Annotated in this window: 48 protein-coding genes and 1 pseudogene (1 of these 49 running past the window's edge); 23 read left to right on the forward strand and 26 right to left on the reverse strand. The window is 54.8% G+C overall.

The window, feature by feature from the left end:
* From DES29_RS07375 to ppsA, 4 genes and pseudogenes are all read right to left on the reverse strand, one after another.
* Positions 1–548 (reverse strand): annotated as a pseudogene (locus DES29_RS07375) (IS1634 family transposase); the annotation flags it as partial.
* A gap of 222 nt (positions 549–770) precedes the next feature.
* On the reverse strand, positions 771–1,739 hold the full coding sequence (locus DES29_RS07380; protein ID WP_005429971.1) for an SPFH domain-containing protein: 969 nt from the start codon (positions 1,737–1,739) through the stop codon (positions 771–773).
* Positions 1,740–1,783: 44 nt separating this feature from the next.
* A complete protein-coding gene (locus tag DES29_RS07385) occupies positions 1,784–2,218 on the reverse strand; it encodes an NfeD family protein (RefSeq protein WP_005429969.1) in 435 nt (144 codons plus the stop codon).
* A 257-nt stretch (positions 2,219–2,475) separates the two neighbouring features.
* A complete protein-coding gene (ppsA, locus tag DES29_RS07390; RefSeq protein ID WP_005429967.1) occupies positions 2,476–4,848 on the reverse strand; it encodes a phosphoenolpyruvate synthase in 2,373 nt (790 codons plus the stop codon).
* Between the two features lie 215 nt (positions 4,849–5,063).
* On the opposite strand from ppsA, the gene ppsR reads away from it, so the two are divergent.
* On the forward strand, positions 5,064–5,909 hold the full coding sequence (gene ppsR, locus DES29_RS07395; protein ID WP_005429965.1) for a posphoenolpyruvate synthetase regulatory kinase/phosphorylase PpsR: 846 nt from the start codon (positions 5,064–5,066) through the stop codon (positions 5,907–5,909).
* A gap of 100 nt (positions 5,910–6,009) precedes the next feature.
* Here the strand turns inward: ppsR and DES29_RS07400 are convergent, their stop codons facing one another.
* Positions 6,010–6,630 carry a LysE family translocator gene (locus tag DES29_RS07400; protein WP_016474042.1) on the reverse strand — a complete coding sequence of 207 codons (621 nt, stop codon included), beginning with the start codon at positions 6,628–6,630 and terminating at the stop codon, positions 6,010–6,012.
* Between the two features lie 27 nt (positions 6,631–6,657).
* Positions 6,658–7,317, reverse strand: coding sequence for a nucleoid occlusion factor SlmA (gene slmA, locus DES29_RS07405; RefSeq protein ID WP_021995582.1), 660 nt, complete (start codon positions 7,315–7,317; stop codon positions 6,658–6,660).
* Between the two features lie 195 nt (positions 7,318–7,512).
* Between slmA and DES29_RS07410 the strand changes: the two genes are divergently transcribed.
* The 8 genes from DES29_RS07410 to DES29_RS07445 all read left to right on the forward strand — a co-directional run bounded on the left by DES29_RS07410 (position 7,513) and on the right by DES29_RS07445 (position 16,413).
* Complete coding sequence (locus DES29_RS07410) at positions 7,513–8,730, forward strand: Bcr/CflA family efflux MFS transporter (RefSeq protein WP_113854677.1); 1,218 nt, start codon at positions 7,513–7,515, stop codon at positions 8,728–8,730.
* Positions 8,731–8,948: 218 nt separating this feature from the next.
* Positions 8,949–9,920, forward strand: coding sequence for an AEC family transporter (locus DES29_RS07415; RefSeq protein WP_021995583.1), 972 nt, complete (start codon positions 8,949–8,951; stop codon positions 9,918–9,920).
* A gap of 542 nt (positions 9,921–10,462) precedes the next feature.
* Positions 10,463–11,632 carry an ABC transporter ATP-binding protein gene (locus DES29_RS07420; RefSeq protein WP_005429954.1) on the forward strand — a complete coding sequence of 390 codons (1,170 nt, stop codon included), beginning with the start codon at positions 10,463–10,465 and terminating at the stop codon, positions 11,630–11,632.
* Complete coding sequence (locus DES29_RS07425; RefSeq protein WP_005429953.1) at positions 11,629–12,561, forward strand: carbohydrate ABC transporter permease; 933 nt, start codon at positions 11,629–11,631, stop codon at positions 12,559–12,561. Before DES29_RS07420 ends, DES29_RS07425 begins: the two co-directional genes overlap by 4 nt.
* On the forward strand, positions 12,558–13,409 hold the full coding sequence (locus DES29_RS07430; RefSeq protein ID WP_016474038.1) for a carbohydrate ABC transporter permease: 852 nt from the start codon (positions 12,558–12,560) through the stop codon (positions 13,407–13,409). The genes DES29_RS07425 and DES29_RS07430 overlap by 4 nt, the downstream gene beginning before the upstream one ends.
* A gap of 72 nt (positions 13,410–13,481) precedes the next feature.
* A complete protein-coding gene (locus DES29_RS07435) occupies positions 13,482–14,771 on the forward strand; it encodes an ABC transporter substrate-binding protein (RefSeq protein WP_016474037.1) in 1,290 nt (429 codons plus the stop codon).
* 33 nt (positions 14,772–14,804) lie between these two features.
* Complete coding sequence (locus tag DES29_RS07440; protein ID WP_236578829.1) at positions 14,805–15,521, forward strand: HAD family hydrolase; 717 nt, start codon at positions 14,805–14,807, stop codon at positions 15,519–15,521.
* Positions 15,499–16,413 (forward strand): CehA/McbA family metallohydrolase, encoded by a 915-nt coding sequence (locus DES29_RS07445; protein ID WP_016474035.1) that lies wholly within the window; start codon positions 15,499–15,501, stop codon positions 16,411–16,413. The genes DES29_RS07440 and DES29_RS07445 overlap by 23 nt, the downstream gene beginning before the upstream one ends.
* Positions 16,414–16,608: 195 nt before the next feature.
* Here DES29_RS07445 and ilvD read toward each other — a convergent pair whose 3' ends face one another.
* Both ilvD and DES29_RS07455 read right to left on the reverse strand, forming a co-directional pair.
* Entirely contained in the window at positions 16,609–18,273 is a 1,665-nt protein-coding gene (gene ilvD / locus DES29_RS07450; RefSeq protein WP_113854679.1) for a dihydroxy-acid dehydratase, read from the reverse strand.
* A 372-nt stretch (positions 18,274–18,645) separates the two neighbouring features.
* Positions 18,646–19,266, reverse strand: a complete 621-nt coding sequence (locus tag DES29_RS07455) for a hypothetical protein (protein ID WP_016474033.1) — start codon at positions 19,264–19,266, stop codon at positions 18,646–18,648.
* A gap of 150 nt (positions 19,267–19,416) precedes the next feature.
* On the opposite strand from DES29_RS07455, the gene DES29_RS07460 reads away from it, so the two are divergent.
* On the forward strand, positions 19,417–19,617 hold the full coding sequence (locus DES29_RS07460; protein WP_016474032.1) for a hypothetical protein: 201 nt from the start codon (positions 19,417–19,419) through the stop codon (positions 19,615–19,617).
* Between the two features lie 78 nt (positions 19,618–19,695).
* Here DES29_RS07460 and DES29_RS07465 read toward each other — a convergent pair whose 3' ends face one another.
* The 3 genes from DES29_RS07465 to DES29_RS07475 form a co-directional block, all read right to left on the reverse strand.
* Positions 19,696–23,214: a DEAD/DEAH box helicase gene (locus DES29_RS07465; protein WP_113854680.1), complete on the reverse strand. Its 3,519-nt coding sequence runs from the start codon at positions 23,212–23,214 to the stop codon at positions 19,696–19,698.
* Between the two features lie 10 nt (positions 23,215–23,224).
* Positions 23,225–25,333: a tRNA lysidine(34) synthetase TilS gene (gene tilS, locus DES29_RS07470; RefSeq protein WP_016474030.1), complete on the reverse strand. Its 2,109-nt coding sequence runs from the start codon at positions 25,331–25,333 to the stop codon at positions 23,225–23,227.
* Between the two features lie 192 nt (positions 25,334–25,525).
* Positions 25,526–26,794: a M20/M25/M40 family metallo-hydrolase gene (locus DES29_RS07475; RefSeq protein ID WP_016474029.1), complete on the reverse strand. Its 1,269-nt coding sequence runs from the start codon at positions 26,792–26,794 to the stop codon at positions 25,526–25,528.
* Positions 26,795–27,073: 279 nt separating this feature from the next.
* Between DES29_RS07475 and DES29_RS07480 the strand changes: the two genes are divergently transcribed.
* Together DES29_RS07480 and DES29_RS07485 are read left to right on the forward strand one after the other, a co-directional pair.
* Positions 27,074–28,909, forward strand: coding sequence for an FAD-dependent oxidoreductase (locus DES29_RS07480; protein ID WP_236578830.1), 1,836 nt, complete (start codon positions 27,074–27,076; stop codon positions 28,907–28,909).
* 432 nt (positions 28,910–29,341) lie between these two features.
* Positions 29,342–30,751 carry an anion permease gene (locus tag DES29_RS07485; protein ID WP_016474027.1) on the forward strand — a complete coding sequence of 470 codons (1,410 nt, stop codon included), beginning with the start codon at positions 29,342–29,344 and terminating at the stop codon, positions 30,749–30,751.
* A 256-nt stretch (positions 30,752–31,007) separates the two neighbouring features.
* Here DES29_RS07485 and DES29_RS07490 read toward each other — a convergent pair whose 3' ends face one another.
* Complete coding sequence (locus DES29_RS07490; protein ID WP_236578831.1) at positions 31,008–31,574, reverse strand: DNA-deoxyinosine glycosylase; 567 nt, start codon at positions 31,572–31,574, stop codon at positions 31,008–31,010.
* A gap of 197 nt (positions 31,575–31,771) precedes the next feature.
* Positions 31,772–31,924, reverse strand: coding sequence for a hypothetical protein (locus tag DES29_RS12485; RefSeq protein ID WP_016474025.1), 153 nt, complete (start codon positions 31,922–31,924; stop codon positions 31,772–31,774).
* Positions 31,925–32,228: 304 nt separating this feature from the next.
* Between DES29_RS12485 and DES29_RS07495 the strand changes: the two genes are divergently transcribed.
* Positions 32,229–33,194 (forward strand): DMT family transporter, encoded by a 966-nt coding sequence (locus tag DES29_RS07495; RefSeq protein ID WP_016474024.1) that lies wholly within the window; start codon positions 32,229–32,231, stop codon positions 33,192–33,194.
* 179 nt (positions 33,195–33,373) lie between these two features.
* On the opposite strand, the gene DES29_RS07500 is transcribed toward DES29_RS07495, so the two are convergent.
* From DES29_RS07500 to DES29_RS07535, 8 genes are all read right to left on the reverse strand, one after another.
* Positions 33,374–33,685 (reverse strand): hypothetical protein, encoded by a 312-nt coding sequence (locus DES29_RS07500; RefSeq protein ID WP_016474022.1) that lies wholly within the window; start codon positions 33,683–33,685, stop codon positions 33,374–33,376.
* Positions 33,686–33,687: 2 nt separating this feature from the next.
* Positions 33,688–34,215: a hypothetical protein gene (locus DES29_RS07505; protein WP_016474021.1), complete on the reverse strand. Its 528-nt coding sequence runs from the start codon at positions 34,213–34,215 to the stop codon at positions 33,688–33,690.
* Positions 34,215–34,784 (reverse strand): hypothetical protein, encoded by a 570-nt coding sequence (locus DES29_RS07510; RefSeq protein ID WP_113854681.1) that lies wholly within the window; start codon positions 34,782–34,784, stop codon positions 34,215–34,217. Before DES29_RS07510 ends, DES29_RS07505 begins: the two co-directional genes overlap by 1 nt.
* 29 nt (positions 34,785–34,813) lie before the next feature.
* Entirely contained in the window at positions 34,814–35,365 is a 552-nt protein-coding gene (locus tag DES29_RS07515) for a hypothetical protein (RefSeq protein ID WP_051123266.1), read from the reverse strand.
* Between the two features lie 558 nt (positions 35,366–35,923).
* Complete coding sequence (locus DES29_RS07520) at positions 35,924–36,691, reverse strand: HAD family hydrolase (RefSeq protein WP_021995432.1); 768 nt, start codon at positions 36,689–36,691, stop codon at positions 35,924–35,926.
* 50 nt (positions 36,692–36,741) lie between these two features.
* A complete protein-coding gene (locus DES29_RS07525; RefSeq protein ID WP_113854682.1) occupies positions 36,742–38,223 on the reverse strand; it encodes an FAD-dependent oxidoreductase in 1,482 nt (493 codons plus the stop codon).
* On the reverse strand, positions 38,220–38,870 hold the full coding sequence (locus tag DES29_RS07530; protein ID WP_021995717.1) for a response regulator transcription factor: 651 nt from the start codon (positions 38,868–38,870) through the stop codon (positions 38,220–38,222). The genes DES29_RS07525 and DES29_RS07530 overlap by 4 nt, the downstream gene beginning before the upstream one ends.
* The gene (locus DES29_RS07535) at positions 38,867–40,906 is read right to left on the reverse strand and encodes a sensor histidine kinase (RefSeq protein WP_021995716.1); all 2,040 of its coding nucleotides are present in this window, start codon (positions 40,904–40,906) and stop codon (positions 38,867–38,869) included. The genes DES29_RS07530 and DES29_RS07535 overlap by 4 nt, the downstream gene beginning before the upstream one ends.
* A 395-nt stretch (positions 40,907–41,301) precedes the next feature.
* Between DES29_RS07535 and DES29_RS07540 the strand changes: the two genes are divergently transcribed.
* Both DES29_RS07540 and DES29_RS07545 read left to right on the forward strand, forming a co-directional pair.
* Positions 41,302–42,852: an FAD-dependent oxidoreductase gene (locus tag DES29_RS07540; protein ID WP_021995715.1), complete on the forward strand. Its 1,551-nt coding sequence runs from the start codon at positions 41,302–41,304 to the stop codon at positions 42,850–42,852.
* Between the two features lie 289 nt (positions 42,853–43,141).
* Positions 43,142–43,486, forward strand: a complete 345-nt coding sequence (locus tag DES29_RS07545; RefSeq protein ID WP_005430797.1) for a cytochrome c3 family protein — start codon at positions 43,142–43,144, stop codon at positions 43,484–43,486.
* A 143-nt stretch (positions 43,487–43,629) separates the two neighbouring features.
* On the opposite strand, the gene DES29_RS07550 is transcribed toward DES29_RS07545, so the two are convergent.
* Positions 43,630–44,466: a DNA processing protein DprA gene (locus tag DES29_RS07550; protein WP_005430796.1), complete on the reverse strand. Its 837-nt coding sequence runs from the start codon at positions 44,464–44,466 to the stop codon at positions 43,630–43,632.
* A gap of 517 nt (positions 44,467–44,983) precedes the next feature.
* Between DES29_RS07550 and DES29_RS07555 the strand changes: the two genes are divergently transcribed.
* On the forward strand, positions 44,984–46,408 hold the full coding sequence (locus DES29_RS07555) for a flavocytochrome c (protein WP_113854683.1): 1,425 nt from the start codon (positions 44,984–44,986) through the stop codon (positions 46,406–46,408).
* Positions 46,409–46,728: 320 nt separating this feature from the next.
* Positions 46,729–47,610: a phosphoserine phosphatase SerB gene (serB, locus tag DES29_RS07560; RefSeq protein ID WP_016474010.1), complete on the forward strand. Its 882-nt coding sequence runs from the start codon at positions 46,729–46,731 to the stop codon at positions 47,608–47,610.
* 172 nt (positions 47,611–47,782) lie between these two features.
* Here serB and DES29_RS07565 read toward each other — a convergent pair whose 3' ends face one another.
* Positions 47,783–48,205 (reverse strand): GNAT family N-acetyltransferase, encoded by a 423-nt coding sequence (locus DES29_RS07565; protein ID WP_005430792.1) that lies wholly within the window; start codon positions 48,203–48,205, stop codon positions 47,783–47,785.
* 75 nt (positions 48,206–48,280) lie between these two features.
* Positions 48,281–51,037, reverse strand: a complete 2,757-nt coding sequence (locus DES29_RS07570; protein WP_113854684.1) for a M16 family metallopeptidase — start codon at positions 51,035–51,037, stop codon at positions 48,281–48,283.
* A gap of 418 nt (positions 51,038–51,455) precedes the next feature.
* On the opposite strand from DES29_RS07570, the gene DES29_RS07575 reads away from it, so the two are divergent.
* The 6 genes from DES29_RS07575 (at position 51,456) to DES29_RS07600 (ending at position 56,428) form a co-directional block, all read left to right on the forward strand.
* On the forward strand, positions 51,456–52,061 hold the full coding sequence (locus DES29_RS07575; RefSeq protein WP_016474009.1) for a septation protein A: 606 nt from the start codon (positions 51,456–51,458) through the stop codon (positions 52,059–52,061).
* 103 nt (positions 52,062–52,164) lie between these two features.
* Positions 52,165–52,947 (forward strand): peptidylprolyl isomerase, encoded by a 783-nt coding sequence (locus tag DES29_RS07580; RefSeq protein ID WP_005430789.1) that lies wholly within the window; start codon positions 52,165–52,167, stop codon positions 52,945–52,947.
* Positions 52,948–53,129: 182 nt separating this feature from the next.
* Positions 53,130–53,984, forward strand: a complete 855-nt coding sequence (locus DES29_RS07585) for an aldo/keto reductase (protein ID WP_021995713.1) — start codon at positions 53,130–53,132, stop codon at positions 53,982–53,984.
* A gap of 278 nt (positions 53,985–54,262) precedes the next feature.
* Positions 54,263–54,928: an ATP-binding cassette domain-containing protein gene (locus DES29_RS07590; RefSeq protein ID WP_021995712.1), complete on the forward strand. Its 666-nt coding sequence runs from the start codon at positions 54,263–54,265 to the stop codon at positions 54,926–54,928.
* Positions 54,929–54,943: 15 nt separating this feature from the next.
* Positions 54,944–55,684 (forward strand): molybdate ABC transporter substrate-binding protein, encoded by a 741-nt coding sequence (gene modA, locus DES29_RS07595; RefSeq protein WP_021995711.1) that lies wholly within the window; start codon positions 54,944–54,946, stop codon positions 55,682–55,684.
* A gap of 45 nt (positions 55,685–55,729) precedes the next feature.
* Positions 55,730–56,428: a molybdate ABC transporter permease subunit gene (locus DES29_RS07600; RefSeq protein WP_021995710.1), complete on the forward strand. Its 699-nt coding sequence runs from the start codon at positions 55,730–55,732 to the stop codon at positions 56,426–56,428.
* 72 nt (positions 56,429–56,500) lie between these two features.
* Here DES29_RS07600 and DES29_RS07605 read toward each other — a convergent pair whose 3' ends face one another.
* Together DES29_RS07605 and DES29_RS07610 are read right to left on the reverse strand one after the other, a co-directional pair.
* Positions 56,501–57,244, reverse strand: coding sequence for a tetratricopeptide repeat protein (locus DES29_RS07605; RefSeq protein ID WP_021995709.1), 744 nt, complete (start codon positions 57,242–57,244; stop codon positions 56,501–56,503).
* A 92-nt stretch (positions 57,245–57,336) separates the two neighbouring features.
* A protein-coding gene (locus DES29_RS07610; protein WP_016474004.1) for a YihY family inner membrane protein crosses the window boundary here: on the reverse strand, positions 57,337–57,671 show its 3' portion. 1,033 nt of this gene lie beyond the right edge of the window; 335 of the gene's 1,368 nt are visible here — the last part of the coding sequence; its start codon lies beyond the right edge, outside the window; the stop codon is at positions 57,337–57,339.

Genomic DNA, 57,671 nt, shown 5'->3' on the forward strand with positions numbered 1-57,671 from the left:
AATACTTCGCTGATGCGCTGGCTCTTCAGAGCAGGACCATGCGGCAAATACACACTGGCCCGCCAATCCTCCATGGCAGCCATGGAGTTGCCGCCAGCTAATTTGTAGATCGCCAGATTGAGCAGGCTGCGGGCATCCTCTTTGAAGATCTCGCGCAGATGCTCGAGCACCTGTGACTGCGCTGCCAGCTGTTCCAAAGCCCAAGTGAACCCCAAGCTGCGGGTATCCCACAAAGCTGTATCCATTTCGGCAGCCGCTGGTTTGGGGCCGGGAGCATCCGGAAAATCTCGGCGGTAGGCTGCCTCATCGACCAGAGTCTTATCCAGGCCGAAATAAAAGGTTCCCTGGGCGTACTGAGGAAATTCAGAACGAAATTTGGCGGTGATATTGACGACTGAATCGGCTGCTAAGCGGCCGACATACTTGCGGGCTGAGCGTTTTGATTTCTTGGCGACCGGATCCCACTGCGTTTGATAGGCGTAGATGTAGCACAAGCCCTTGGCATTGGTTTCCTTGGTGAAATACCACTTGTCGCTAGTCTTTTTCATCATCAATCCTGCTGACAGATACCTATTTAAAACATAGGTAGCATTTTAGCGGAAAAAAGAAATCCCGTAAAAACTTATTGGTTCATTTTCACGGGATTAGCTCAGCAAAACATCCGATCCTTGACCTTAATCACACGAGTTCGGGATCTGTTATCCGGGAGTTCCGGATGCAAGTCATCTCGGAGGCTCTTTTAGTCATTTGAAGGATTGGAATTTAAGTCATTACGGTTTCGACGGCAATCCGCTCGAGGCAGCGGCACCGTTTTTGGCGCCATCGACGATCTTCATTGCTGAAGTGATCATGGTCGACAGATCACCCATATTGCCCGGCACGATCAGCGTATTGTTGGTGCGGGCCAGCTCCCCGAACGCTGCAACATACTTTTCGGCCACCTGCAGGCTGACCGCAGTGGCGCCGCCCGGAGCCTGAGTAGCTTCAGCAATGCGGCGAAGTGCTTCGGCAGTAGCCGTAGCAATAGCGAGCGTTGCAGCTGCCTGACCTTCTGCTTTGTTGATTTCAGCCTGCTTGTCGCCCTCCGACTGTGCGATGGCTGCTTCTCTTGCACCGGTCGCGAGGTTAATCTGCTCAAGCTTGCGGCCTTCAGATGCCGCTACCACGGCACGCTTTTCACGTTCAGCCGTAATTTGCTGCTGCATTGCCTGCAGAATCACCGCCGGCGGAGTCAAATCCTTGATCTCATAGCGCAGTACCTTGACGCCCCAATTAAGTGCCGCTTCGTCAATCGCGGAAACAACCGACTTATTGATTAAGTCTCGTTCCTCAAAAGTTTTATCGAGCTCCATCTTGCCTACCACGCTGCGCAGCGTTGTCTGAGCAAGCTGAGTGACAGCAATAATGTAGTTCGAGGTGCCGTAGCTCGCCCGCTGCGGATCGGTAACCTGAAAGAAAAGCACGCCGTCCACGGTGAGCTGCGTGTTGTCGCGCGTAATACAGACCTGACTCGGCGTATCCAGCGGAATTTCTTTAAGCGAGTGACGATAAGCCACACGATCAATGAAAGGAATGATGAAGTTAAGACCTGGACTCAGCACGGCATGAAATTTGCCCAGGCGCTCTACAACCCAGGCGGTCTGCTGCGGCACAACCTTGATGCCCTGACTGGCAAACACGACCGCGACCAGCACGATGATGAGTGAAAGGATGAGAAATCCAGTGATTTCAATGGGCATGAGACTGCTCCAAACGATGTGCTGAAAAAATGTCGAAATCTGTCTTAGAAACGGCGGCCGAGCACGAGCTGCGTGCCGTCGACTCGGGCGATAGTCCAGCGGCCAGGCGTAAGCGGCTCATTTCCCTCTGGCCGGGCAACCCACGGTGCACCGCGGTATTGGACAACCGCAAGGCCGTCGCTGCCCACCACATCCACCGTCACCCATTGACCGCTGTCCAAGTGCTGCAGTTTGGCAGACGGATCTTTTCTCCCTGCATTTCGCCGGCGCACGGCGATGACGGAAAGGCACCCGCCAGCGAGCACTGCTGCGCAGACGACAAGCTGCATGGTGAAATCAAGACCGACGGCAGCTCCAGCCGCCGTCGCTCCAAAAGCAAATGCAACAACCAAAAGATAAGCGGTGCCGAGGAAAATCTCCGCTCCGAGAACGGCGATGCCGGCGATGAGCCAGGCGATGGCAGGAGAAACCGAAAACATGTTTGTCTTAGAAAAGTCTGTCGAAAAACATGCCTAAAACGAGGCATCCAGACAGCGTACCGACGCTGCAGCGTTAAATCGCTCAGCGTTATCCGCATGTACGGAATCGAGTCTAGCACGCGTTGCCGATCGTTCTTCACAGGATCGTATAAATATGAAAAATCCCTTGAACTTCATGAAATTCAAGGGATTTCATAGACTCTGTACGCCGGCCGGAACCGGCGGATCAAGTCAAAAATGCGCGCGGCACTCGTCGATTATGAGCCGCGAGCCAGGCGACGCCAAGTATCCACCACTGTATCGGGGTTGAGCGAGATGGACTCGATGCCTTCATCCATCAGCCACTTGGCGAGATCCGCATGGTCGGAAGGTCCCTGACCGCAGATGCCGACGTACTTGCCCTGAGCACGGCAGGCACGAATAGCCATCGAGAGAAGCGCCTTCACAGCCGGATTGCGTTCGTCAAAGGTAGCAGCCACGAGACCGGAGTCACGGTCAAGACCCAATGCAAGCTGCGTCATGTCGTTGGAACCGATCGAGAAACCGTCGAAATATTCGAGGAACTGTTCGGCCAAAAGCGCATTGCTCGGGATTTCGCACATCATGTTGAGGCGCAGTCCGTTCACGCCGCGCTTCAGACCGTGCTGCTCCATGATTTCCGTGACGCGGCGGGCTTCTTCAACCGTACGCACGAACGGAATCATCAGTTCGACGTTGGTAAGCCCCATCTCATCGCGCACAAACTTCATTGCACGGCATTCCATTGCGAAGCATTCCGCAAAGGAGTTGGCAATGTAGCGGGAAGCGCCGCGGAAGCCGAGCATCGGATTTTCTTCAACCGGTTCGTAGTTGGCGCCGCCGATGAGCTTACGGTATTCGTTGGACTTGAAGTCTGAAAGACGAACAATGACCTTCTTCGGATAGAAGGCTGCAGCGATCGTAGCCACGCCTTCAGCGATCTTGCGCTCGAAAAATGCCTTGGCCGACGGATAGCCCGCAGAAAGGCGTTCAACGGCATCGCGAAGCTCACCCGGGACATTCGGGTATTCAAGCACCACCTTCGGGTGGATGCCGATGTTGTTGTTGATGATGAATTCCAGACGAGCAAGACCCACACCCTGATTCGGAATGGACTGGAAGTCAAAGGCAAGCTGCGGGTTGCCGACGTTCATCATGATCTTGACGGGGATCTCAGGCAAAGCGCCGCGCACAACCTGTTCCGTCTTGACCTCAAGAAGGCCTTCGTAGATATTGCCCGTATCGCCTTCAGCGCAGGAAACCGTAACCTTGTCGCCTTCCATCAGGCGTTCAGTGGCATCACCGCATCCAACGACAGCCGGGATACCGAGTTCACGAGCGATGATGGCGGCATGGCAGGTACGTCCGCCGCGATTCGTCACGATAGCGCTGGCGCGCTTCATCACCGGTTCCCAGTTGGGATCCGTCATGTCCGTTACAAGGACGTCGCCCTCAAGGACACGATCCATTTCTGAGGCGCTCTGCACAATGCGCACGACGCCCTGACCAATCTTTTGTCCGATAGCACGCCCCTGAACGAGCAGGCGGCCTTTGGAGCCAAGCGAGTATTTCGTCTGAACTTCCACGGACTTCTGCTGGCTCTTAACAGTTTCCGGACGAGCCTGAAGAATGTAGATCTTGCCGTCGGTGCCGTCCTTGCCCCATTCGATATCCATCGGGCGGCCGTAGTGCTTCTCGATGATGCGGGCAAATTTGGCGAGTTCGATCACGTCTTCGTCGGTAATGGCGAAACGGCGGCGATCTTCCGGATCCACATCCACGGTACGAACCGTGCGGCCGACGGAGGCATCCGTTTCAAACTCCATGCGGATCAGTTTGGAACCAAGCGTCTTGCGGATGATCGGGAACTTGCCGGCATCAAGCGTGGGCTTAAAGACATAGAACTCATCGGGATTGACAGCGCCCTGCACGACGGTTTCGCCGAGGCCGTAGGATGCGGTGATGAAGACCACCTGGTCGAAGCCCGATTCGGTATCGAGCGTGAACATCACGCCGGCAGCGCCCTTGTCGGAACGGCACATGCGCTGCACGCCGGCAGAAAGCGCCACTTCAGCGTGCGTAAAGCCTTTATGAACACGGTAGGAAATGGCGCGGTCGTTATAGAGCGACGCGAAGACTTCCTTCATGTGATGCAGGACGGCATCAATACCGACCACATTAAGAACCGTTTCTTGCTGGCCGGCAAAGGAAGCGTCCGGAAGGTCTTCAGCTGTGGCAGAGGATCGTACGGCTACTGAAATATCACGGCCTTCACGCAGCCATTCGTAGAACTCGCGAATTTCCTTTTCCAGCTCGGCGGGGAACGGCGCACTTTCAATCCAACCGCGGATCTCAGCACCGGCAGCGGCCAGGGCCTTAACGTCGTCAACATCAAGCTTTGCAAGACGCGCGTGAATACGGTCTTCAAGACCGCCTTCCTTCAGGAAGAGACGGAAGGCTTCTGCCGTGGTGGCAAAACCGTCCGGAACACGAATGCCCGCGCTCGTAAGCTGGCTGAGAAGCTCGCCCAAAGAGGCGTTCTTGCCGCCGACGCGGTCAACATCCGTCATGCGAAGCTGACTGAAAGGGAATACGTAACGACCCTGTACCATTTTTATCCTCTGATCACCCGCTGAACAAGTCCTTCTTGCTCTCTTTGGCGGGCGCTTGTTTAGAAAACATGCGCATTCTACTCGGGCTTGCGCCCGGCTTGGTAGTCACACAAATATCGTTTTTTCTAAACAACAGCTTCAGCCGCACGATTACGCTGTTTGAAGGTTAAAATTTCGGCGCTTTTAGAAAATCGCCCATTTCATTCAGGTTTGACATGACTGACACGGAAAAGGCCAAGAAGACCCGACAGATCTTCATCGTGAGCGACGGCACCGCCATTACGGCGGAAACGCTCGCGCACTCCATCCTCACGCAGTTCCCTGACCTGCACTACCACCAAACGCGCATCCCGTTCGTTAACTCTGTCGAAAAAGCTGTCGACACGGCCCGCCGCATCAACGCCGTTGAACGCGAGGAAGGCCTGCGCCCGATCATCTTCACCACTTTCGTTGAGCCCGACATCATGCGTACGTTCAACGAATTGGTCTCCGGCCATATCATCGACCTCTTCCGCAAGTTCGTCGGTCCGCTGGAAACGGAACTCGGCATGAAGAGTGAACACAGCATCGGACAGACGCACCGCATTCGCGATGATGAGAAGTATCAGCGACGCATTGCGGCAATCGACTACACGCTGCAGCACGACGACGGGCAAACCAACCGCGGCCTGGATGAAGCGGATGTGATTCTTGTCGGCGTCTCCCGTTCCGGCAAAACACCGACATCGCTCTTTCTTGCCATGCAGTTCGGCATCAAGGTTGCAAACTATCCGCTCATTCCGGAAGATTTCGACCGCGGAACACTGCCTGAAGCGCTTCTGCCGCTGCGCAGCAAACTTTTTGGTCTTTCCATCGCGCCCGAACGACTTTCCGAAATCCGCAATGAACGACGCCCGGGCAGCCGTTATGCGAGCCTGCCCAATTGCCAGCAGGAGATTCACGACGCCGAAGATCTCATGCATCGTGAAGGCATTCGCTGGCTCAACTCAACGACAAAATCGATTGAAGAAATCTCTGCGACCATCATGTCTGAACTGGGTCTGGACAAGCGCAAAGCTTAAGACTGGAGCTCGCCGCAACTGCTCCACACCGCATGCAATATAAAAAATCCGCCGAGCATTCATTCCGGCGGATTTTTTATTTGCGGCCTGCGGCACGCTTTTATGAGAGAAGCGTAAACCCTGCCAGCCCAACGAAAATAACGGCTGAGGTTCGGTTGAGTATTTCTTGAAACCTGGCGCTGCGGAGCCGATCTGCCAGCGCACCTGCACCCCAAGCAATAGCACCAAAAACAATAATGGTGGCAAAAATAAAGGTTACCCCCTGAATCACCATCTGCAGCACAAGCGGCCAGCCTGTCACGCCAGCGGGTACAAACTGCGGGAAAAAGGCAAGAAAAAAGATCTGAACTTTCGGGTTAGTAATGTTCATTACTACACCGCGGCGCCAAAGCGCCAGTCCGGAGAGCTTCACCGCATCATGACCGCGCGCCGCATCCTTGGCGTGAGTCCAAGCCTGCCACGCAAGCCAGAGCAAATAAGCCGCCCCTAAACACTTGATGGCCCAGAAGAGTGCCGGAACCGCCGCCACCACTGCAGCAATCCCCAACGCAGCCGCAAGCGTCTGCAAGAGCAGCCCTGTTGCTAGGCCAAGGACAACAATCATGCCGGCACGAACCCCGAAGACGGCCGACTGCATCAGCACGAAGAGATTATCGGGACCCGGCGCAATCGCCAGCAGCAAACTGGCACCAAAGAAAGCCAGCCAAAGAGAGAACGCCATCGCCAGATTCTCCGCTCTTCGTCACAATCAAGGTTTCAAAAACGGATCCAGTCCCGCCGCGCTCACGCCATTCGGGCGAACAGCAAAACTCGTCATCACAAAGCGCAGCCAGCGTCCGAGCACCCAATTCATCAGCAGTCCGGCGCGGGCAGAACTGTCAAAATTGGCGGGCACCTCTTGAGCGAGCACCGCCTCTCGAAGCGTTTGGCGCAGCCCCATTTCAAGCTTGTCGTAAAGATGCGTCATACGTTCGGTGAGCTTCGGATCCTCTTTCATCAGAACCTGTCCCGTCATTACGCGCGTCAGACCAGGATTGGCATCGGAAAAGTCGAGCATTACAGACACCATCATCTGCACGCGCCCAATCTGCGTGAGCGCATCATCGTCACGGATCTGCGCAAAGAGATCGAGCAGACTCGACTCGATAAAGCCAATCAGCGCATCGAACATGGCGCCTTTCGACGGGAAGCTGCGGTAAAGCGCGGCTTCCGAAAACTTGAGCTTCTTGGCAATCAGCGCCGTCGTAATGCGATCACATTGGGGATCCTCGAGCAGCTTTGCAAGCGTCTGCAAAATGTCTTTGCGGCGGCTGCCGACAGCTCGTCCGGAACGAGGCACGCGCAGAGTGACTGGGTCTTCGCCAACCTCCTTCACGGGAGCGACTTGAGCGGGTTCAAGAACGGGCATCTTCTTATTTATGAAATTTTAGAGGGATGAGTGGACGGAACTTTAGCGCAAACCGATGATGGTCTGCCAATCGACGCCACCTTCTTCACGGTACGAACTCGTCAACAATTCAAAAACAGTAGCAAATTGTCGATGTATTCAATCCGAATTTACCCTAGAATAGCATCCTTCCTCATAAATTTTGCCGGCTAACAAATGACTACTTCATCGAACAGTCGCGTTTTTTTGCTGCTCTTCCTTGCCACGCTCGCCGCCTTCGGGCCCTTCGTAACAGACTTCTATCTGCCGACGCTTCCGGAGCAAACAACGGATTTCCACACCTCCCCGGCCATGGTTCAGCTTGGGCTGTCGAACATCATGTGGGGACTCGCTGCTGGTCAGCTGCTGGTCGGACCGATTTCCGACCGCCGAGGCCGCAAAAAACCGCTTTTTTGGTGTCTGGTTCTTTTTGCCGTCACGACGGCAGTGGCTGCAGCTGCCACTGAAATACATGTTTTTCTCGTTATGCGTTTCTTTGAAAGCCTCGGAGCAGCCGGCGCAATCGTACTTTCACGCTCCATTGCCGCAGACCGCTACACAGGGCGAGAGCTTGGAAGCTTTATGGGCGTGATGGGGGCCATTCAAGGCATTGCACCGATCACTGCACCGATGCTTGGCGCATTGATTGCGGATGCTGCCGGCTGGCGCGGCATTTTTTGGATTCTCTTTGGCACGGGTGTAGTGCTCGCCTTCATCACACTGTTTGTTTTCGTTGAGACGCTCCCGCGCTCGCGAATTAACAGTGTCGAACGTTCAAGCAACGGTACTCAGCGCGAAAGCATCCGTGAAAGTTCTGCCAAACTCATTGCGGATCCTGTGTTTTGCGGCATCGTGTTTCAGCAGCTCCTTGCTTCAGGCATTCTCTTCGGACATATTTCTTCGTCGCCCTTTATTTTCCGGGGTCACTTTGATCTTTCGCCCGAACTCTATGGTCTTACATTCGGTCTCCTGGCACTCGGCATTACTGCCGGCGCAGTCATCAGCTCGCGCATTGACCCCTTGAAAGCGCTCGGTGTCGGCGCTGTCGGCATGCTGGTCTGTGCAGTCTTTGTGGCCGTTTGCTTCATCACAAATCTTTCGCTTTGGGCCGTTCTTCCCTTCTACTTCCTTTTGATGGCATTCCTTGGGCTTACGCTTCCTGCCGCAATGACGGCTGCTCTTACGCTGCACCGTCAGCGCGCCGGCTTTGCAGCTGCGGTCATTGGTTCAGTGGGATTTGTGGGCGGCGGTCTTGTCGCGCCGCTCACCGCAATCGGTGAAGTAACGAGAACCGCAAGCATCATCTTCGTTGTCTGCGGCGTACTGCTCGTTTTGATTTCGTTCTGGCTCAACCGCCGTATGAAGCTTATTCGGGGTGTTGAGCTTAAGCTTTAAACACAAAATACCAACCGTCAAACAGCCTGGCGCCTGCTCGACCGATGAAGAGTCGCAGGCGCCTTACTGTATCAACGATATCTGTCAATCTAAGCACTCTGTCCTACAGCAGACCTGCCGACAGCGCATTTCATTTAAATAGTTCAAAATCCCAGATAAGCAGCGTTTTAAACTTTACTGATTTCACGTTCTCGACAGCATTCAATTACAAAAACCTCATGCTTGAAGCCTTCCTCAATTCACTTGGCTGCGTGTTGACGATGTCGCTCCTTGCTGGGGCTGGTTACTACACCGCCTCTCGCGGTTGGTACGACCAGAATTCTCAGCAGCTCATTGCCCGCTTGGTAACCTTTCTTTCGTTGCCCTGCTATCTCTTTGCCAGCGTATCCGAACGACTTACCCACGATGAACTTCTGTCGCTCGCGAGTGCAATGATTATTCCCTTTGCCTCAATATGGCTCGTCTTCTTCACGAGCCGCGCTGCTGCACACATCTTCCGGATAGAAAGAGTTCATTCCGGTGTTTTTTCCTCGGCCTACACCGCTTCGAACAACATGTTCATCGGCCTGCCGGTTTCCATTGCCCTTTTTGGTGAAGAAGCGGTGATTCCCACACTGCTTTATTTCTTTGCCAATACGACATTTTTCTGGACGATGGGCAACTACATGGAGTCCATTGACGGTGCGGTGCATGATCAGCGGCAGATTCCCAAGGTTTTTTCACTGACGACCATCAAACGGGTCTTCTCGCCCCCGCTGTGCGGCTTCCTGCTGGCGATTGTTCTGCTTCTGCTCGACTGGCATATGCCCGCGCCCATCATGAGCGCAGCGAAATACATGGGCGGCATCACTACACCGCTCGCATTGGTCTTCATTGGCCTCATGATTTATCGCATCGGCATACGCAACATCGAATTCTCCAAAGATCTGATGGTGGCATTGTGCGGGCGCTTCGTTATCAGTCCTTTGATGTGTCTGAGCTTCACGATGCTCTTGCCGGTTGGACTGCCTGAACTTTATGCCAAGGTGTATGTCATTCAGGCCGCACTGCCCTGCATCACACAAATTGCAGTCCTTGCAAAATATCATCACGCAGATGTCGAATACGCAACAACCTGCGTAGCATCAACGACGTTATTAGCTGCCATAACGCTGCCCATTTGGATGATGATTCTCACAGCGATTTATTAAGCAAAAAAATACCAGCGCTTCAAGTTAACATAAGCCTCATTCGCCAGCGCCTGTGCTTAATTAAGCTGACTCTCTCAAAAGAGAAAAGCACACTCCTTGGCAAGGCGTTTTCATTTCGTATAAATGAAAACAAACATTATTACTGTATTAGGAATGTATTCATTAAACATCCTAGATGAGAACTTCTATAGCACCCTCATACATTGGATGTCGTCCATTGATTCCCAGAGTACTCTAGGCTTTAAAAATACAAGTAAATCATTATATTAAGCCTTACCGAAATCAGGGCGGAACTGATTAATTTATCTATTTCATACTTCAGCCTTCCAGCTTATTATTTATTTTTTTGTGCAGTAAAAAAAGAATACACAATCAATACCTATTAACTTGATAAACAAATAATTATAGGAAATTTTGTTTATCTATTACATCAGATTTGATTTTCAATATTCAGATTTCACCGAATTGAAATCAATTCTTTATCGCAATGAAAAGCTCGACAGGTACATTTGACTTGTTTCTAAACAGGGGGCTTTTCAGGCATGCCCAGTGCAGTCACCATCAAACGACTCAAAAAAGTTGTCGGCGGTAAATCCATTCTCAAATCCATTGATCTTGCTGTGCGTCCGGGTGAATTTCTCACATTGGTCGGACCTTCCGGCTGCGGCAAATCCACGCTGCTGCGGGTTATCTCAGGCCTCACAGAATTCACCAGCGGCTCTGTCCTGATCGATGACAAAGAGGTTTCCGAGCTTGCACCTCGCGAACGCGGTGTTGCAATGGTGTTTCAATCTTATGCGCTCTATCCGCATATGAGCGTTGCGGAAAACATCGCTACACCGCTCAATATGGCAGAACTGTCCTCGCTTGAGCGTGCGCCTTTGATTGGCCGCTTGTTCGGCGCCGAAAAACGACGCTCCATTGAGGATCGCGTCAGAGCTGCAGCCAGACTTGTTGAACTTGAACCATACCTTCAAATGAAGCCGAGTCAGCTCTCAGGCGGTCAACGCCAACGCGTAGCCATTGCCCGAGCCATGGTACGCAGACCCGGTGTTTTCTTGATGGATGAACCGCTTTCAAATCTTGATGCCAGACTGCGCACCCATATGCGAGGCAAGATTGCCGAGCTGCACCAACGGCTGGGAGCCACCTTCATCTACGTCACACATGATCAGTCGGAAGCCATGACGCTTTCAGACCGAATCGCTCTCATGATGGAAGGCGAGATCATCCAGCTGGGCACACCCGACGAACTTTATGAACGCCCGGACAATATCCGTGTAGCTAAATTCATCGGCAGTCCTGAAATAAATCTTCTGCCGGCTTTAGTGAGAAGCGGTCGTTTGATTTTCAATGGTCAGGCAACCGCTCTGCGTATCGCTTCTCCGGATAGTACCGTCACAATCGGTATCCGTGCACAGCGAGTGCACACCGCAGATGTTGATGCAGACGGACCGCTCATTCAACTGACAGTGCATCGAGAAGAAACGCTCGGCGAAGATGTTCTGCTCTACGGTGAAACCGCAGTCGATGGAAGGTCATATCCGTTTGTTGCCCGAGCATCTGCCAAACAGACTTATCAACTGCGCAAAGAAAGCAGCTCTTGGAACAAGCCCATCCTGCTGGAAGCTGCGTCTTCGGGCGTATTGGTGTTTGATGAGCAAGGTGAGCGCATTGTCTCCCGTCTGAACGGTATGCAGGAGGCCGCATGAGCACTGTGCTTACAGCCGAAAAAATGCACATTCAAGACGCTCCGCGCAGACTTCGTTTCTGGCGGCCTGATGCTGCGGCAAAGACTTTCACGCTGCCGGCGTGGGCGTTAATCGTATTGACACTGATTGCGCCCATCACGATTGTGATTGTGATGAGTTTCACAGACTATCAGTTAGGCAACACAGAAGTCCGCTGGGTGGGATTGGAGAACTACTCCACGTTGGTTCTTGGAGACGACTTCCTGCGAGCATTAAAAAACACCGTTCTGTATGCCGTACTGACAGTCCCTGCCTCGGTCTTTGTCGGACTCATGCTCGCTCTATTGGTCAATCAGGTCAAAATCGGCAGTCGTGTCTATCGAGCGCTCTTCTTTCTGCCTGTTGCTTCCACCTTGGTCGCCATGGCCATCGTTTGGAAATATCTTCTTCACGACGCAATCGGTCCCATCAACCTCTTTCTGCGCTGGCTCGGTTTTGCAGGCATCCCTTTCTTTTCAAGTCCTGAATGGAGCATGTTTTCGCTTGCCATCATCGGTGTTTGGCAACTCGCCGGCTTCAACATGGTGCTTTTTTTAGCCGGTCTGACCGCGATTCCTTCGGAGATTCAAGACGCCGCCACACTTGACGGAGCAGATTCCTTCTGGCGACGCCTCTTTACCGTAACACTGCCGCTCCTTTCACCCACCATGCTCTTTGTCGTCACCACGAGCTCAATTACGGCTTTCAAGCTTTTTGATGCCGTCGCCGTGCTGACCAAGGGCGGACCTCAAGGCGCTACAGACGTTCTTCTCTATGCAACTTATCGCGAAGGTTTTGAAAACCTAAATACTGCCGGCGCCGCGGCAATGACTGTGGTCTTCCTCGTGATCATCGTTGCTGCATCCTGGATCCAAGCACGAATTTCAGAAAAGCGGGTGTATTACAAATGATGAAGATGCTTCTAAGCCGACAAAGTCCGGCATCTCCCCAGCAGCTCATTATCCACGCGCTGCTCCTCATTGCAGCCTTTATCACCCTGTTTCCATTTTATTGGATGGTCATCACTTCCTTTAAAACACCCAATGAAGTCTTTACAAGCGTGTTTCACTGGCTCCCGCAAGTTTGGAACGGCACTGAAAACTATCTTGCCGCCGTATCAAAAGCACCGATCTTCACCTTCATGCGAAATGGCTTGATTGTCTGCTTCGGCGTTCTCACCTGCCAACTTTTGGTAGCCATTCCAACAGGCTGGGCATTAGCCCGTTATGACTTTCGCGGCAAAAAGTTATTGTTTTTAATCGTTTTATTAGGACTTGCCGTCCCCATCCAAGCACCGGCCATTCCGCTTTTTATCGCACTGGCGACCTTTGATCTGCTTGACACATTCTTCGCCTTGATGTTTCCGTTCTTTTTGTCGGTCTTTGCAATCTTTCTCTTTCGTCAGGCCTTCAAGACATTTCCAGACGACATCGTGCTCGCTGCACGTCTGGACGGCATGAAGGAGTGGGAAATTCTCTGGCGGGTCGCGACCCCGAGCATCAAGCCGCAGATAGCCGCCTTTGCCGTCTTCTCCTTTGTTGCGCACTGGAATGACCTTTATTGGCCGCTCATCGTAGTGACGAGTCCCGACATGGTGACTCCGCCGCTGGGCATGGCGCAGTTTTCCGATCCTGAAACAGGCACCAATTTCGGTGCGTTAATGGCGGCTGCCACTGTCATGGTGATCCCAGTTGTGCTCTTCTTCGCCGTGATGCAGCGGCATTTTATGGAAAGCGTTACGCAGTCGGGCATCAAGTAAAACGCCTGGCCGCACACTCATTCACAACCCGTTTTTGGACATTTTCGATGTCCGCATTTCAAGGAATACAAAATGCCATTCAATCGTCGTCAGATGCTTCAACTCATGACTTCTTTGGCGGTTACCACGGCTTGTCCGGCCATGGCCTGGGAACCAGAGTCTCCCGTTGAGCTCGAACTTCTTCATGCGATGCCTGGCCAGGACGCCTACTTTCGTCAGGTAGCGGAAGCCTTCACTGCTAAGAATCCTAAAATCCGCATCCGCTTCCGTGCTTCACCGGCCAACTATCCCGAAGCTCATCAAAGCATTCTTCGTGCAGCCATCACCAATAAGCTGCCCGACATTTATCACTCTGCCTGGATCTACTTCGAAGAGGCCGTCCGCCAGTTAAAAAAACGCAACGCCATCTGTGATGTCACCGACCTCTTTAAAGCGGAAGGCGATGCGTGGGCGCAAGAAAATTATTATCAAAGCATGATCGACATCGGTACGGTGGACGGTCGGCTCTACGCACTCCCATTTGCCGCATCCACGCCGGTGTTCTTCTATAACGCCGATCTCGTGAAGGCTGCCGGCGGCGATCCGGACAATTTCCCGACTGAATGGGAAGAAATCATTCGTTTGGGCAGTGCCATTAAAAAGTTGGGTAATGCGGACGGTATTTCTTTCGATGTTGAAGTATGGCCTGACGATTGGCTCTGGCAGACGCTCATCCTTGAACAAGGCGGAAGCCTCATGGACAAGGACGGCAAGCACTGCGGCTTCAACAATGACTTTGGTCTCAACGCCATGCGTCTGTGCCGCCGCATTGTGACCGAAGGCGGTATGACGATGCGCGACTATGAACAATCCAGACAGCAATTCGTCGCCGGAAAAATTGGCATTATTGCCTCCTCACCCAACGCAGCCCGTGCCTTTACGGATCTTGTCGGCAGCAAGTTCAAGCTCGGATGCCAGATTTATCCGCGTATGAACAAAGATCACGGCCGGCTCCCGACGGGCGGCAATGGCGGCATGATCTTGACTAAAGATCCGATCAAGCAGCGTGCCGCTTGGGAATATCTCAAATTCGCCTGCGGGCCAGAAGGACAGAAAATAGCCGTTTTGGGGTCCGGGTACATGCCGACCAACAAACTGGCTGAAAAGCCGGAATATCTGGGGGATTTCTACAAAAAAAATCCGCTCTGGTACACGCCGATTAAACAAATTCCTTTTGCGATGGGATGGCAAGGATATACCGGCAACAACGGATTCCGCATTTGGACGAAGCAGCGGGACATCATTGGCCTCGTGATGCGCGGCAGCATCACGCCGGAAGAAGGTGTGAGACAGATCGTTTCTGCCACGGAATCCCTCTTTTAAAAATTGAAAGCCACAACAATGCCCGCTTTGCCTATGTCCTGGCCGAAACTTTTAATTCTCGACTGTGACGGCGTCCTCGTCGACAGTGAACCGCTTGCTTGTGAAGCGGATGCTGCAGCCGTGCAAATTTTCGGCACCAAAATGCTTTCCTCTGCGCAAGCCATGAAGCGTTTCACTGGCAAAAGCGCTGCGTATATGCGCGACGTTTTAACGCATGAATTTGGGGTGACGGATATCGATGGTTGCATGCAAAAAAAGGACGACATTCTTTGGGAGCTGTACCGCGAAAAACTGCACACAACGCCTGGTCTCCTTGCTGCACTTCACAAACTCCGCGAAGCGGGCATTGCACTCTGCGTAGCCTCCAACAGCGGCCATCAACGTCTTGAGCACACCTTTGCCGTCACAGATCTTAGAGCTTTTTTCGGCAACAACATCTTCAGCGCTGAAGATGTCGCTCACGGCAAACCGGCGCCCGATCTTCACCTCTATGCCGCAGCCCGAATGGGCTTTAAACCAACTGAGGCATTAGTGATTGACGACAGTCCTTCCGGCATTGAAGGCGCTTCAGCAGCCGGCATTCGTTCACTCGGATTTATCGGCACCAACCGACTGGGAAAACCATGGGAAACCGCGCAGATGGCCGCTGGCGCTCAAGACCTGATCTCCAGCTTCGATGAACTTCTGCTGAAACTTGGACTTTGCGGCAAATTTCAATCCTGCACAAATGACAATACTGCTTCCCTTTAATGAGGCCGGCCAATGGCTTCGTGGTTCTCTTCACTGCCACAGCACGAATTCGGACGGTGAGGTTCCGCCTGAACAAGTCGCAGCCCGCTATAAAGCCGAAGGCTACGACTTCATCTGCGTAACTGATCATTTTCGTCCCGAATTCAACTATCCCATCACCGATTTGTCGGTCTTTAACGATGACGTGTTTCTGACGATTCCCTCTGCGGAACTCCACATCATGGCTACTTCTTATGGAAAGCTCTGGCACTTGACGGCTAATGGGCTGCCCGGGAACTTTCAGCCGCCCATGACAGACGAAACACCGGCACAGTATGCTCAACGCGCGGCGGATGCCGGTGCCTTTGTCAGTATCGTGCATCCAAGCTGGTATCAGCTAACACTCGAAGATGCAGAAACGATAACCTGTGCACACGCCGTTGAGGTATGGAATGCCGGCTGTCAAATCATGCACAGCCGCGGCGACGGCGCTTATCTTTTGGACGGCCTGCTCGATCGAGGCCGCCACCTGCTTTGCACGGCAGTTGACGATATGCACGGACATCTGCCTGACTTTGCGCTCGCATGGGTCATGGTGAAAAGCTTAGAGCGCTCGCAGGCAGCCATCCTCTCCGCGTTGAAGCGCGGCGCTTTCTATTCGTCTGAAGGCCCGGAAATCAAGCATATGGCTCTGAACGGACGAAAGCTCGTCATGCATACAAGCGCCGCATCCACCATTCTAGTAAACGGTCAAGGTTATACCAATGCCTTTAAAACAGGCGTCAACATAACGCACACTGAAATTGATCTTTCTGACTTTGACAGCCCTTGGTTCCGCGTCATCGTGACAGCACGCGACGGGCGGCACGCATGGTCCAATCCCTATTGGTTTGAAGACATCGAAGCTCAATAAATGCTGTCAAAACCTTTCGAAAGGTGATCGATTATTCCATCAAGTGATTTCTGGTGAAAACATTTAACGCACCCAGCACACGATTGATTGATCAGTCTTTTCGAGTCCTGCCCGACGAGGCAGGAAACGGCCGACATTGGTATGGCGAAGCTCCGATGTCGGCCGTTTTTTCTTCTGGGTTAACTCTGCTGCTTTTTAAAGCGGTCGCAATACTGCGCCAGTGCAGCCGGAACTCACCTGTTTGGCGTAACGTGCCAAATAACCTGTCGTAACACGCGGCGTCCGAGGTTTCCAGGCTGCACGACGGCGGGCCAGCTCTTCATCGGAAACGTCAACCAAAATGCGGTTTGCAGGGATATCGATTTCAATCAAATCACCCTCCTCAAGAAGCGCAATTGGACCGCCAACGGCTGCCTCAGGCGAGACGTGACCGATGGCTGCACCGCGCGTTGCGCCCGAGAATCTTCCGTCCGTGATCAGCGCCACCGAACTGCCTAAGCCTGAGCCCATAATCGCCGAAGTGGGATTAAGCATCTCGCGCATGCCGGGTCCTCCGCGAGGACCTTCATAACGAATGACAACAACCTCTCCGGCCTTGATCTTCCCGCCGTAAATAGCACTGAGCGCATCTTCTTCGCAGTCGAAAACCCGCGCAGGCCCCTTATGATGCATCATTTCAGCGGCTACTGCAGAGCGCTTGACAACGGAACCTTCCGGCGCCAAATTGCCTTTAAGCACCGCAATGCCGCCTTCCTTGGAAACCGGCCGCTCGATGGTGTGGATGATTTCTTCGTTCTTAATCTTTGCTCCGGCAATATTTTCGCCAACGGTCTTACCGGTGACCGTCAGACAATCTGTATGCAGGAAACCGAGTTTGGCGATTTCTGCCATGACCGCTCGGATGCCGCCCGCCTCATCAAGCTCTTCAATATAGTGATGGCCCGCAGGCGCAAGATGGCAGAGATTCGGCGTACGGCTGCTGATCTCATTGGCGACGGACAGATCGAGGTCGATTCCGCATTCATGCGCAATTGCAGGCAGATGCAGCATGGAATTCGTCGAACATCCGAGCGCCATATCGATGGCCAGAGCATTCTCAAAAGCTTTGCGCGTCATGATATCTCGCGGCTTCAGGTCCCTTCGCACGAGTTCCATAATCTTTAAGCCCGTCTCTTTGGCCAGACGCAGGCGTGCCGAATGAACGGCGGGAATGGTGCCATTGCCGGGCGGCGCCAGTCCCAGAACCTCCGTGAGGCAGTTCATGGAATTCGCTGTGAACATACCTGAACAAGACCCGCAGGTCGGACAGGCATTGTTCTCAAGATCAAGAAACTGTTCGGGCGTGATGCGATTTGTGCGGAAACGACTCACGCCTTCAGAAATGTCGGAATAGGACACTTTGCGGCCTTCAAAATGACCTGCAAGCATCGCACCGCCGCTCACAACAATTGAAGGAACGTTGAGTCGTGCAGCAGCCATCAAAAGTCCGGGGACATTCTTATCGCACGCAGCCACCAGCACAAGACCGTCGAAAGGATGTGCGATTGACATCGCCTCCGTCGAATCAGCAATCAATTCCCGAGAAACGAGGGAATATTTCATGCCGACGTGTCCCATTGCCAATCCGTCGCAGACGGCAATTGCTGGAAAAACGATTGGCACGCCGCCTCCGAGCGCTACGCCTTGCTTCACCGCATCAACAATCTTGTCAAGATTCACGTGGCCCGGAACAATATCGTTCTTCGAACTCACAACACCGATCAATGGACGCCCAATCTCGTCGTCGCAAAGACCTAAAGCTTTTAAAAGAGCTCGCTGCGGTGCGGCGTTGACGCCGTCCTTCAAAGGTGCGCTTCTCACGGTGCTTTCTCCTGCTCGATATCGTGATGCCAAATGCACTCAGCGTCGAATTCGACGAACAGCACCGAAATCAAAAGCATCAGTACTGCTGGGGTTCGTCGGCGACGCGTCTTTAAAGAGTACAAGTCGACAATAAACGCAACTTTTCAGTGTTATCCCTAACTTAATAAACAAAAATGCTTAGTTTTCAAGCATTTTTCCGTAACACCCTAGCAAGGAGGCGCTAGAAGTTTTGATTGAAAACAATTGATAATAACTATCAAACAAATCAATTAATAGTTTTTGTTCATATTTACAGCACCATCATGGTGAAAATGCGCATCAGTTTCGTGCAACAGCGTTTCGAATCCAAATCCTCACCAGAGCAGCAGATTAAAAAGTATCCGCGGCATGTTCTTCATCGATTCTTTTTTGCAGTCGCTCCCAATCTGAAAAACGTTTGGAAACGGCTGAGAACTGCTGATCAATCTTGCTGAGCTCTGTTTTTAAATCATCGATGTCGAGCGGATCAGCCTCAATTTCCCGCAAAAATTCCGTCTCCCGCTCCACGTCATCGCGACGCCGGACCAACGCTGCAAGCGTTTCTTCAAATTCATCGCGTGTCAGACCTTCCAAAGGCGCATCCAATACGCGAACAGGGGAATGACTCGCAGGAGTTGGTATCGGCCCCTCGCCAAAAGCCTCTGCGGGATTAGCACCAAACCCCGGAGGCAGTCTCTGCATTCGCTCAAACGCGGCAAGCGTCGGATCCGATGCCGTCTGGCCGTAATCCTGACTGACTGTCGGCACGGATAATGGGGCAGTTTGAGCGCCGGCCGCTTCGCCGGGCTGGCCTGAAGACGCATTCAGTCCTTTGGGTTCAACGGCAAAGTCGAGCGTCACCGAGCCCAGTCGGAGCGGTCCGGATTCGGCCGAAAGACGAAGACGAACACCGGTAGCGCGATCAACAAGAACGGCCTCGCCCGAAGGCACAATCAGGTCGTACTGCGGCATAAAGAGCTCTCCAGAGAAGAAATAAGCCGCACATAATGGCTGCAGCTTAAGATAATTGAGCAATAAATTCTAATCGTCGGCCGGCTTCTCTCCGTCAGCTGCAGCCATAGTGTGCAGCTTTCAGCCGGTCTTCTCAGGAGCCTCAACAGCATGTTCACGTTCTTCACCATCGTGTTCGCCATCGTCTGGGCGGTGGTCTCCTTCATTCTTCTTTTCAAGGTTTGGGACAATATCGGCCCGATCGTTCTTTCTTTCTCAAAGAGCCATATCGTGCAGCTCCTCGCCATGGCGATCATCTTCCTCATCATTTGGGGCGTTCCCGGCTGGCTTTGGATGAAGATTTTCGGGTGATACACCCGCGAAACAGCATTCAGCGAAAGTGCAAAGCCGCGGCTTTTGAGAGTCAGCGGCTTTTCCTTTTGGCCAAAGTTATTCTTCGCGTTTTTGAGGTTCTGCTGATTTTTCTGAATCAAAAAGCGACTTTTGTGCTGCTGACTGAGTTGCATTTTGGTCAGCTCGGAAAACGATTGCATTGGGCGCAACTGTGACCGGTCGGCGTTCAAGTGATTCGGCCATGATGGCAAACGTCCGCTCCAAGGTCCATTCGCCCCAATCACCTACGACGACCAGACCGCTTTTGGCACGCGTCACCGCCACATTGATAAGATTGGCCGGCAAAGCCGCCCATCTGCGCTGAGCATGGCCGCGAATACCCGGAACAGATCCAAGGACAAGAAACACAATATCGGCTTCCTGTCCCTGAAACGCATGAACGGTACCGGCACGTATTTCGACTTTTTGACCGACTGCGGTGAGCCCATTAGCCCCCGTCACGCCGATTTCGCGCAGAATGCGGGCCGCTGCATCGGCAACGCTGCGAAACGGAGAAAGGATGTACACGCGCCGTCCGAAAAACTTCACATTGTCCTTCAGACGTAGAATGCAGTGCCTCAGCCAGGCCATTTCCTCACGGATCACCTTCGGATCGCCGCGCACTGACGTCACTGCTCGTCCGCGGGCATTGCGCCGTGCAGGCGGCTCATAGGAATGACCGAGGATATCGATCCAGCAGCTCGTCACCAATGTTCCGTCGTCCGAACGAGGTGTCATCTGCACCATTTGGCCGCCGTAGGAAAGTGTATTGGCGATCTCGAACATGGGACTTTGACAGCGCCGATGGGTACGAAGCGGCAATCCCGTCCAAACGTCGCTCTCGGCAACCGGATCATGAATAAGCGCCCCGACTTCCATGGTTTGATCAGCCAGAGACTGCAGTGAACTGACATGCGGGGACCAGAGACGGTCGACCGATGGATAGCGGCTGCGCAGAAATGCGTCTAATGGCTGCGGCATGCTCACCACGGGCATGAGCTGCCGCGGATCACCCAAAACAACCGCCCGCTCGGCGCGATTGAGCAGTCCTACGGCAGACTGCGCTGAGGCTTGACTGGCTTCGTCAATGATGACCCAGGCGATCTCGCCGGGGTTCACATGGGCGAGCAGCCGTGAGGTGCTCGCCAGAGTCGTCGACAGCACTGGGATGAGAAAACTGAGAAATTCAAATATATCGATGCCGCTTCCCGCGGTGAAGGACGGCGCATTTTCGGTCAGGTAAACACCAACGGCTCGAAAACCCTTTTTAGCCCAATCGGACTGTGCCCCCAAAGTCGCAGCATGAAGCGTCAGCGCCGCTTCAAAAAGTTCTGAACGAAGATTTTCAAATTCCTCGTCCACCCAGAGCGAACTCTTATGCTGCTGAGGATCTTCACTCAATGGCTTTTGAAAAGCTAGGGGCGGCGCCATACGAGAGAGCCGCTCTGTCATTCGCTGCCGACGTTCTTCGACCCGACAGTCCAACTCGAGAAACGCTTCACGTGCGCGCATCCAGACATCCTCGGGCAGCTCATGCCGGAACTCGCATTCACGCACCCAATCGTCAATTTGATTTTGTATTTGCGAACCAAAAATATTTCGGCCGCCAACCCCTAAAACTGAACGGGCAATCAATTGACAGTTGCGTCGGCTTCCAAGCGTCGCTGAGACAAGTCCCCAAACCATTTCCGGACGATTGATGCGGCCAAGCATGTCATTTCGCATCTCTTGGAGCGATCGTTCGGCATCGGCCGACAAGCGTTTGACGGCGGCTTCAGCGCCTTTCTGACTGTTCTTTTTTCCCGACGCAATGCCCGCAGCATGAGCAAACACCCCAAGTGCGCAATCCCGCCAGTAGGTATAGGCAGGACGTCCCGCAGCCGATCGGTCGTCAGTCACATTAGGGCGACGGGTATAGCTTCGCGGCAGTGCGTCGGTGATGTTGCGGATGGCGGCGTTGTTGTTTGAAGCCACCAGAATGAAGCTGTCCTTGATCACATCACGCGCAAAAGGCGTGAAGGTTTCCGATCGGCCGCCCGGCAGATTAAAAGTCACGCTTTGCTGATCATCAAAGACCTCTCGAGAATAGTTTTTCCCGGCGATCTTACGTGCGCGGCGAACAACAATCTCCGCGACAAGGTCACGCACCAGCCAGCTCTTGCCGGTTCCCGGCGGTCCGTTAACAGAGACCAGCGGTCCGAAGCCTTGCGCAGAATTTGGCCCCATGCGCAGAATACCCGCCATTGCCGCCTGCTGACAGAGATAGAGATGATGAGCGGCATTGGTGGGCCACCGTCCTGACGCAAGCGACCTAGGAGAGGCCAAATCCGCCACGACAAACGGCTCTTTGAGCAGATCAATCCGCGGGAGCTTCTCGTCCGCAGCGCATGCCAGAAGCCGCGCCAACGGCGCCCCGATGGGTGCGGCAAAAGCTTCAGATTCCGGCGGCGCAGCAGCCTCTTCGTCGACGGTCTCAACGTTGGTGTTTTTTGAGGGCAGCCCTTCTTCACCGACCTTCTCTGACGACGCCTGCAAGTGAGCAGCATAACGAACAAAGTCCGGAGCCCCGAAAGGCTTTACGCCAGCCTGCTCTAATTCCGAGTGCGCCTGACGGATATCATGGAGGTAGAAACTCTCCATAAAAACCGAACCGTCAGGGAGTCTGCGCTCACTCGGACGACAAAAACGCACAGCCGCCGAAACCGTTACGATCGAATTCTCGGGGAATCCTGCCGCCAGAATTAAGAAACGGCCAATCTCGGCAATCAATCCTTCCGGCACCGGCTCAGCTTCCTCATGCGGATCCGTCAGACGAATCCAATCGCTCTCCCCGCGTCTTTGCTCACCTTTATTAGCGACCTCCCCAGGAGCAGCATCACTTTTAAAGCGTTCCGCATTAAGGAACGCACCCGGTACGCCAGCAGCCTGGCGAAGGGTCTGGGCAATGTTGTTTTCGACCTGCCTGGCAAGCTTCGCACAGCTCATCTGAGCGCCGGTGATGAAGTCCATCGGCGGAGCGTCTTCTCTGCAGACTGCTGTGCGCATTGACCGCAGATATTCGAGCGCTCCTACGTAGCCCGCAACATGAATGCTTTCATCGATGTACTTTCCCCACGGATTGAGCATGAAAGCAGCTAAGAGCGTCGATCCGCGCAGATATGAACCGCCTTCAGCCGAACTGGCGATCCACTCTTCGTTCCAACCCGACGGAGCCGTTTTCGCAGCAGATGCAGCAGTTCCGCTGTGGCCGGCAGAAAATGCTGCAAAGGCTTTCATCTCATCAATGAGCCGCCGATAGACATCCCCTTTGGGCAGAATGCCGACATAAACCATAAAAACGGGCATCGTGTCCGTCACCACGCCTCGAGGGGCGCGTTCGGGATACTCGAAGGGTTCTTGCCAGCGTTCCTTCTGCCACTTCGCAATCGCTTCAGCTTCGCGGCCTGCAGGACGGCCGCTCTTCCACTCGCAGACTAAAAGACGCTCGTTCTCCACGACCCGATAGTCGGGCGGTGTAAGCAGTTCAATCTCCTCCCAATAACGAAGAACGTCAATCTGCTCTGCGCGAGAAAGCATCAATACACCCTTAGCGGTTCTTTTCGGCTGAACGTTCGCGTGCTATGGATTCTCGAAGTTTGAGCGAGGATTTGGCCGCCTCACGCACACGCGCTTCACGCAGCCGGCGCTCCGCCTCAGGCAGCTCCGCATAATTGGGCATCGGACGAGCATCCCAGAGCGATCGATCCGGGCGCCAGAGAAACTTCACCCGATCAGGGTACTTGGCCGGATCATCCGCAAAACGAACATCCATGCCGAGTCCAGCCGCAAAAAGAAGTTCATTGTTGAGCCAGAGTTTGGGCATATCGACGCGCACATAGGCCGGAATACCCGCCTGGGCATAGAGATCCTTCAAAGCCTTTCCCGGACGCAGCGCCCAGAGTTTGAGCTTCACAGCGCCCACGGCAGCACGAACCTCGAGCTTTGCTTCCGGTGCAGTCACCCGTGAGCGAGCAATACCGTCCTCATCTCCCATGCAAGGCACCATTTCAATGACGCCGCCCCACTGCGGAAGCGCGATCTCATGCGCGCCTTCGCTCGGACTAAGCGCAGCGTCGCGCTCGACCCCCAGGCGCCGGGTTACGGCATCCCGCACAATGATGTCTGAACCCCAGCGGCGGATTTCCTTGCGCTGCACGTGGAAGGAAAAGGTTGCATCCGAATGTGTTTCTCGAACCTGACGCAGCAGATCATCCAGCCGCGCTTTTGAAAGCGGACGAAGTCCTTCCGCAGCAATCCACGCGCGAAGACACCAAGCCTGACGAGCCGGGATGAGCTCAAGCAGCCGGTAAACCGAAAGACCGTGCGGCATGGTTTCCGAACGGCAGGCCTCAAGATCCGAACGCGCAACACTTTTGAGGACCTCAAGCGCCTCTCCGATCAAACCAACCGAGCGTGCCGCACTCGCGCTGAATCCAGGACGAATGGCTTCGAGCCGCGGAATGATTTCACTGCGAACGCGGTTGCGATCGTATTTCGGACTGTTATTCGAAGGATCATCAACATAAGGGATGCGTCGATTCTTCACATAGCGCTCAATATCTCGGCGCAGCACACCTGACCACGGCCGCAGCAGGAATACCTGCTTACGAGCCTGTACTGCTTTGGCGTCCTCCATGGAAGGCGCAGCCAATTCGCGCACTTCCGGAAACGCTGCCAGGCCTTCGAGCCCCGCACCGCGCATCCACTGCAGCAAAAATGTTTCAATACGGTCGTCTTCATGGTGAGCCGTCATGATGATGCTGCAGCCCGATTTGAGTGCGTACTGCGCGAGCGCGCGGTAGCGAACATCTCGGGCAGCAGCTTCAATACCGTCTCCCGATCGCTGGACGCGTACGCGCACTGCTTCAAAAATGACGCCTCGTTTCTCGCACTCCCTGCGGCAGTGCTCCTCCCAGGCATCAGCTTCTCGCTCCAGGCCATGATGCACGTACACGGCTCGAAGTTCAGCAATCAGCTGCTGCCGGCGATCCGCCGCAATGCGGGCTGCAACATCCAGGAGAGCCATAGAGTCGCGCCCGCCCGAAAGGGCAACAATCACGCGGACGGGATTCAGCGGCACCAGCATGAATTCCGGGCTCGAGCGTCCAAGCAGATGATCCGACGCCTCCGTGAGCGCACTTTTTACCAGTCCGCTCAAACGCTGTGCGAGCGCAGTACCCGCCGTCGGCGGCCGCTTTTTCTTCGTCTGCTTTGGACGATTGAGAAGCGCTTCGGCTTCGAGCTGCTCAATTAAAGGCAGATCAGGCAATTTAGCGGGCCCCGTGCGCGGAGCCTCCGGGTCTGCATCCGCTTCAAATATCGGCAGCGGATACGCATCGTCAAACGCTTCAAGCGCTTGTGCGCCTTCCTGAAGTGAAGATTCTTGCGCCTGACGATCACGAGCACGTATGAGCGCATCGGCTCGAATGCCTTGCCGGCGCGGACGCGTACTTGCAGAACTGGTCCGGCGCTTGGCTTTCGGCGCCGTTTTTTCACTCTCTCCGGAACGCTTCGCTGAAGAAGACGTCTCTTTGGCCGCAGCACGTTTTTTCGGCTTCACGGCGGGACCGACAAGTCCCTTTACCGTTGACACAGCTTCCAGCGTCAAAACAGCCTCAGCCGCCGATGCCTTCTTCTGCACGTCTTCTTTGCTCATAGCTTTGAATGTCTGTTGGAGTTGCAATGTATTGATTCTAGCGGCTCACCATACTGCGGCACGTCGATCCGCCCTTTTCAATAAGGACAAAAAACGGCTTGGGCACCAAAATACCTAAGCCGTTTCTGTCATACGGTCACAGTCGTCGACCGCCCTGCAGCAGCGGCCGACAAGACTGTTTACCGATCGTGATCACCCAAGCTTCGGAAGCATTGGCATCGAAACGCCGTCAATGCCCACGAGTGCAAGCGTCGTGAGAAGTGCGAGCTGCGGACCTTTTTCCATGCCGGTCGAATCAAAGAACTCCTTGAGTGAGTGCTCGTTATGCGTTACGCCGCCCGTACCGATACAGACAGAAGGAACGCCGATTGAGATGGGCTTATTGGCATCCGTTGAGGATGGACGACACTGCTTCACTTCAAGATCCATCTGCTTCATTGCGCAGAGCGCCGCCTGAACTGCCGGAGAGTCATCGGGCTGCATACCGGCAGGACGATTGCCGATCTGCGTGAGAACGAGCTTAAGCTGACGCTCCAGTCCGGCTTTCGGCCAGCGCTTGTTTTCGAGCTCAACGCCGAGCCGGAAAGCGTCAAGCGTCTTTTTCTCCAGCAGGTCAAGCTCCTCAAGATTGACTGAACGCATGTCGACATCGACTTCACAGCGCGCCGCAATCGTATTGACTGTCGTGCCGCCCTTGATGGTGCCGACCGTGAAGGTCGTCTTCGGATCAGTCGGCGGATCAAAATCAGCGATCACATTGAGTGCGCGTCCCATGGCGTGAATGGCCGAGGGCACCATGCCGTAGTCGAGGTAAGAGTGACCGCCCGTTCCCTCAATGGCGACGCGCCAACGGTGAGCTCCCGTGGCGCCGTTCTGGACGGTATTGACGTCGGCCATGTCGAGCGCAATGAAGCCGTCAATTTGACGCGAGCCGTCAAAGAGCGCCTTAGCGCCTCGAATGTCACCGTTGCCTTCTTCTCCAACCGTGCCCACAAACAAAATGTCACCCGTCGTTGCGATCTGTGCACGGTTGAGCGCACGCAGCACCTGCAGCATGCTGCGCAGCCCCGAAGCGTTGTCGCCAATACCGGGCCCGCGGTAGAGCGCGCCGTCCTTTGTCACTTTGAGATCCGTGCCGGCAGGGAAAACCGTATCAAGATGAGCGGCGATCGCGAGCACCGGACCAGCGCCCGTGCCGGGGCGTCGGCCGACCACATTGCCCGACTCATCCATCACAACATCGGTGAGGCCATATTCACGCAAGAGCTCCATGATGAGTTCACCGCGAACTTTTTCGGCAAAGGTTGGGGATTCCGTCTCAGAAATACGGATCTGCTCGGCCATTGCGCGTTCAACTTCCTCAGCACAGACCTCAAAAGCGGCCTCCACGGCTGGAAGACCGCGAAGCGCTGCAACACGCTCGAGCATCTTGGGTTCAAGCTGAGGGACATGATCTGCCATGGAATTTCTCCTTAAGGTGGCGCGCAGACTATCGAAGTCGGCGGCGCAAAAACTCAATACTCTGCACTGCGCCGGATGAATCAGAATACGTTGAACGGCTCCGGCGAATGCCGCCTAAGATCATACCTGCATCTACGCACTTTTCTTTAGAGAACCATCCCGAAGGGGGCTTCATTCAGGCGCGATTAAGGCCGGCGCGCGATGCTTCAAATACAAATGAAAAAACAATCGAAACCTGTGTCTGCAGACATGGGTTGGATCCATTAAGGAGACCCCAAAGTGCCGAATCGCTCCCTTCCTGCCGTCCGACTGCTCTGTGCTGCAGTGATGCTTGCCGCCGCTGCTATGACCAGCGCCGCCCAAGCTTCAGCCGATGCGCAAGACGCTTCCAACGTCCTCAAAATGAAACCGGGCGCGTATGTTGAATCGGCTATCGGCTGGAACGGCCCGATTGAAGTCAAAACCACGGTGTCAGACAATCGAATTGACAGCATCGAAATCCTCAAGAGCGATGAAGTTCCGTACATTGCGGATGAACCGATGAAAGCGATCATCCAAAAGGTCGTGAGTGAACAAAACTTGTCTGTCGATGTCGTTACGGGCGCTTCGCGTTCCAGTGAGGCCCTTCTGCGGGCCGTCGGTCAGGCCGTGCAGGCCGCCGGGGGCGACCTCAAGTTCTTCACGCACGAACCGGTACCCATTGATCCTGCAACGCTTCCAGAAGGTGAAGAGGCGCAAGCAGACGTCGTCGTCGTTGGCGGCGGTGCCTCAGGACTTGCAGCGGCAGCGGCAGCACTCGAATCCGGAGCGCGCGTCATCGTGCTCGAAAAAGCGCCTCATACGGGCGGCAGCGCAGCGCTTTCCGCCGGCATTGTGACTGCTGCCAGCACCGACATTCAGAAAGCGTCCGGCTTGCCGGCAGATTCAGCCGGTCTTGCCAAACTTTGGCTTGAAGATCAAAAGCGTTCAGTCAAAGGCGCCCCCGCCAATCTGCCCGATGCAGCACAAGTTGAGGCACTCGTGAAGCAAAGCGCTGAAACGGTTGACTGGCTCACAAAAAAGGTCGGCATGCAGTTCTCCGCCAATGCCGCCGCTGCTGACGGGATCGGCGCCTATCAGCTGCTGCCGATTTCATCCGACGCCTCTCGTCCGGCTGGCGCAGAGGAAGTGGAAAAGCTCGAGCAGTATGTGAAAAAACTCGGCGGCATCATTCGCACCGCCACCCCTGCCTGGAAGATTCTGACGACTGACGACGGCCGCGTCTCCGGCGTTGCGGCTGCCGACGGAAAGAACCGCTTCACTTTCCGTGCGAAGAGCGTCGTGCTCGCGTCCGGCGGCTTTGCTGCAGACCTCATGAAGGTAACTTCTCGCCAGCCGCGCTGGGCAGTTTATGTGGAGCGCGCCGGCGCAGCTAAAACAAGCACGGGCGACGGACTGACGATGGGCCTGCAGGTCGGTGCCAAGGAAGTTTCCGACAGTTGGCTGATGGGCACTCAATTTGCCCCTGCTTACCCCGAAATGACGGCCGCCATGCTCGGAGAGCGAGGTTTTGCGGGCGCAACGCTTGTCAATGAAAAAGGGCTGCGCTTCGTTAAGGAAGACCTTCCCAATATCACGAGTGAAATGAGTCAGCAGCTCGACGTTTGGCTCATCACAGACAGCAAGGATCCCGAGAAAGCCAAGACGCTGCGCAATTACTTGGGATTTGACACCGTCGTTCACGGCAACACGCCTGAAGAACTTGGCCGCCGCATGGGAGCACGCGCCGACAATGTCAAGCAAACGATTGAAAAACTCAATGCCGATGCTGCCGCGGGAAAGGATACTGCCTTTGGCCGCGATCCCATCAATTTCACCAGTCTCACACAAGCCCCTTACTTTGCCGTCAAGGTCCGTCCTGTCATTTCCGGAACGATCGGCGGATTCGTTGTCACGCCTGACTTCCAAGTGCTTGACAATGCACTCAAGCCCATTCAAGGGCTTTGGGCCGCAGGCGAACTGGCCAATCGGGCCTTCTACAACCGCGTTTACGAACCCGGAACAAGTCTCCTGATTGCCTATGCTTCAGGACGTGCAGCAGGAACCTCCGCCGCCAAGGCTGCGCTTTCCAAATAACCTAAACCCTCTGCCAACCATTTTCGACGCCGGTGAAGCTGAGCTTCATCGGCGTTTTTTGCCTTTACGAGGGCTGCGAATAGAGTGTTCACAGCCAGCACAGTCAATGCGCATCCCAAAAAACGCATGCATGAATGCATCCCTTTAAATGAAAACGTACTTTAAATAGAAACACCTAGTCCAATTGACGGATGTTTCAAATACTCCTTAAGTTCAAAACAGCGAATTCAGCGGGTTGTCCTGAGGCCGTGGATTTTTAAGCCAAAATGTCGTTTACGGTAATGTGAACGCTGTTTATATCGGCATTCCTTAGTTGAACAACGCGGAGTAGGATGACTTTAAGCGCCGCAGAGCGCATGTCTCCGTTTCCCCCAATCCAACGGAGAAAAACAATCAACGCACACTTGTCTCCATACGAAAGGAGAAATCCTCATGAACCCAACCCTTCGGAACTGGCTGATCATCTTAGTGGTCGGCGCAGCCATCTGGTTCTCGCCGATACCGACGGGACTCAAACCGGACGCCTGGCACATCTTCGCGGTTTTCGTCGCAACCGTGCTTGGCTTCATTCTTCACCCGATGCCGATCGGCGCCATTGCCTTCATCTCACTCACCTTCTGCTGCTTTACGGGGCTCTTGAAGACGAGTCAGGTCCTGATGGGCTTTGGCAACGGCACCATTTGGCTGATCGTCTGCGCGTTCTTCCTCTCACGCGCCTTCATCAAAACCGGATTCGGCCGCCGCATCGCTTATGTGATCATCAAGCTGATTGGGCGTTCTTCGCTCACGCTCGGCTACTCCATTGCACTCTCTGAACTTGTGGTGTCGCCGGCCATGCCGTCAGCCACGGCTCGAGGGGGCGGCGTTTTCTATCCGATCGTTCGTTCGCTTTCCGAAGCTTTCGGATCGCAGCCAGGTCCGAGTTCGCGCAAAATCGGCGCTTATCTGATGCAGGTCGGCTATCACACCGATGCCACGACCTGCATGATGTTCCTCACTTCAATGGCCGGCAACCCGCTCTGTGTGGGGCTGGCCGCTTCCGCCGTCGGCGTGGAAATTACGTGGACTAACTGGGCGCTGGCCGCCATTGTCCCGGGACTCATCTCGCTCACGCTTGTTCCTTGGGTAGTAAGCCTGCTTTCGCCTCCTGAAATCAAAGCCATTCCCAATGCACGCGAACTCGCGGAAAAAGAGCTCGCAGCCATGGGACCGATGTCTAAGGATGAAAAGGTGCTTGCCTTTGTCTTCGTCATGTGTCTCGTGCTCTGGGCTACGGGCAGCTGGACGCATCTCGGCGCCACTCCGATCGCCATGCTCGCCATCGCAATCATGCTGATTGCCAAAGTTCTCTCGTGGCAGGACATTCTTTCTGAAAAAGGGGCCTACGACGCAATGTTTTGGATGGGCGGCCTCATGTCGCTCGCCACGGCGCTGGGCAAGTCCGGCTTCATCACCTGGGTTGCCAAAGACACCGCAGAAATCATCGGCAGTGCCGGTCTCGGATGGATCGCCTCCTTCCTCATTGTGATCCTCTTTTACACCTACTCCCACTATTGCTTCGCCTCAGTGACAGCGCGTATCTCTGCCATGTATGCCGCTTTCGTCGCCGTAGCGGCAGCATGCGGGACGCCGGCTTTAATGGCAGCACTTACTTTCGGCTTTTTCGCCAACTGCCCGATCTCGCTCACGCACTACGGCAATGGGTGCGGTCCCGTCTATTTCGGTGCCGGCTACGTTTCGCAGGGCGAATGGTGGCGCAACGGCTTTGTCATTTGCACGATGAACGTCGTGATTTGGCTGACCATTGGTATGGCCTGGTGGAAGGTGATCGGTCTGTACTAATTTGAGCTGCGCGCTTTCTCATTACCACGGAAATACACTTTTTCCGTTTCTAAGGTCCGTCGGGAAATAAGTTCTGACGGGCCTTTTTTATGCCTGCCAGCCTCAATCCGATATTTGCCTTCGATTTATCAAGGAACGGAGAATCCTGTTGACGTCAGCGAGTTATCCACATGAAGAATCCACAAGTCGGGTGGAGAATGCTGTGGGCAACTCTTATTTCCCCTGTATCTCAGGCGTCATCAAGGCAGCTTAAAAATTAGGCAACTATTTTATTCACCGTTTTGCCCACATTTGACTGCACATACAAAGCCGGCCGCCAAAGCGCAAGCAGGTCCTCAAGTCCCATTCTGGCGTTGGCCGGGCTGGTTGACGGCAGAACGCGCACATCCAAATCTTTAAGCATATCGGCATGCGCAGTAAGAACGGGGACTGCGTGACGGCGCCACATTTGAGCGGCCTTTCCGCCATTGAGACAAACGCGTTCTATCGTGGGGTGTGCGGCGAAAAATGCTGAAAAATCGTTTACCTGCGGGCGAAGAATGGCTGAATCTAAGCTCCCCGTCCGTTCACAGCTTTCAATAGTGTCCCAGAGCGCAGCTCCGGATGCCTCCAGCGCATCAAGCCGCTCTTTATATGGAAGGGTCGGATCAAATCCGAAGCACTCTCCAACGACTCGCCAGAAACGATTCCTTGGATGCGCGTAATAACAGCCTGCGGCCAATGAAGCTTCACTCGGCATACTGCCTAAAATCAGAACCCTCGGCTCAGTGCCGACAACGGGCTCAAAGCCAATAAGGCGTAAATCGTCAGTTGTTTTTCCCATAAACATCATTGAGGGATGAAGGCGGTCCGCTTAAGAACCCACAAAAAACGGCGCCGTCGGACCATCGTATCCAACTTGACGCCGCTTGAACCCGATCTGAATTATCTCCGGCCTTTTCATTTCAGCAGATCATGCCGTGAATTCAGGTCTTGACTTTAGTTCGGTTCAGTTTTTCTCGTTTATTCGACCAAGACAGGCTACTTCAGCAAAGCGTCGAGACCAACATCACAGACGCCGCCGACACACCACCCCATCGCCTTTAGAACGATCGCCAGAAAGATGAGGAAGAGCACAAACAGAACCAGTCGGCCCCACGGGTACATCCCATGTCCATTTGTTCTTTCGGTCATATGACCTCCCTCTCGAACCAGCTGGCTCGGCGATGGAATCATCGCCTACAAGCGCTTTCGATTCTCTTTGTTTTGTTTTAACACAATTTGACAAAATAGCCAAATTTTCCTTACTGAACAAGCGTTCAGCATATTGAACTTGATCCAGACAGAAAGTGTATGCCAAATTAGCGTCAGAAGACGTCACAAAAAAACAAGGCGTTTTCAGCCTTTCATATCTAGACCAAGCATCCGCAGCATTGCCTCAAGCGAAAGCAAAACGTCTATCATCGCGCATCACATTCAAATTCAGCCGCTGCTCTATATGAAAAAAGCCTTTCTCCAACTCCACCTTTCCGTACTCCTCGCGGGGTGGACTGGCATCTTCGGCAAACTCATCACGATGTCGCCAGGCTTCATCGTGCTTTGGCGAATCATCATCGCCGGCACCCTGCTCTGGGGATGGCTTGCCCTGCGGCGCACGATTGAATATGTGCGCCCCAAAGACCGTCTCGGCATCATGGCCGTCGGTGCGCTGCTGATGATTCAATGGACTCTTTTTTACGCTGCAATCAAGGCCTCAAACGTCTCCATCACGATTGTCACGTTCTCCTCCATGGGATTTTTTACGGCCATCCTCGAGCCGCTCATTACGCGTACGCGCATGAGCATCAAAGAGATCGGTTTTTCAATCCTCACGGTCTTCGGCATTTCGCTCATCTTTCACTTCGATACACAGTACCGAACCGGCATTATGCTGAGTTTGACGAGTGCGGCTGCAGCCGCCGCGCTTGCCGTCTTTTTCCGCATGTACAAAGCAAAGTATCGTGCAACGACGGTTATGAGCTGGCAGCTTCTCGGCGGATTGGCCTGTGCGCTCGTGCTCATGCCTTGGTACCTTTCCATCACTCCGCCGGAGTCTTTCCTGCCAACCCCAATCAACTTCCTTTACTTGCTCATTTTCGCGAGTTTCTGCACGATTGGGATGTACATCCTGCAGATTCAGTCGCTCGAAAAAATCTCCGCCTTCACCGTCAACCTCACCTATAACTTGGAACCCATTTATTCCATCATTCTCGCAATGATCCTTTTCGGTGAAGCCAAAGATCTCGGCCTTTCTTTCTACATTGGCCTGGCCTTCATTGCACTCTCTGTCGGCTTGCAGACGTGGTCGGTGATGCGCATTCAGAAACGCGTGGCAGCACTCGATAAACTCGCAGCTGAAGATTCCGACAAGAAGCCGCATCCGGTCTTCATTGAACCCATCGGCAGCCGCAAGGAGCGCGAATAGATGCATGTGCTGGGGCCCCGCGCGGCTCGGTCTCTGCTCCCTGAGCTGTCACGGAATGGGGCGAAGCTTCTCGCAGTTCACTGGCATTGGCCTCGGGTTCTCGAAAGCTTGCGTCCCTTCAGCGGGCATTGTGACGGCGGCCTTCCCTTGACACTCAAGAGCAAGCAAACCCTAAACCCTCAGTCTTCGCGGCTGCGGTTCCATGCACGGATGAAATTCTTGGCCTTGCCGCACATCCAGCCCAGCTGATAGAACTTGCTTCCCATCGACTGAATGATGCCCTCGACGTCAACCGGCGGGAGTTTCTCAAGGATGTAGCCTTGGAGTTCGTCACGAAGCACATCCTGAGGTGAACGATTGCGCATTTCGCTCACGGCACGAAGCGTCCGCATGGCTTCAGGCGAAAGGCCGCGGAAAATGCGTCCCAGTGCTTCTTCCCGAAGCCGATTCTCGAGTTCAGCTTTGAGGCGCGGGTCAAGTTCTCCCGACATTTTTAATCCTCCGGCCATTCGGCAAGCTGACCGGCAAAGAGATTGGCCCAGCGTGCAGCAAAGATCACGGCTGGTTCCGTCTCAGCGGCACTCGATGCAGGCAGCCCTGCTTCAAGTGCTTCGGTAAGCATCGCTTCACCCTCACGAACGAAAAGGCGAGCCGCTCGTGCAATGGTCCGGTCATCACCTTGACCGCCTTCAATCGAAAGATGATCACCAAAGATACGTTCGAGTTCGTCACTCAAGCCATACGGATGCCATTCATCCACCGTCTCAAAATGGCGGTTTTCACCTGAGAATGTAGAAGCAAGCCAGAAAACCAGCTTCTCATTGGCTGCATCGAGCTCCTCGGGCGTCATTTCACCCGTACGAAGCATCGAGAGGCGCTTGGCCATATTGCGCAGCGCCTGCCGAAAAATACCGTCAACGATATCAATGGCTCCGAGGCTGGGTTTTTGATCCGCCCTGCTGCTGTAATCTGCACCACACCCTCCGCCGCAGCGCCGAGGGCCGCAGGATCCGCATTTCATCAGCGCATTCCTTCTGTTTCGTTGAGGGTGTCGCCCAAAAAGCGCTCCCCCCAAACAAATGCCGTGCGTTCGATTCGAACTTTAAGACGTTCCGGCGTAAGCTCGCCGCCTTCGGCTGCCGCGGCTTTGAGCATCGTATAGATTTCCCGCAGAAAGACCCGCGCCGCATGCACCATGAGCGCACGGGGATTCCCCGCGTCAACACCTTGCGGCAGATCGCGAAAAAGTGCAGGCAGATTCGCTTTCATAGCAGCAACAAGCTCCGGACCGGGTTTCGGCGTACCCGGCGCCAGCATAAGACAAATTCGTTCATGCTCGCCCATCAGAATCTGCGCAAGCGTGCGCACAGTGGCATCATCACGGCTCGATGCCTCGTCGGGTTTGAGTTTCCCTGCACGCACATCCACAACATTCTGAATAACACCCGTTACGATGCTTGCCAGAAAATCCTCAAATTCGCGTGCGGAAAGCGCTGCGGGATCCGTCTTCTCAGCCTGCACGGAAGTGTTCCCGCAGCTTTCCTGGCCAACCGCATTTTTCAGGGCTTGGTTGATGAGCGTTTTTTTCATCCTTTATCCTTTCACGGCAGCAGCGGCAGTCAGCGCGCTTTAATGCCCAAAATCTTTTCCGCCCAGCCGAGCATCCAGGCATGGAGCGTCTCCTGAGACAGGAAGTCGTGAAATGCAGCTTCATCGGGTTCGCGGTCAGTCGTCTGAAACCACGCATCGGCCATCATCAGCAGTTCTTCAAAAAAGACGTTGACCGCAAGCGTGACGATTTGTGCATCGTCGTCAAAAAGCTTTCGGTCCTCCGCACTCATTGCATTCAGACGACGGCTAAGCTGCTGACGAAGTCGGGCACCCGCCTTCGCCGTCGAAAAGCCTGCAGGCAGCTCCACAATGCCGCTTTGATCTTCAAAAAGCGCCGCCAGACCAAAGACGATTGCGGCAATGCGTTCATCGCTTTCGTCCTCAGACTCCATACCAGCGTGCTGGCCATAAACGGCATGAAGAAAATCGGATGCTGCACAGCCGAAAAGCTCTGCGGCTGCGGTCGGATCGGCCAGACTCGGCCGAATGGAGAGCGCACCGGAAAGTGCCTCCTCAGGAGGGTGTGCCTGCATCATGTTGTTGGGATCTTCCTGAGTCATAGGGATCGTATGAACTGTGAGATTAAGGTTGCTGCAGCCTCTCAACGGACTGCTGGTTCAAGGATTATATGGTGAAGAAGCTGTGCGCTCTCAGAGAGTGTTCGAGTGTGTTTTGTCGGCTCCTCAGCACCGAACAAACGGCAGGGATGCGACACCTAATCGGGCCAAAAAAAATCCATACCACTTCAAAAACGAGCATAAAAAAATCCCGCAGCCGGTCAAAGCGGAGGGAGGAGGAAGCCGGCTGCGGGGGGAAACAGGGCGCTCACTAAAGAAGTATCCGCGAACACATCATCCGCACAAGGAGGCTCAGAAATGCGGAAGGGCTCAAGCGGTTCGATCGAGCTGTATGCCCTGCAAATTCAATGTATCTCTTTTAGATACCGTTCGAAAGAACTGAACGTTATTCTTTGGCCGGCTTATGCGTCGGCGCAATTTTTCATGGTTTACCGCGGGTTTTTACTCTGAGATCAAATAAATAACGGTGTTACAGTGAGGAAGTCTGCTGATTGCAGATTCATCACGAACCTTCGAGCGGCTTCAAGGACTTCAGCCGCCTCAGCTGCTCGACCGCATGCAATGGATCCCGCCAGCTGCGGCCTCTATTTCTGCCTGAATCTCTTTTAAAAGCGCTGCCGGCGACGCAAATCGCGCCAGTGCGGCAGCTTCGAGCTGCACTCGGTCATCGGCGTTATGGCGCTCTTCAATCACGACTGAATCGATCCCGGCCGACTTTGCGCCGCGAATGCCGGGAAGTGCATCCTCCACCATGATGCATTCATCAGGCTCTGCCTTTAATGCGTCGAGCACTTTGTAAAAGCCTTCTGGATCGGGCTTTACGTGTGCGACATCGTCTCTCGTCACAATCAAATCCATGATTTCCGAGAGCGGCGCAGCGGCTATCATCGATTCGTTCTGAGAGGCATAAACATCAATGTTGCGCCGACGAGTTGTGGTAACGATCGCGAGCTTCTTGCCGAGTGCCTTGAGGTATTTGATGAGCTCTGCAGCCCCTTCACGATAGTGCACGCGTGTGCGCAAAAATTCCTGAGCGAGGCTGTAGCGCTGAAAATGAATTTCTTCAAGGGTTCCAGGCAGGTCAAAAGCACGCTTGAGATCAGCCATGTACTTCAAATAAGCATCAGACCCCTCGCCGTAGGTCTTCATCGCCCGTATGCGAAGCGTTCCTGCTTCATCCTCGGAGAGCATTACGCGGCCGTTTGACAAGCGGCGCATCAGCTCTTGATCCACCTGACTCCAAACGCCAAGCGAATCAATCAGCGTGCCGTCCAAATCGAAAATAAAGCAGCTCCGTTCATAAAACATGTTTAAGCAGGCTCCGAGAGAAGAAAAGTCAACAGAATGAGCGCCAAACTCTACCGCATTGTGTCGATAAGACACGTTTGCGCCGCGTTCCGTCCAGCAATACGACCGAACACAAATGCATCAAGCAGTCCGCTGCCGCCCAAACGGAATTTTCCATGCACGCCGCCGGTGACTTCACCCGCTGCATAGAGCCCAAGGACGGGCCGCTTTTGACTGCCTGCATAAAGCACTTCTGCCTTGGGATTAATGGCGATGCCGCCGCACGTGTAATGCACTTCGAACCGTTCTCGGCCAAAGTAAAAGGGCGGCTCCTTCAATTCCTGCAGAAACCGCGTTCGTCCGAAATCCGGATCCGCGCCAGTCCTTGCCGCTTCGTTATAGCGGGCAAACACTTCGGAGAGCTGAGCTGACGAAATGTTCATCTTTTTTGCAAGCTCTTTGAGTGATGCTGCACTCTCCACTAATCCCTGCTGAACCTTCGTCGCAAAAGTCGCACCTTTTCGGCTGCGGCTATCCGTAATCACCCAAAATTCACTTCCCCCTGCAGCAGTCAGATCAGCAAGCACGGTATCCCACGAGGCCGTTTCATCGGTGAATCTTTCGCCGCGGGCAGTGAGGAAAATTTCTGCTCCGGGATAGTCGAGCACTCGTCCGCCCCAGAAAGGAATGGCAAGGACATACTCCATACCGACCAAACCTGCACCGACAGCTTCGGCCATGCGGATGCCGTCACCCGTTGCCGGATCTTCTTCAATTCGCCCCGGGCTGTATGTAGTCCCCAAATCCATGGAAATCCATGGTGCCCACCGAGCACGCATCAGGCGATTGGCGCCGAAACCGCCTGAGGCAATGACCACCGACTTGGCCATCAATGTTTTGTGCTCGGGCGAATCCGCATCCATATCGGTCAATTCAACGCCAAGCACGCGGCCGTTATGCATCACGAGCGCTTCGACCCGCTGGCGGTAGCGTACCTCGACGCCGAGCTTGTGGGCACGACGCATTAAAGCGCGGCTGTATGCCATGCCGCTTCGCGCTTGGATCGTTCGATGCGCGCGAGGATAGACACCGGTGTAGGCTTCATAAAGCGCTGGATCAAATTCAACCCCCAGGCTCTTGAGCCAAGCAAAGACGTCAGCACTCGAACGAACCATCGTTGCGATGAGGTCCGGATCGCCCAGACCGCCGCCGCCCTCATAGGTGTCGCGGAAAAAATGTTCTGCCGAATCGGTTCGGCCGGAACGCTTTTGCCCTTCAGGGTCAACGGCATTGAGCATGCCGGAACTCACCATCATGTGGCCGCCAGCAAGTGCTGTTTTTTCGAGCACGACCACACGAACCGCTCCCGCTTCCTTAGCGGCGATTGCTGCCGCAAGTCCCGCTGCCCCTGCCCCGATGACCGCCACGCTGCAGCTTTCAGCATCACTCGTTTCAGGCTCCGAAGCCTTCACTGCGGAGGAAAGCGTGAAGGCAGCAGCAAAAGGAGGCAACAGCCCCGCCGCTCCAACGAGCTTTCTGCGGGAAATCGTCATGACGAACCTCCCGCTTTGTCGGTCTCGGCAAGAAGCCCTGCCATCTCCAATGCCTTGGCCATTGCGACAGCCGACCGCACGCCCAGCTTTCTTGCCGCATTGCCGCGATGGAGTTTAACGGTCGGCAATGAAATAGACAGTCGATCGGCGATTTGCTTATTGAGCAGTCCTTGAGCCACAAGCCTCGCCACCTCCAGTTCACGTTCAGTGAGGAGCGCCGCTTTTTGAGCCAAGTCCACCTGTCCGGCTTCGGCAGCGATATCTGCCAAATTTTTCTTCACGGCTTTTTCCACCGCAGCCAGAAGCACCTCAGGCGCAGCGGGCTTGACAAGAAAATCCATGGCTCCGCGATGCACGGCCTGCATAGCCATGGGAATATCGCCGTGGGCGGACAAAAAAATCACAGGGAGCAGACTGCCTCGCTCAACGAGCGTCTCATGGAGCTCCATCCCAGTCATGTTGGGCATGCGGTGGTCAAGGAGCAGGCAGCCCGAGCGCCGCGGATCATCCATTTCCAGAAATGCAGCTGCACTTTGGTAAGTCATGACCTCCCAGCCGCCCATACGCAGCAGGAATGCCAGACTTTTCAATTGCTCGGCATCATCATCCACAATCCGTACGAGCGGCGTATCCAAAGCTTTTGTCATTGCACTCCTCCTTTTCCTTTTTCAGCCGCAGCGCTTGAGGACTGACTGCTGCCTTTATCCGTCTCATGCGTCCCTTCCGGCGGTTCTGCAGCCTCAATCACGGCTTCAGCGCAGACACCCTCTGTCGGGAGCTGATAAAACTTCAGCTGTCCGCCGTGGCGATCAGCAATCCCGCGGCAAATAGAAAGACCGATGCCCATGCCCTCCTGCTTCACGCTGTCGCCGTATCCGGTGAGTCTGGCAAATCCTTCCGGCGACAGCTTGGGACCGTTGTCGGTCACATGCAGCACATAATTGTCTCCTTCACGCGCGAGCGATACGCTCACGAACCCTTTGGGATTTTTCTGTGCGGCATGCGCTGCATTGCGAATGAAGTTGAGGACGAGGAGCTCAAGCTCCAAGGCGTCACCCAATACCCAGGCAGGACGATCGTCCTCGGGATCGGCAGCGAGATATTGGCCCGGGGCCGTGTAAATCGGCACCCGACGCGCATCATGGCGCTCAACGATCAATTCCGCCCGCCGCACAACTGCAGTCCAGTCGGTGGGTTTAAGAGGTTCGGTAGAAGCTTTGGCATACCCGCGCACTCGGTTGACAATTGCCGTGATGCGGTTGGCTTCCTCTGCCATCGCTGAAAGTGCATCATCGGCTAATGCACGGTCCGCATCATTGGTCTGTCGATGAGCATTCCAGAGCTTCAGACCGCCCACGTAGTTGGAAAGCGATGAGAGCGGCTGCTTAAGTTCATGCGCAAACATTGAACTCATCTGTGAAAGCATGCCTGCTCGTTCAATGGCCGAAAGCTGTTCACGCGACACCCTTGCTTCATTTTCCATCCGCTCTTTCTCTTCCAACGCAGTGCGCAGAGCTTGAGTCTTCACGCGCACCAGATAGCGGGATCGAAGCGCATGGAAAAGTACAAAGAGAAACACCGCAACGAGCGCAGCAAACCATTCTGCGTGGCTCTTCATAAAACCTGCGACCGTTTGTTCATCCAAATAACTGTAGGGCCCGAAATGGAGCGCTTCCATTAGGCTGCGTACGCTCGACAGATCCACGCGCAGCCCCCAGCGCCAGCCGTCGTTCTCGGGCAAGCTGAAGGCAACGGCAGCCACTCGGCGAACCTGATTCCCGTCCGCCCACGCCATATAGCCGAGCGTCCAATCTGGGTAGAGCGGCGTGCTCGATAAACACGCGCCCGGCGTTCGTTTTAGTACTGCTGCCGGACGAAAGGCTTTGGGATCGATCATCCCTTCAGCGGCAAGCGCCTCAAAAGTACACACGCTGATAAGTCCTGCGTCCGCACGCCCCGAAAGAACGGCATTAAGCACCTCAGGGACGTCGTGCGGCCGCCAAACTGCCTCGGAAAAGAATTTCCGCGGATCATGGTGATCCGCTAAAAGCCGCCCCGCCAGCCACTGCCAAGGCCCAAAGGCAACACTGCTTTCTACCGCTATGCGTGCGCCTTCGAGGCTCTCCAAACTGCCCAAATCCCTGCGCTTGGCGTCAACGACAAGCAGTCCGCCGGCAGCACTCTGCGAGGATTCTTCTGCATGGGTATTGAGTCGTTCCCGTGCGGCGAGCGGCACTGCGCCAGATTCATTGACAAGCGCCACCATGGTGCCGGCAGTCGCGAAAACAAACGGAATTTTTTCCGCCCTGACAACATCAATAAATCCGCGCGAAGGAATTTGACGAATGTGTGTGCGCCGATCCGGAAAAGCCACGCGCAGCCCTTCGGCAAGACTGGCGAGCATGCGGATATACGACTCATTGCGGTCTGTTTCCTCGACCGCAAAAACGAAATCATCGGGACCGATTGTCGTCGAGGCTTCTAGGCGAGAAACGCCTTCGATGCCCGTGTCCTCACGAAAGTGCATTGCGCGGACTTCCGAAAGGTTGAAAGTGGCGCCGGAAACAGCCGCCACTTCGGACACCGTCTGCGCTTCACTCTGACTGGCGGACGCCGTCGGAACATCCGGCGATGCGGATGCCGTCACCGCAGCCAATATCAGCCCGGCAGCAGCACTGCGCATGAGGATTGTGCAGCCAATCGATTTAAAAAAATGCGAATGAGGATAAGCAGCCTTCATCGTCCACCAAATCGGTGTTTTGCCAAAGCCGGCGAAGCATCCAGGCAGCCAGCGAAATTCAGCTTCCGTGAGCGCAAAAGTCTGCGGCGAATACGGGCATCCGCCGCTTCGTCATTGTACCGGCGCCGCGGCTCTCAACTGCAGCGGTCTCTCAGAGAGATCACCTATACCTTGGTCTAGCCGCAGCGTTTCAGAAACGCTTCAGAATACTTACATCGCTTAGGACGCAGGAGCTGTTTGGGCTCCCGTCGGACGAGCTTCTCACAATCCGTAATCCCCTTGAGACTTGGAGCGCTCTGCTCCGAGTTGAACGGATCACTCTTCAAAGGAAGATAAGAATGTCCGAAATGAATCTCTGCCGCCGCAACCTCCTCAAGGCTGGCGCCGCTGCCGCCGCCGGCATTATGGCGAGCGCTGCCGCCAATGCAGGCATTCCCGCTGCCAAGGTTGAGAAGTATGACGAAGAATACGATGTCGTCATCATCGGCTCCGGCTTTGCCGGTATGGCCTGCGCCCTCAAGGCTGGCCGCGCCGGCAAAAAGGTTCTGATGCTCGAAAAAATGCCGGTCGTCGGCGGCAACTCCGCCATCTGCGGCGGCAACGTTGCCTGCCCGGTCAACCCCGTGCAGAAGGCTCAGGGCATCAAGGACAGCCGTGAACTCTTCATCGCTGACTGCCTGAAAGACGGTCTCGGCCTCAACCACGTTGAACTGCTCTCGAAGATCGTTGACCGCTGCAACGACACGATCAAGTTTGTCGAGGACTGCGGCGCCGAATTCGTGCCCAACCACATGCTCTTCGAAGGCGGCCACTCCGTTCCGCGTTCCTATGAAATTAAGGCCGGCACCGGCTCTGGCTACATCCACCCGATGTACGACCAGATCAAGAAGCTCAGCAACGTCACGGTGAAGACCCGCGCCAAGTTCGACGACTTCATCATGGACGGCGATGCTGTTGTGGGCGTCACCTACCGCGAAGGCTATCGCTTCAACGCCAAGCTCCAAAGCGATGACCTCGAAAACAAGACCGGCAAGACCAAGACTATCCGCGCCAAGCTCGGCGTCATGCTTGCCGCCGGCGGTTTCTCCCGCGACATTTGGTTCCGTCAGATTCAGGACCCGCGCGTTGTTCCGACCACGGACTCCACGAACCAGCTCGGCGCCACGGCCGGTGTGCTCGTCAAGTCTCTCGGCATCGGTGCTGCTCCGGTCCAGCTCTGCTGGCTGCAGTTCCTCCCCTACACCAACCCGCGTGAAAAGGGCTTTGGCGTTTCCGTGAACTTCACCAACCACGCCTGCATGGACTTCGGCATCGTTGTTGACCGCAAGACCGGCAAGCGCTTCATGGATGAACACGCTGGCCGCAAGATCAAGTCCGACGCGCTCTTCAACGTCATCGGCAAGGATGAAAATTATCCGATCGCCATTGCCAGCGAAGAGATCGTCAAGGCTATTAATCCTTCCTTCGTGAAGCTGCCGATCGAAATGGGCACGGTCAAGAAGTTCAATACGCTCGAAGAACTTGCCGACTACTTCAAGATCAATAAGGCTCCGTTCCTCGAACAGGTTGAACGCTTCAACGGCTTCGTCGCCAAGCAGGAAGACCCGGAATTCCACCGTATCCTGAAGTTCCAGAACGGCCTCAACCTGGCCAAGGGTCCGTACTACGGCATTGAAGTCGCTCCGAAGATCCATCACACGATGGGCGGCGTCATGATCAACCCGGATTCGCAGGTGATCTCCGCCACGACCCATGCCCCGATCAAGGGCCTCTACGCCGGCGGCGAAATCACGGGCGGCGTGCATGGCGCTTCGCGTCTGGGCACGGTTGCCGTGATCGATGCGCTCACGTTCGGTATGATCGCCGGCGAACACTTCGCTGCGATGTAATGCCTGCCTGAATATTCAGGCTTAAAAGAAAACCCGCCTGTCCAGACCAAGCGCTCCGCGCGCTTCCTGTCAGGCGGGTCGTTCGGTAAACAAAGAATAGTTAACCGTCTAAAGCAGTGTTGAACTATTCGTTTCCCGCTCCAGACCTCAGACTTTCGCCCATTCCAATCGTTAAGGTTTTTCTTAGCACTTCATTCCGGCGAAACCTATTTCTTTAAAGCAAAGCACCGCCGACCCCCAAGATTAGGCAGCGCCTCTGCTTCTTAACTCCCTTTTGGAAGACCCCGCCATGAACCGCACGCTTACCGCGCTCTGCTTGGCCGCTGCGCTGGCCTTTGCAGGCACTGCTTCAGCCGGCGAGAAACTCGCCGAACAGCATATCGCCAAGGGCCTGCAGTGCCAGACCTGCCACGGTCCTGACATGAAGAACCCGCAGATGCCTGAAATGGCTACCTGCACGGGCTGCCACAATGTTGATCAGCTGGTTGAAAAGACGAAGAATGTGAAGCCCGTCAATCCTCACGTCTCTCCGCATTACGGCAAAACGCTCGAGTGCACGAACTGCCACTTGATGCATCAGGAAAGCGAAAACTACTGCAATCAGTGCCACGAATTCAATTTCAAAGTGCCTTAATTGAGGCTTGAGTCTTCACTGAGCGGCGCCTCGGAGCCGCCGGCCGCAGCAAAAACTTCTCCTTCTCTTCATGCCGTTTGAACATCGAATGTTCGAACGGCTTTTTTTCGCTTTCCTCTAGCGTTCGCTTGATGTGCGTGACATCACAGCCACCACACTCTTGCCCAAGGCGAAAGCAGTGCCTCCACCTCTCGAGCACTGCCTGCTGCCGCGACTAAGGATCGCCCCTCAGCATCCTTTGGCGCATTCTTCAGCAAATCCTCCGCCCAAGATTCTTGGGTACAAGCCTGCCAAAGAATGACGGGGCGTCCGATGGCAAGCGCAGCCTGAACTTCAATCAGCGTGCTTGACCCCGGACGAGCAGCCATAACCAGCGTTCCAGTGCCTAAAGCCGCCACCAAACGATTTCTGCGCTTCAGTGAACGCGCACGAGCTTCAGGATCAAAGCGCCGGCCTTCTGCCTGCGGACATTCCGAAAGAATCAGACCAGACTCGGCAATTTCATCGGCTAAACGCGCATTTTCCGGCGGCCAGGGAAAAGACAGCGGCGTCCCTAGAACGGCAATTGTTCTGCCGGCTCGTTTCTCGGGCGTCCAAGCGGAAAGAGCCCCGCGATGAGCCGCGGCATCAATGCCTCGGGCTAACCCAGAAACGATAACGGCTCCGCGGGCCGCCAAATCAGCTGCGACGAGTTCGGCAGCTTCGCATCGATCAGAAGATGCATCACGCGAACCCACAATTGACACTCGAAGCTGCCGCTCTGCAAGCGAAAGATCACCGCGGGCGCAGAGTACTTTTGGAGGATCAGCCAGATCTTCAAGCACCGAAGGATAATCTTCACTGCCAAAGCGCAGCGCACGAGCGCCGTCAGGAAATGTCGCCGACAGCTCCGCCTTCAGTTCCGAAACACTTTCCACTTGACCGAAAGCTGACTCAAGCGCCAAGAGGGCCTTGAAGGTTTCTGGAGAAAGTTTCGACATGGTGATCAGCCTCTTTTAATTCTGGACAATCCGTGTTAATCAGCTCGGCGGTCAAGCCGGATGCATATTTTCACATGTCGCGCCAGCACTCACAATGGAGTGAGACTGTTACACACAGAAGATGGATGGATCCATCCTCTTATTCATTATTCGCAAAAAATCACAAGAAAAGACATGCCGTCGCTCACTCTAATGGAGTAGGAACTAACACCGTACACGATGCTGCATAGACATAAACGAATCCATTAGGCTTATAGAAAGGATGCATGGATTTTGTAGTGCACACAACTCGTTAACCGGAATATCACGGTTTTGAGGCGTCAGTTCTTGTTTGTAAAGTTGACCTTATTTTTGCCCTTAATGAGGTACGCCTAAACGAAAAGACTATCTTAGATTATTGGGCCTGGGTTAAGATCACCGCTTGAATCACGGGTGTCCTCACCCGGGTTTGAGTCTATGGGCGTCCTCGGAATGGCGAGCAAACGCCCAGCAAACACAAAAAAAGGAAATATCCAACATGAAGAAGATTCTCGTTGCTGCCGCTGTGATGGCCTGCTTCGGCACGGCCGGCGCCGCTGAAGACATCACCGTTGACGTTGCCGTGATCGGTGCGGGTGGTGCAGGCTTGTCCGCCGCCGTTCAGGCTCACGAACTCGGCGCCAACGTCGTCGTAGTGGAAAAGATGGCCATGGTCGGCGGCAATACGGTCCGTGCCGCGGGCGGTCTGAATGCTGTTGGCACTGCTCTGCAGCAGGCCAAGGGCACGAAAGACTCCGTCGAAATCATGTTCTATGACACGATGAAGGGCGGTCATTGGCTCAATGACCCGGCGCTCGTTCGCACCCTCGTCACGAAATCGGCCTCTTCCGTTTACTGGCTGCTTGCTCACGGCGGCGATCTCCGCGACGTTGGTCTGATGGCCGGCGCCTCTCAGCCCCGTACGCATCGTCCGACCGGCGGTGCGCTCGTCGGCCCGGAAGTTGTCCGCACGCTCTACACGGCTGCTAAGAACCTCAAGATCGACGTGCGTACCAACACGCATGCCGAACAGATCCTGACCGACAAGAGCGGCCGTGTGGTCGGCCTGAAGGTTAAGGGCAAGGACGGCACGTACACCATTCACTCCAAGGCTGTGGTTGACGCGGCCGGCGGCTTCGGCGCCAACAACGAAATGGTTGCCAAGTATGTACCTCGTCTGAAGGGCTTTGCTACGACGAACCATCCGGGCGCCACCGGCGACGGTCTGCTTCTGGCTGAAAAGATCGGCGCTCAGCTGATTCAGATGGATCAGATTCAGACGCACCCGACCGTTGTTCCGAACGTCGGCGAAATGATCACCGAAGCCGTCCGCGGCAACGGCGCTGTCTTGATCAACAAGGAAGGCAAGCGCTTCTTCAACGAGCTCGAAACCCGCGACAAGGTTTCCGCCGCCATCTTGAAGCAGAAGGACGGCGTTGCTTACCTGTTCTTCGACAGCGATATGCAGAAGTCCCTGAAGGCCACGAACAACTACATCAAGCAGAAGTACTGCCTCAATGGCGCTACGCTCGATGAAGTCGCCGGCAAGATGGGCGTTCCTGCCGACACGCTGAAGGCCACGATGGATGCGTGGAAGGCCGGCAAGGCCGCCAATAAGGACGCTTTCGGCCGTGCCGATATGCCGCGCGACCTCGACAAGGGCCCGTTCTACGCCATTCTGGTCACCCCGGCTGTTCACCACACGATGGGCGGCATCAAGATCGACCCGCTCACCCAGGTCTACAACACGAAGAGCCAGGTTATCCCGGGCCTCTTCGCTGCGGGTGAAGTCACTGGCGGCGTCCACGGCGGCAACCGTCTCGGCGGCAATGCTCAGGCTGACATCGTCACGTTCGGCCGCATCGCCGGCGAACAGGCCTACATCTTCGCCAAGCAGCTTGACGCTGCTCAGGCCAAGAAGTAATCCTTCCGGCTCATTCGTCTGAAGTGCTGGAGCGCTTCGTTCTGTCTCGGCAGAAGCGAAGTGCCTCACAGGGGAAAGGTGAAGTCCGAAATGCACGGTTCGAACAACATTGATTCCCAGAGGACGCACCGCTTCCGTTAAGGACAGCAACTCCGCGCCAGCTATTCAGACTGAACCCGAAAGACTCTTAAAGACCGCTGATCTGCATCAGATCGGCGGTCTTTTTCTATCTCTCGCCGCTCTCCTGCATCACATCATGGCTGAGATAGACTGTCGGGCACTTCACCATCGTCTCTTATCGTTCTAAGGACAATTTCGTCATGCAGGATCTGCTGCTGGTCGGTCCAGCACTCCGGCTGTCCGATTTTCTTGATCTGTGTCGAGCTGCCAAACCTGAATCGGTACTTTTTCATCCAGAGACGACGGCACTGCGGATAAAAGCTATTAACGCCGCAGCAGCCGATCAGCTTGAAGCGCAGGCTCAGGGAAAAGCGGTCGACTGTCTGCGGCTTCCCGCAGAGCTCTCTATCCAAAATGTCCGACTCATCGCGCTTGATATGGACAGCACACTCATTGCGAACGAATGCATTGACGACATGGCCGCTATTGCCGGCTGCGGACCGGAGATGGCCCGCCTGACGAGAGAGGCTATGGAAGGTCTTTGGCCGTTCTCCAAAAATCTCGTTGAACGCGTGCGCCTTCTCAAAGGCGCCGACGCCGGAATCGCACTTCAAGCCTCAGAAAACATCCGTTTTTCGCCTGGTGCTCAGCGACTGATGCGCTTCATGCAGGCTCACCGCGTTGATCGCTGGATCATCTCCGGGGGCTTTTCTCAAATCGCTCGGCCTGCGGCTGCCAAATTAGGTATGACAGGCGTCATCTGCAACGAGCTTGTTATCGAAGACGGATGCCTCACCGGGGAAGTTGTCGGACCTGCAGGCGGACGCATTCTGGACGCAGATGGCAAACGACGCGCACTAGAAGTTTTGTCGAGCGCCGCAAAAGCCGAACTCTGCGAAACGATTGCCGTTGGAGACGGTGCAAATGATGTGCAGATGATCCGTGCTGCTGGCAACGGCTTTGCCTATCATGCCAAGCAAGCAGCCGCACAGGCCGCCCGGCTGCGCATTAACCATGCGGGACTAGACGCCATCGCGGCTTGTTATTCAGAGTATTGGACAGACGCACAGGTGCTGATCTAAAGAGTCCGATCGCAGAGGCGGCGAGGGTTTGATCCACCAGTCAGGACGCCGCTTTGCCGCACTCATTGGAGTTCCGCGGGGTGCCGGCGGTGCTCACCGCTTTTCTCCTCTGGAATTCATTCATGGGCTTCCTGCGGCTTTCTTGTGAGCTCGCCAGAGGCGAGCAAACACTTTAAAGCGCTGCACTCATTTTGATGTGCGGGATACCGCACTCCTCAAAAACATCTCCCTCAGCCTTGAAGCCAAGCGCTTCGTAGAACGTGCGGGCATGCGTCTGCGCATTCAGCCGGACCGTCTGCAGCCCCTCCTTCTTCGCATAATTGAGCACCGCTTCCATCAGCACACGGCCGACACCGCGCCCGCGAAAAGGTTTAAGCACAGCCAAACGTCCGATTTTGCCGTCTGGCGTCATACGCGCACAGCCGAGCGTCATGTGATGTTCGTCCCATGCAACGAAGTGAGTACTCACAGGATCGAGATCATCAATCTCTTCGGCTTTCGGCACGCCTTGCTCAGCAACAAACACCATGAGCCGAATACGTTCGCAAGGATGCTGCAGTGTTTTCCAATCACCGGTTTCGATATGAATCTGCATATTGACTTTCCTAACAAGATTCAGGCCTTGCCAGCATACACTGACAAGGCCTGTTGACTGACTCAAGCTGCTATTTTAAGGCTGCGTGAAATCTTTCCCCGCAGCTTTCGCTTTGGCAAGATCACCCGCCAGTGCAAAGGTGAGTTTGGAGACATCACAGAAGCGGCGAAGCGCCTTATTGACGTCTTCAACGGTCAGCGCCTCAATGGCGGCTTCGGTTTCCTTGGAGAACTGCCACGTACGGCCCGTTTCCAAATTGTTCACCCAATTGGAAGCCACCATACCGTCCTGCGCGCGATTCACCGCACGCGAGCCGATGATGCCGCGCTTGGCTTCGGTAAGCTCAGCTTCCGTAATGCCGTCACGGTAGGCACGAGCGAGCTCATCCTTGAGGCTCTTTTCGGCTTGAGCGAGATTCTGCGGCGCAACGATGGCGCCTACGGACCACTTAGCACGGTTGCCAAAGGACGGCAGCGTGATGTTTGAACCCGAGCCGTAAGAAAGACCTTCCTTCTGCCGCAGACGATTGACGATGCGGTTAGACAATCCATCCGAACCGCCGATGATCCAGTCAGCCGTGATCAAGGCCGGCATATCAGCATCGGAAAGATTGGCTGGCAAATCCACGCGGGCAAAAAGCATCGCGTTTTCTTTGTCAGGCGTATCAATCACGAAACGAGCTGGCTCCACCGGCCGATATTCCGCAACAATGCGCTCAAACGGAATCTTGGCAGCCTTTTGGTCAATCACGTCGGCTTTGAGTTCGGCGGTCACTTCCGCCGCATCGAAGTCGCCCACCACGGCGATGTAACCGAGGCCGAGACCAAAGACATCGTTGTAGTAGCGCTTTACGTCGGCGAGCGTCACCTTTTCGAGGTCAGCGATCAGTTCCGCGGATGTTTCCGAATAACGGGCGTCTCCCTGAGGATAGGTATTGAAGTGCTTCGTAATGGCATCGCGGCCAAGCGTTGCCGGTTCATCTGAGCGGGCCTTGAGACCAGCAATCGTCTGGCTCTTGAGTGTTTCAAATTCCTTTTCCGGATAGCTCGACTGCGTAAAGAGCTCACCGACGAGCTTGAGCGCTGCAGCGAGATGCTCGCGATCCGTAGTGAAACTGAAGGGGGATCCGTCCATCTTATTGGCCGTGAATGCATCTTCAATCTGATCACGGGTCATCGTCTTCGTACCGCGCATGAGCATCGCCCCCGACAGCATCGGGATGGCGCTGCGGGCAAGCTCCTTATTGTTGCCCACATTGAAGCGCATCTTGACAACCACCGTGTTGCCGCGCGTCTGTTTGGGAAGCAGCGCCGTCTTAACGCCGCCCACCTCGATAATCTGCGTGCGCTTGTCGATGTTGTCCTGAGAAGAATCAAACGCTTCAACCTCAGCACCCGTTTCCTTAAAGGTAAAGCGTGAAATCAGTTCTTCAGCCGAAGGCGCCTGGGCAATTTCAGCGCGCTTTGGATGATCATCCGGCACAAAGAGCCCGACGACACGGTTGTCGCGAACAAAGTACTTCGCGGCGGCGGCATCGATCTGCGCAGGGGTGACGTTCTTCACCTGCTCGCGATCCACAAAGAAAAGGCGCCAGTCACCGAGTGCGATGTAGTCGGAGAGTTCAACGCCGAATTCCTCGGGGTCTGAGAGCGTGCGCTCAAACATCATCTCCTGATCGGCTTTCTGACGGTTAAGCTCCTCCTCTGTCACGCCGGAACGGGCAAAGGCATTCTCAATTTCCTCGATGAGCTTTTTCTTGACGGGTTCGATCGGGTCGCCCTTCTTTACCATGGCGCCGAACATCACAAAGCCGGGCTTAGCGGCGGCAACCGGCCAGCCGAAGACCTGAGAAGCCATTCCGGTATCCACCAGTGCCTTATAAAGACGACCGGTCGGAGCATCCGCAAGAATGTCCGCCGCCATCGCTGTGGCTTCATAATCGTCAGCCAAAGCCGACGGAATGCGGTAGCCCACTGCGACGAGCTGCTGCTCGCCCTTGCGGCGAATGAAGAACTCGCGCTCTCCGTCCGCTGTAGGTTCTACGGTCCATTCTTTAGGCAGCACGCGAGTGGGCTTAGGAATGACGCCGAAGGCTTCATTCACCCAGGCCAGAACCTGATCGCGATCGAACTTGCCCGAAATGGTCAGCACCGCATTGTCGGGCTGATAGTAGAGATGATAGAAAGCCTGCAGATTTTTAATTTCGACATTCTCAATATCGCTTCGAGCACCGATCGTCGAACGGCCGTAGCTCTGCCAATCGAACATCACGCTCTGCATGCGCTTCATCATCACTGAAATGGGCTTGTTCTCTCCCATTTCATACTCGTTGCGCACCACCGTCATTTCGGTGTCGAGATCCTTCTGCGCAATAAAGGAATTGACCATAGCATCGGCCTGCCAGCCGATCGCCCACTTCATGTTGTCATCGGTCGCATTGAAACTCACGAAATAGTTCGTACGGTCAAGCCAAGTCGAACCGTTCATGCGAAAACCCCGGCGAGTGAATTCCGCCGTTGGATGGGGATAATTCTTCGAACCCTTGAACATCAGGTGCTCAAGCAGATGCGCCATACCCGTCTCACCGTAGTTTTCCTGGCGAGATCCCACAAGGTAGGTCATGTTGACCGTAGCCGTCGGTTTGCTGGCATCCGGATAAAGCACAACCTTGAGGCCATTGGCCAAACGGTACTCCGTGATGCCCTCCACCGTCACATAGGGCGTCGGCAGTTCGTTCATATTTTTATTCTCCTCGCCGGCCATAGCGGAGCCTCCGCCGACCGCAGCCGCCGCAACTGCAGCAGCAAACAAGACGTTATTGATCCAATGCATTGAGCGTTTCCTCACTGAAGAGCGGGATACACCAGCTTAGCTTCAAGCACGTGCATCACCCGCCGCTTGGCAGCTGCCGGCATCAACCAAGAATTGAACCTCGGGCGCCGGCATCTGAAACCCAAACCGATCGCAAGACCGGAATGCAGGTACCTTATCAGCGGGTCTGCAAATAAGACCCGTCAATGCGTTCCGAGATGTTACCGCCAGAGAAGAAAATTCGCCGTCTATCCGTCCTCTGCGGCAACGGGAAGAATCCAATAGATGACTCATGCTGCATCAAATTGAAATCTTCAAATCTATGCTTGAGAACACGTATTCCCAGAGACTCCGTTATCCTTCTCACCCGCACGAAATTCAATCGTTCAGTCTTCTGAGCTTTCTCGCTCTGAAGACCTGAAATCTCGTCACAAGAATTATGAAATTCCTCTTCGACATTTTCCCTGTCATCCTCTTTTTCGCCGCCTTCAAAGGCGCGGAATACTTCCCCGACGGAGCGCTCTCGCTCGCTTCGAGCTTTATGGGCGACGGCGTGACAGCAACGACTGCGCCAGTTTTCATTGCGACCGTAACGGCTATTCTCGCAACGATTCTGCAGGTGGGCTGGCTCAAGCTCAAAGGCGCCAAAGTCGAGCCTATGCTCTGGATCAGCCTCGCTGTCATCGTGGTTTTCGGCGGCCTTACGCTGTGGCTTAAAAATGAAATGTTCATCAAATGGAAACCGACGATCCTCTACTGGATCTTCGCTGCGGTGCTCGGATACGGGGCCTACTCCGGACGCAGCTTTATCCGCATGCTGATGAAAGACGCCGTCGAAATGCCCGATGCCGCCTGGATGAAGCTTCAGTGGATGTGGATTGTCTTCTTCATCGTCGTGGGTATCCTGAACCTCGTGGTGGCGTACCTCTGCTCGACCGATGTATGGGTAAACTTTAAGCTTTTCGGCCTGATCAGCTTGACATTGATATTTACAATTGCCGCTGCCGTGTGGATGACAAAACAAGCACCCGGTCGGCAGAATTAATCGCAATTCCATTTCGCACAATCGCGCGTATACCGCGGCATGTACACGGTTGGAAGGGCTTCGCGCTCTTGCGGCCGTGCACTCTTAAAGAGACACAAAAATCATGGATAAAAAAGCTATTGCGCTCGGCGCAGCCCTTTTGATTGCGGCCGGCGCCGCCAACGCAGAACTGAAGGCCTTTAAGGTCAACGGGGAAACGGTGTCCGTCGCTGAACAAAAGGCGGTCTACGACCGCGCTGTCGCACAGGGTCAGCCTGCTGGCCCGGAGCTTGAAAGCCAGGTGAAAAACCTGCTGATTCAGCAGACTGCACTGCTGCAGGAAGCCAAGAAGGCCAAGATTCAGCAGAATGCCGACGTGCAGCGCGCGATCGACAACGCCCGCAATCAGATCCTCATTCAGGGCCTTGCTCAGGATTGGGCCAAGAAGAACCCGGTAAGCGATGCTGATCTTCAGAAAGCTTACGAAGCCGATAAGGCCTCCTATGGCGACACGGAATATCAGGTCCGCCATATTCTCGTGAAGACCGAAGATCAGGCCAAGAACCTGATTTCCCGTCTCGCCAAGGGCGCTGATTTTGGCAAACTCGCTCAGGAATTCTCCGAGGATACAGCCAACAAGGCTCAGGGCGGCCTCCTGGGCTGGGTTGTTCCGCGTTCCTTTGTGCCGGCCTTCGGCGCTGCGTTCTCTGCACTGAAGCCGGGCGAAGTCGCACAGGCTCCGGTTCGCACCCAGTTCGGCTTCCATGTCGTCAAGCTTGAAGCCAAGCGCAAGGCTGAACTTTATCCGTCCTTTGACAGCCAGAAGGCCGTGATTCACAACGCACTTGCCAACCAGAAGGTTCAGCAGCACTTTCAGGAACTGATTAAGCGCGCTGTCGTCAAGTAAGCCGTTCGGCCCGTGAAGTTCCACACTTAAAGGACTTCAGCCGTCTCACAAAACGCCTGTCGATATTCTTTCGTCGACAGGCGTTTTCATTAGCGCACAGCCTGCGAGACGTGCACAATGGCAAACATCTATCCGCTTCTTTCATCTTGAACGGATGCATTCCTTTTTCAAGGATCATAGAAATGCACTTTCAACATGCGACCGACGCCTTCACTCTGAAAAACGGCGTCAAAATTCCATGCATCGGCTTTGGCACCTGGCAGTCTGCCGACGGTCCCACTGCAGAAAATGCCGTGCGTGAAGCCATTGAAGCCGGCTACCGTCATATTGACACCGCCGCGATCTACCACAACGAGCGCAGCGTCGGCCGCGGGATCAAGGATTCCGGCATCAAGCGTGAAGACATTTTCGTAACCAGCAAGGTCTGGAATACTTGCCGCGGTTACCAGACAACGCTCGAAGCTTTCGAAAAAACGCTTTCTGATCTGCAGCTCGACTACCTTGACCTCTACCTCATCCATTGGCCGGCTTCGCCTTCGCGCTTTGCAAACTGGACGGAACTCAACCTTGAAACCTGGCGTGCTCTCACTGAGCTCTATAAGGCTGGACGCATCCGTGCTATCGGCGTCTCCAATTTCCGCCCGGCGCACCTTGAGCCGCTGATGCAGACTGAAGTGCAGCCCATGGTGAATCAAATTGAATATCACCCGGGCTACCTGCAGCGCGAAATCGTCGATTACTGCCGTGCTCACGAAATTCTGGTCGAAGCCTGGAGTCCGCTCGGCTGCGGACGCGTGCTTACGGATCCTCGGCTGGTTGCCTTGGCCGAACGCCTCGGCATCACCACCGCGCAGCTTGCACTTCGCTTCTGCCTTGAAACCGGTACCTTACCGTTGCCCAAGTCCGTTACTCCCGAACGCATTCGCGCAAATCTCAACGTTTTCAGCTTTGCTCTGCCCGCGGACGTCATTGCCGAAATCCAGGCATTCCCGGAATTCGGCTTTTCCGGGCAAGATCCGGACAAAGTCACATTCTGATGGATCTTCAAAAAAGGATGGCTTGCGAGCCAAACGCTCTTAAATAAGAAAGCCGCATACGCCAACACCTTGGCCAAGCCAGCCAGCGACAAGTCATGCCGATGCCTGATGCACCGGCATGACTTGCTTTTAAGCTTTAATCCGCAGCGATAGGTCTGCAACTTATTCTTTCGACCGTCTTGTTCAAAGGAACTGTCTGCGCTAGATTACGCGAACCAGAGCGTTAACCTTTTTAGGAATAACGACTTCCTTCACTGATTCAGGCGAAAAGACGCTTCATGCTCAAGGCCCAAATTCGCAAGCGTTTAGGAGAGCTCAGCCTTTCCATTGACCTTTCTGTTGCGAAAGGCATTACAGTGCTGCGCGGCGAATCCGGCTCGGGCAAAACGACTATTGCCAATCTGCTCTCCGGGGCGCTCAAACCCGACGAAGGAGAGATTGAATTAGAGGGGCGCTCAGTCTTCAGCACTGCGCGCAGCATCAACCTTGCGCCGGAAGCCCGCGGCATCGGATTCGTTTTTCAAACGGCCCGTCTTCTGCCGCACCTCTCTGTCGAAGAAAATATTCGTTTTCCTCAGACGGCCGGCAGGCGCAGACCGCGAGTTGATTTCGCAGAAGTGGTGGAGATCCTTGGCCTTGAACGGCTTCTCCATCGTCATCCTGGCAGCCTTTCCGGCGGTGAAGGACAGCGCGTTGCACTGGCTCGCGCACTGATGGGAACTGAATCGCTTCTCATACTCGATGAGCCGCTTTCGAGCCTTGATCCTGAGCGCCGCAGTCTGCTGATGGGCTTCATCGAACGTGCCGCACAAACGCTCGATGTTCCGATTCTTTATATCACCCATTCTGAAGAGGAGATGCGGCGGCTCGCCCGACGCGCATTTCTTCTTCAATCTGGCCGTTTGCGAGAAATGGATCTCCGCACGGCCGCTTCCCATAATTAGAGGAGTTTACAGACAATGAAGCTGTTCACATCTACATTGATCACTGCCGCTGCCGCCCTGACCCTTGCCGGCGCAGCACAAGCCCAGGTCACCGTCACGACAGGCGGCGGCTATATCAAAATGGTTGAGGCACTGACCGCCCAATATGAAAAAGACACCGGCGCAAAAGTTGAAAAGGCTTTCGGCGGCAACATCGGTCAGATGCTCGCTCAGGTTGAAAGCGGCAGTCCGGTTACAGTCGTTGTTTCGGATGCTACGAGTCTCAAAAAATTCACAAAAGCACTGAATGCTGATGCCGGGGTCCGTTTGGGCGATACGCCGCTGATCCTCATTTGGCGCAAAGGCCTGACGCTCGCATCGCCCGAAGATCTGACCAGCGATGCCGTCAAACGCGTGGCGATGCCCGACCCGAAGGCCGCAGTCTACGGACGCGCAGCCAAGGAATACCTCGATGGTTCCGGACTTGCAGAAAAAATCGCTGGGAAGCTCAATGTGGTTTCAATGGTGCCTCAGGTGATGTCCTATGTCTCCCGCGCAGAGATGGATGCGGGCTTTGTCAATCTCCTCGCAGCTCGTCAAGGCAAAGACAAGATCGGCGGCTTTGTCGCTGTGAAAGAAGGTTACGAACCTATTCGCATGACTGCTCAGCCAGTAAAAGGCGCAGCGGGCGAAGCCGATGACGTCAAAGCGTTTTTAACCTGGCTGGGGAGCCCCAAAGCCGACGCGGTGCTCGAGAAGTTTGGTGTTTCTCGTTAATCCCTTCGTTAGGCTTAATGCCTCCTTGAGAGGGAGACCGAAATCGTGACAGAAAGCTGGCTCTCGGCACTGAAGTCGCCGGAACTTATTTTTGCCGTCATGCTCACGGCAAAAACCTGCCTGGTGGCGGGAGCCGGATTTCTCGTGCTTGCACCCCCGCTCGCTTGGCTCTTCGCCCGGCGAGAAGGCGTTGGCGTGCGGGCACTGAGCTTTTTCGTTACCTTGCCGCTTGTCTTTCCGCCTGTTGCATTAGGCTACCTTCTGCTGCTACTCATCGGACGGAGCGGCCCGTTGGGCGGCATGCTCGATGCGGTCGGCATTTCAATCGTCTTCACGCCTTGGGCGGTCTATCTGGCTGCCTTCATCGCGGGACTGCCGCTCGTCATTCGCCCGATTCAGGGAGCGCTTGCAAGCGAACAGCTCAAAGCGCTTGAATTTGCTGCGCGCGTGCACGGCGCACCGCCGCTCACCGTCTACCGCAAAGTTACTCTGCCGCTTGTACGCGGCCAGATTCTCTCCGGGTTGCTGCTCGGCATTTCTCGCGCAAGCGGCGAAGTTGGCATCACGATGATGGTGGGCGGGAACATTTCCGACCGCACCAATACACTCTCGCTTGAGATTTGGAATGCGGTTTCACGGGCAGACTTTGATGTTGCGACCACGCTCTGCCTGCTGCTTTCAGCCTTCACGCTTTTCATTTTTATCGTGCTCGACCGTCTGCAGCGCCGCGCCGGCGCACTTTAAAGCGGTCCTAGGGCCTTTCAGCAGCGTCCGCGAAAGCTTTGTTTCGCGGATGCTGAAATGAAACGTCTGATTTTAGTCACCGGCCCCCAAAGCCTTAAGCGACTCCAGCACGGATTCCTTCGTCAGCTTCTCCGCTTTGGCCAGCTGATCGGCGGACAGTTCGTGGCGCAACACGCGGGCATCTGCCGCTGCATTGCGGTCTGGAGCATAGTTTTTTTGAGCCTGTGAAGCAGCGCGCATCAGTACATACGCCGCTGCCGGATCCTTATCCACGCCGTCCCCCGTCATCAGAAGCTGAGCCAATGCACGCTGAGCACCGGGGAAGCCTCCGTTGGCTCCGCGCCAGTACCATTTAGCCGCTTCCTTGAAGTCAACTTCCTGGCCGTTGCCCTGAGCAAAATAATCTCCAATGTTGCGCATGGCTTCCGAACTGCCGTGCTTGGCGGCCACACGGTCCCAAATCAGCGCCTGACGCGGATCGAGTTTGACGCCGAGACCGGCACGATAGGCCGAGGCAAGCGCAAGCTGGCAGTCAACATCACCGAGATAGGCGCCTTTTTCCCACCAGGCGGTAGCGCTGAGCGGCTGACGGTGCGTACCAAGTCCCTGATTGAGCATGTCACCCAAGTAGTACATTGCCCTGGGGTTGTCCTTTGCTGCTTCCTTTTGGAAAAGCTTCGTCGCCTCAGCGTATCTCTGCGCTTCAAGAAGCTTGACGCCGTCTTCAATGGGGCCGGCAGCAGCCAGCGCAGAAACCATTAAAAGCGAAGAACAAAGTGCGGCACTCAAAGCAGCACGGGCGAAATTCTGGGTCATCAGGATGCTCCTTAATACGATCGGCGGCACGCTTGCCCATTCAGGCCATATGCCGCTCATTTTCTTCTGCACGCCAATCTAGCAAGTCAACCTTAAGCGGATCTGCTCTCGGAAGACCTTCCGTCGGCAAGCAGCACCGGCTCATGACCGCGGGGTACAGTCGGCATCTTTTCATCTGTCACAGGCAAACGCTCGATGAGTTCAGCAACAGGCTGATCAATCATCGGATCACGCAGGAACTCGCGGTACCATGCAAAAAGCGGGCCCTCCGGTTTATTGACATTCGGCTGGGCCGGCTGAACCAGACCATTGCAGGGATCAATCAGCAGCACGGCAAAGGCATCGGCCAGCGTTTTTTTCTCCGGATCGCACAAAAGCGCCCAACCGGTTTCCCGCCGCTTTTCGTCGAGCACCACCGGGGCGCAGT

The sequence above is a fragment of the Sutterella wadsworthensis genome (assembly GCF_003315195.1).
Classification (GTDB): domain Bacteria; phylum Pseudomonadota; class Gammaproteobacteria; order Burkholderiales; family Burkholderiaceae_F; genus Sutterella; species Sutterella wadsworthensis.

Excerpts from the sequence above, each read along its gene's own strand:
- DES29_RS07545 (WP_005430797.1), top strand. The coding sequence starts at position 43,142 with ATGAACCGCACGCTTACCGCGCTCTGCTTGGCCGCTGCGCTGGCCTTT.
- DES29_RS07555 (WP_113854683.1), top strand. The coding sequence starts at position 44,984 with ATGAAGAAGATTCTCGTTGCTGCCGCTGTGATGGCCTGCTTCGGCACG.
- DES29_RS07425 (WP_005429953.1), top strand. The coding sequence starts at position 11,629 with ATGAGCACTGTGCTTACAGCCGAAAAAATGCACATTCAAGACGCTCCG.
- DES29_RS07490 (WP_236578831.1), bottom strand. The coding sequence starts at position 31,574 with ATGGGAAAAACAACTGACGATTTACGCCTTATTGGCTTTGAGCCCGTT.
- DES29_RS07465 (WP_113854680.1), bottom strand. The coding sequence starts at position 23,214 with ATGCTTTCTCGCGCAGAGCAGATTGACGTTCTTCGTTATTGGGAGGAG.
- DES29_RS07380 (WP_005429971.1), bottom strand. The coding sequence starts at position 1,739 with ATGCCCATTGAAATCACTGGATTTCTCATCCTTTCACTCATCATCGTG.
- DES29_RS07580 (WP_005430789.1), top strand. The coding sequence starts at position 52,165 with ATGGATAAAAAAGCTATTGCGCTCGGCGCAGCCCTTTTGATTGCGGCC.
- DES29_RS12485 (WP_016474025.1), bottom strand. The coding sequence starts at position 31,924 with ATGACCGAAAGAACAAATGGACATGGGATGTACCCGTGGGGCCGACTG.
- DES29_RS07440 (WP_236578829.1), top strand. The coding sequence starts at position 14,805 with ATGTCCTGGCCGAAACTTTTAATTCTCGACTGTGACGGCGTCCTCGTC.
- DES29_RS07605 (WP_021995709.1), bottom strand. The coding sequence starts at position 57,244 with ATGACCCAGAATTTCGCCCGTGCTGCTTTGAGTGCCGCACTTTGTTCT.
- DES29_RS07570 (WP_113854684.1), bottom strand. The coding sequence starts at position 51,037 with ATGCATTGGATCAATAACGTCTTGTTTGCTGCTGCAGTTGCGGCGGCT.
- DES29_RS07585 (WP_021995713.1), top strand. The coding sequence starts at position 53,130 with ATGCACTTTCAACATGCGACCGACGCCTTCACTCTGAAAAACGGCGTC.
- DES29_RS07410 (WP_113854677.1), top strand. The coding sequence starts at position 7,513 with ATGACTACTTCATCGAACAGTCGCGTTTTTTTGCTGCTCTTCCTTGCC.
- ppsA (WP_005429967.1), bottom strand. The coding sequence starts at position 4,848 with ATGGTACAGGGTCGTTACGTATTCCCTTTCAGTCAGCTTCGCATGACG.
- DES29_RS07415 (WP_021995583.1), top strand. The coding sequence starts at position 8,949 with ATGCTTGAAGCCTTCCTCAATTCACTTGGCTGCGTGTTGACGATGTCG.
- DES29_RS07435 (WP_016474037.1), top strand. The coding sequence starts at position 13,482 with ATGCCATTCAATCGTCGTCAGATGCTTCAACTCATGACTTCTTTGGCG.
- DES29_RS07500 (WP_016474022.1), bottom strand. The coding sequence starts at position 33,685 with ATGTCGGGAGAACTTGACCCGCGCCTCAAAGCTGAACTCGAGAATCGG.
- DES29_RS07510 (WP_113854681.1), bottom strand. The coding sequence starts at position 34,784 with ATGAAAAAAACGCTCATCAACCAAGCCCTGAAAAATGCGGTTGGCCAG.
- DES29_RS07530 (WP_021995717.1), bottom strand. The coding sequence starts at position 38,870 with ATGACAAAAGCTTTGGATACGCCGCTCGTACGGATTGTGGATGATGAT.
- DES29_RS07445 (WP_016474035.1), top strand. The coding sequence starts at position 15,499 with ATGACAATACTGCTTCCCTTTAATGAGGCCGGCCAATGGCTTCGTGGT.
- DES29_RS07565 (WP_005430792.1), bottom strand. The coding sequence starts at position 48,205 with ATGCAGATTCATATCGAAACCGGTGATTGGAAAACACTGCAGCATCCT.
- DES29_RS07430 (WP_016474038.1), top strand. The coding sequence starts at position 12,558 with ATGATGAAGATGCTTCTAAGCCGACAAAGTCCGGCATCTCCCCAGCAG.
- ppsR (WP_005429965.1), top strand. The coding sequence starts at position 5,064 with ATGACTGACACGGAAAAGGCCAAGAAGACCCGACAGATCTTCATCGTG.
- DES29_RS07540 (WP_021995715.1), top strand. The coding sequence starts at position 41,302 with ATGTCCGAAATGAATCTCTGCCGCCGCAACCTCCTCAAGGCTGGCGCC.
- DES29_RS07515 (WP_051123266.1), bottom strand. The coding sequence starts at position 35,365 with ATGACTCAGGAAGATCCCAACAACATGATGCAGGCACACCCTCCTGAG.
- DES29_RS07455 (WP_016474033.1), bottom strand. The coding sequence starts at position 19,266 with ATGCCGCAGTACGACCTGATTGTGCCTTCGGGCGAGGCCGTTCTTGTT.
- DES29_RS07550 (WP_005430796.1), bottom strand. The coding sequence starts at position 44,466 with ATGTCGAAACTTTCTCCAGAAACCTTCAAGGCCCTCTTGGCGCTTGAG.
- DES29_RS07420 (WP_005429954.1), top strand. The coding sequence starts at position 10,463 with ATGCCCAGTGCAGTCACCATCAAACGACTCAAAAAAGTTGTCGGCGGT.
- DES29_RS07525 (WP_113854682.1), bottom strand. The coding sequence starts at position 38,223 with ATGACGATTTCCCGCAGAAAGCTCGTTGGAGCGGCGGGGCTGTTGCCT.
- DES29_RS07475 (WP_016474029.1), bottom strand. The coding sequence starts at position 26,794 with ATGGCAGATCATGTCCCTCAGCTTGAACCCAAGATGCTCGAGCGTGTT.
- DES29_RS07535 (WP_021995716.1), bottom strand. The coding sequence starts at position 40,906 with ATGCGCAGTGCTGCTGCCGGGCTGATATTGGCTGCGGTGACGGCATCC.
- DES29_RS07485 (WP_016474027.1), top strand. The coding sequence starts at position 29,342 with ATGAACCCAACCCTTCGGAACTGGCTGATCATCTTAGTGGTCGGCGCA.
- modA (WP_021995711.1), top strand. The coding sequence starts at position 54,944 with ATGAAGCTGTTCACATCTACATTGATCACTGCCGCTGCCGCCCTGACC.
- tilS (WP_016474030.1), bottom strand. The coding sequence starts at position 25,333 with ATGAGCAAAGAAGACGTGCAGAAGAAGGCATCGGCGGCTGAGGCTGTT.
- slmA (WP_021995582.1), bottom strand. The coding sequence starts at position 7,317 with ATGCCCGTTCTTGAACCCGCTCAAGTCGCTCCCGTGAAGGAGGTTGGC.
- DES29_RS07460 (WP_016474032.1), top strand. The coding sequence starts at position 19,417 with ATGTTCACGTTCTTCACCATCGTGTTCGCCATCGTCTGGGCGGTGGTC.
- DES29_RS07575 (WP_016474009.1), top strand. The coding sequence starts at position 51,456 with ATGAAATTCCTCTTCGACATTTTCCCTGTCATCCTCTTTTTCGCCGCC.
- DES29_RS07520 (WP_021995432.1), bottom strand. The coding sequence starts at position 36,691 with ATGTTTTATGAACGGAGCTGCTTTATTTTCGATTTGGACGGCACGCTG.
- DES29_RS07505 (WP_016474021.1), bottom strand. The coding sequence starts at position 34,215 with ATGAAATGCGGATCCTGCGGCCCTCGGCGCTGCGGCGGAGGGTGTGGT.
- DES29_RS07495 (WP_016474024.1), top strand. The coding sequence starts at position 32,229 with ATGAAAAAAGCCTTTCTCCAACTCCACCTTTCCGTACTCCTCGCGGGG.
- DES29_RS07385 (WP_005429969.1), bottom strand. The coding sequence starts at position 2,218 with ATGTTTTCGGTTTCTCCTGCCATCGCCTGGCTCATCGCCGGCATCGCC.
- DES29_RS07590 (WP_021995712.1), top strand. The coding sequence starts at position 54,263 with ATGCTCAAGGCCCAAATTCGCAAGCGTTTAGGAGAGCTCAGCCTTTCC.
- DES29_RS07400 (WP_016474042.1), bottom strand. The coding sequence starts at position 6,630 with ATGGCGTTCTCTCTTTGGCTGGCTTTCTTTGGTGCCAGTTTGCTGCTG.
- serB (WP_016474010.1), top strand. The coding sequence starts at position 46,729 with ATGCAGGATCTGCTGCTGGTCGGTCCAGCACTCCGGCTGTCCGATTTT.